We start from the raw sequence: 57,671 nt of genomic DNA, 5'->3' as shown, positions 1-57,671 counted from the left end.
TATGGTATTTCGGGGAACCAGACCTGTGCACTGAATATCTTGGTATGATCGTCCTGTACAACTCGTGTAGCCCAAGCGGGGATTCTTTCGGCTTCGCCGCCATCCCAACACATGATGAGTTTGAAAAGGTCGCCATGCTTTATTTTACTCAGGGGCAGTTTCAACTCCCATTCACCGCCATCTTTACGGTTGAGCCTATAATCGTCCTGTTTCTGCCAGTTGTTGAAATCACCGACCATATATATGGCGGTAGCGTTCGGGGCCCATTCCCTGAATATCCACATACGGGCAGTTTTATGCAAACCGAAATAAAGATGTCCCGATGCAAAATCGGAAAGGGTTATTTTCCCATTATTGGTTATAGCCGCTTCTCTTTTCAATACATAGTCGTATCGTCCTTCTATTGCTTCCGCATAAGGCTCTAACCACGGATCGTTTTTTATCAGTTTAAGCATGGTCTTATTAATTAAGAATTAATAATTGAGAATTAATAATTATGACAGATTCATAATTTATAACTCATAATTGTTTATAGCTTTATTTTTACTACAACTTTTCTTATTTTCCCTTCGCCGATGCAGGGAGCATGCCCGTCTTCGGGGAAGAAAACAGTGAAATCGCCCGGTACTGCCGTAACGAGAGTCGTACCTTTATCAAAGAAGAACTGGATATCTTTTTCTTCATTAAACGCGTCGCGCTCCTCTTTAAGTTCTGCACGGGCTTTCCATCCGTATGTCTCGGGTTTGCTCACAGGAAGTTGTATGTCTATATATTTGTTATGGACTTCCATTTTGGCATCTTCTTCGGTCTTCATATCGCTATCGCTGATCATCAGGAAAAGATCCTTGCCTTCAATTTCTGTTTTGCCTGTTTCCGCATTGGCGAAATCAACCGATTTCAGGTATTCAAACGCTTTTTTGAACAAAGGGTGGAGTTTGTAGTACGCCTCTGCATTTTTTAAACTGTCTAGTATCATATTATTTATTTTATTGTTATTCCTGATCCTGTAATCCTATTTCATCGATTATCTTTTCCATATCTTCATTACCGTCCCCTTTTGGATTGGGACCATAATAGTTCTCTCCATAGTCACTGGCTCCAAAAAGCATCCATAATGCATAAAAAGGTATTATTTGGTACCATCCACTATTCTCTCTGTCATGGCATCTTTTGGTTCCCTGAGCGATAAGAAACCAATAGGCAGGAAGCATTGGAAATAAAAGAATCCAAAACATATCTTCTGATACGCCGGATGTATCTAACAAGGCGATAACGGCGGAAATAGTGAAATAATAAGCAAGATAAATAAGGTAGCTAAGGCCATATTCGAGTCTGCGTATACGGCCTTTGATGGAAAAAGGGTTTTTAAACATACGTTGATTATCCATAATTACCCAGATGTTATGAACGTTTTTATATTACTTATATTCTTTTGGTTCTATAATTACAGAGAAAAGATATTTACCTGTCTGATCCCTGTATTCGTATTGCATGGTGACATTATTTCCCCTGAAAAACTTCATGTCGGGATTTGTTTTCACCGAACTTATTATTTGAGGCTGTAACTGCGATTTAAAAAGGGTAGTGTCGGTAATGGTTACTTCGCTCAGTGTATGGTAATACCTTATTGTCTGATTCGGTAAGGCGGTACAACTGTCCAGTCTTGTCCACTGATCCAGTATTCTCGGACATTTGGTATTTGCCTCCTCCGACAGTTTTTTCAACTGGCTGTCGATGCTCCCTGTACACCCCGGGAATATGATGATACCGATAAATAGTATGATATAGAGTAAATCTTGTTTCATAAACAGTTTATTCATGGTTTTGAAAAAATATTCTTACAAGTTTAAGGATTTTAATCGGATTATCTGTTAATATTCCCGATTTTTATCTTTCAATTACATTAGTCGTTTATTGCGACTCGGCATAATCAAAATTTATTTTGCTTCTGCTCTCGCTACTCAAAACGTTCATATTTATCTATAAGTTTTAGTGTATAATGCCAATCAGTAGTTAAAGCAATTATTGTAGAATAAAATTGTTCAATATTTTTAACGTGCCTGCCAGCTTGTTTTTCATTTTGCCTTGATGCAAAACGAAACAAAAAATCAAGGCTGCATCCCTCCGGCGCCCCAAAACCGCAGCTCCGGTGGGGCAAAATAATACGGAATCATTTTTAGTTGGATTATCAGCCGTGTACAGCAGCTACCCTATTTTGCCCTACACCTCCGCTTTACGGATTGGGTACCCCGCCTGCGGAATGAGGCCGTTATCGCGATGCGGCGACAGGACTGTGTCTTTTCAGGCTTTAGCTCCGCGTGCGTCAGCCCTTGCGCATTAGTGACGCAGGCGGGGTACCCAATCCGTTGCAGGCGGCGTAGAATCAAACGGGGCGGTAGCCCGTGTGTTTGATTCAGCCGTCAAAACGGTTTTGGGTCGCCGAGGAGCGAAGCGCTAGCCTTTTGGTTCGTTTTGGGCAATGCCAAAATGAACGTTTAAGCGGAACTGAAAAGAATTGAACATTAAAATCCAACTACTGATTCGCATGTATAGTAATTTTTACCTATTTTTGCTAAAAATCAATTCATTCACATAAATACTACTTTATGAAGAAGTTTCTATTTATTATTAGTTTTTTAATTATGGTTTACTCTTGTAATACTACAAGTACCAGGGAAGCGGGTAATCCTTTCTTTTCAGAGTTTAACACTCCTAATGGTGTACCTCCTTTCGACAAGATAAAAGCAGAGCATTACCTGCCTGCTTTCGAAGAAGGAATGAAAAGGCACAACGCCGAAATAGATTCCATTGTGAACAATCCGGATGCCCCGACTTTCGAAAACACGATTGTGGCTCTCGATGAATCGGGCAGGATGCTGAATAGTGTGGGTGCAGTGCTGTCGGTAATGACAGGGACAATGTCCGATTCTACTTACCAAAGCATTGAAAAGGAGATTACTCCTAAGCGGACAGAGCATTATGATAATATCAACTTTAACGAAAAGCTTTTTGCCCGTATAAAGACTGTATATGACGCGGCACCTGCTAACCTGACCACTGAACAGAAAATGCTACTGGATAAAACCTATAAAGGTTTTGTTCGTTCAGGTATATTGCTTGACGGGTCTAAACAGGATCGTTTGCGTGAGATAAATAAAGAATTAAGTTCTACGGCTTTAAGTTTCAATCAGAACCTGTTGAAAGAAACGGATAATTATCAGTTGGTAATAGATAAAAAAGAAGACCTTGCGGGATTACCGGAAGATATTATAGCAGCGGCAGCCAAAATGGCTAAAGATAAGGGAATGGAAGGCAAATGGATGTTCGGACTGAGCAAGCCAAGCTGGGAGCCATTCCTTCAGTATGCCGATAATCGCGAACTGCGTGAAAAATTGTACAAAGCCATGTATATGCGGGGCGACAATAATAACGAGTTCGACAATAAAGAGAATATAAAGAAAATAGTAAGTCTTCGCCTCGAAAAGGCTAATATACTTGGTTATAACACTCATGCCGATTACGTGCTCGAAGAAACAATGGCCAAAACTCCGGATAATGTGATGAGCTTACTGAACAGCATCTGGAAGTATGCATTGCCGCAAGCAAAGAAAGAAGCTACAGAGTTGCAGGCGATTGCTAAAAAAGAAGGGAAAGATATCAAGATCGAGTCTTGGGATTGGGCATATTATGCAGAGAAACTGCGTAAGGAGAAGTACGCTTTGGACGAAGATGCATTGAAGCCATACTTCAAAGCAGATAATGTACGTGAAGGAGTATTTGCTGTGGCAAACAAACTTTATGGCATTACATTCAAGCAAAAAACGGATGTGCCGGTTTATCAGCAAGATGTAAAAGCATACGAGGTAAATGACGCGGATGGTTCTCTTATAGGTATGATATACTTTGATGACTTTGCGCGTCAGGGTAAACGTCCGGGTGCATGGATGAGCAGTTTCCGCAAGCAGGAAATATTTAAAGGTGAATTTGTTCACCCGTTGATATACAATGTAGGAAACTATAATCCTCCGACAGATGGGAAACCGGCACTTCTTACTCTGGATCAGGTAGAAACGATGTTCCATGAATTTGGTCACGGATTGCACGGGCTTTTGTCTAAATGTACATATAACGGGCTTTCGGGAACTTCTGTGTACAGGGACTTCGTGGAGTTGCCTTCGCAGGTGATGGAACACTGGGCTTTTGAGCCGGAAGTGCTGAAAATGTATGCAAAACATTATGAAACAGGTAAAGTGATTCCTGACGAATTAATACAAAAAATTCAGAATGCAGGATATTTCAATCAGGGATTCAGAACTACCGAACTTGTAGCGGCTGCTATTCTGGATATGAAATGGTACACAATGACCGCTACTCCAAACTTTAATCCTAAGCAAACAGAGGGTGTTGAGAAACTGGACGTAGACAAATTTGAGGCTGATGCAATGGCCGAAATAGGACTGATTTCGGAAATTATACCTCGATACAGAAGTACATATTTCCAACATGTATTCAGTGGTGGCTATTCTGCAGGATATTACAGCTACCTGTGGTCGGAAGTACTGGATTCGGATGCGTTCCAAGCGTTTGTGGAAAAGGGTAATATCTTCGATCAGGAAACAGCTAAATCGTTCCGTGAAAATGTATTGTCGAAAGGCGGAACAGATGAACCAATGACTTTATACAAAAATTTCAGAGGGGCAGAACCAAATCCTATTTACTTGTTAAAAAACAGGGGTTTTGTAAAATAATGAGTTTTATTATCTTTGCAACTCGAAATTTTTTAATCTAAACATAAAATATAATTAATGGCAACAACAGCAGATATAAGAAATGGTATGTGCATCGACATCGACGGGCAATACTATGTTATTATTGAATTTCTTCATGTAAAACCGGGTAAAGGTGCAGCTTTTGTCCGTACAAAAATGCGTAGCGTTACTACCGGCCGTGTTCTGGAAAGGACATTCAATGCCGGAATCAAATTGGATGAGGTGCGTATTGAAAGACGTCCTTATCAGTATCTTTATCAGGACGACATGGGCTATAATTTCATGAATGCCGAGACTTTCGAGCAGATTTCCATTGCAGGAGATATGATTGAAGGAGTGGCATTTCTGAAAGAAGGCGATAAGGTAGAGGTACAGGTACATGCAGAAACAGAAGCGATACTGACAGCCGAAATGCCGACTAATGTTATCCTTGAAGTAACATATACCGAGCCGGGAATGAAAGGTGATACAGCTACAAACACATTGAAACCCGCAACAGTGGAAACAGGTGCTGAGGTACGTGTGCCGCTTTTTATCAATGAAGGTGATAAGATCAAAATCAGTACGAAAGATGGTGCATATGTAGAACGGGTGAAAGCCTGAACCTTTCAGATTAAGAATATATCGGGCTCTCTGTTTATGATAACAGAGGGCCCGAAATGTTTTAATGTAAGTTTGTTAAGGAACTTTATCTATATGTATAAGCTTTTAGCCGTTAGAGTTCTTTGACAATTTGCATTCATATTTTAGATTAAGAATGAAAATGTAATACCTGAATAATATGTAACACCTGTTACTTTTACATACGCTTCGCTCCTGTGACCGTTGGTTGTTACCTTTTTATTTTAACCACAGAGTAAAAGGAGTAGCACGGAGTCTTTTTATTGATGAGATGCTTCGCTCTGCTCAGCATAACAAGTCAATTATTAATTTTTCATTCTTAATTATTAATTGATTTTTCTGTTACCTTTGTTACCTTTTAACTATATATAGTTAATAAACCTAAAGCCGACTTTACTTTCTAAACTATGGAAAATAAAACCAAACTGAATATCAAAGACTGGGCGGAAGAAGACCGGCCTCGGGAAAAGATGCTTCTGAAGGGAGTGGGAGCTCTATCTGATGCTGAACTGCTGGGCATTCTTATTGGTTCGGGAAATAAGAACGAGACAGCAGTCGAACTGGCACAACGCATCCTCCACAGTGTATCCAATAATCTGAATATATTGGGTAAGCAGGAGATAAAAGACCTTATAAAAAACTTCAATGGGATAGGGGAAGCCAAAGCGATAACTATAGCTGCTGCAATGGAACTGGGTAAACGCAGGAAATTATCGGAGGTTGTTGTGCAGCCGCAGATAACATCAAGTGATACGGTCTATCAGATATTCCATCCTGTATTGGCCGATCTGAAACACGAAGAGGTTTGGGTACTATTACTCAACCGGGCTAATAAGGTGCTGAAGAAGATACAAGTCAGTAAAGGTGGTGTTGCCGGGACAGTTGTTGATATCCGTATGATAATGAAGGAAGCGATAGACTCACTGGCATCAGCTATGGTGCTTTGTCACAATCATCCTTCAGGAAACTCTAATCCGAGCGGCGACGACGATAATATTACCCGCCGGTTAAAAGAGGCTGGGCAGATAATGGATGTCAGGCTTCTCGATCACATTATAGTCTGCGATCACTCATACTATAGTTATATGGATAGGGGTAGGATGTAAGGTGTCGGGTACTCAAAAAACTCACGACTTATAACTCATAACTTGTAACTTAATATTACCTTTGCAGTGTAAAATGGAATGGTTATAAACTAATGATTCTGTAAAATTGTTTATAACAAATGTAAGTAAAAGAATGTATTGAATGCAATGTTATAGTCATGCTAACTATTGCAGCTTCGAATACGGAAGTAATAAATAGGTCTGAGGCCTTAAATTAGAGATATGAGCGAATTATTAAACTTGGAAGTAAAAATAGTAAACATGTTGAAAACTGTTTACGATCCCGAAATACCAGTCAATGTTTACGATCTTGGCCTTATTTATGAGGTGGAGGTAGACGACGATAAGAATGTAACTATTACAATGACGCTGACCGCGCCTAATTGTCCTGCAGCCGACTTTATATTGGAAGATGTGAGGTACAAGGTGGAGTCTATCAGGGAAGTGAACAATGTAATAGTTAATCTGACATTCGAACCCCAATGGAATAAGGATATGCTGAGTGAGGAAGCAAAACTGGAACTGGGATTTCTATAAGCAGGATAAGGTGGAAAAAAAAGTCTATTTCTTATCAGATGTACATTTAGGTTCTGCTTTTCACAAGAAGAATGTGAATAAGCATCAGCAGATGACCCTGCCTTCGGTCAAAGTCGATGACCATTATTTTCCTCAGCACGAGGTAGAGAGAAAACTCTGTCGGTGGCTGGATAGGGTCAAAGAAGATGCCCAGACTATCTATCTGCTTGGCGATATATTCGATTACTGGTTCGAATACCGTAATGTGGTACCCCGCGGTTTTGTCCGTTTTCTGGGGAAAATTGCCGAACTGACAGATAAGGGTATCGAGGTGCATTTCTTTATCGGCAATCATGATATATGGGTAACCGATTACTTGCAAAAAGAGTGTGGAATGATCGTCCATACCCAACCTTTGGTACGGGATATTCATGGAAAGAAGTTTTTTCTGGCACATGGAGACGGACTAGGGGATGACTCTACTTCATTCAAGCTCTTACGCGGACTTTTCCACAATAAGTTTTGCCGCAAACTTTATGCTGCCATCCATCCGCGGTGGACGGTAGGGTTTGCCCAGTGGTGGTCTAATCATAATAGAGAGAATGATGAGATGCCCGATTATTTCGGAGAAGACAAAGAGCACCTTGTTCTCTTTGCCAAGAGCCATTTAAAGCATGCTCCTGGTATCAACTACTTTATATTCGGACATCGTCATATTATGCTCGACCTGATGCTCTCTATGCAAAGCCGGGTTGTAATATTGGGTGATTGGATCAAATACTTCTCTTACGGCGTTTTCGATGGAGAGAATTTCTCACTGGAGATATTCGAAGAGCCGGAAGAAAGCTAATCGGCTATCAAAAAACTGATAACTTATACCCATAACTTATAACTTAATACTACCTTTGTATCCGAGTTAAATTAGGAGGTTATCGTTATGAAAATGGTAAAAGGTATCTTTATCATTCTTCTGTTCTATTTCCTTGGGCAAGGTATTAGTTATCTGATAGATGGACTTGTTCCCGGAAATATTATCGGAATGATTCTATTATTCCTCAGTCTCTACTTCAAAGCCCTTAAACCCGACTATGTAAAAGATGTTGCCAATGCCTTTACCCGCAATATGGCTATATTCTTTATACCGGCTGGTGCGGGATTGTTAGGCTCTTACGGACTGATCAGCAAATTCTGGATGTCGATTCTTATTGTATGTTCGGTGAGTACAGTTCTGGTTATTGCCGTAGTGGCGGTTATTCAACAACAAATGGAGAAGAAAAGAAAATGAGAGCATTATTTGAATCCACGGAATTTATGCTCCTGCTTGTTTTCGGGAGCTATCTTTTTGGACAATGGGTGTTCAAGAAGACAAGGATAGGATTGCTGCATCCACTGATTATATCCATTGCTATTATCATCGCCTTTCTGGAGATATCCGGCATCAGTTATCAAACCTTCGAGAAGGGAAGTGAATTTGTTAGTTTTATGCTGGGGCCTTCGGTGGTAGCGTTGGGATATGTATTGTACGAACAACTTGCTTACCTGAAAGGGAATGTCGTATCTATACTTACATCGGTATTCATTGGTAGTGTTGTTGGTATTCTAAGCGTCATCATACTGGCTAAACTTACAGGTGCAGATCAGGTATTGATACATAGCCTCGAACCGAAGTCGGTAACTACACCTATTGCTATGAGTATAGCTGAGCAATCCGGTGGCAATGCCTCACTTACTGCTGTTATCGTATTGTTTTGTGGTATTTTCGGCAGTATTGTTGGTCCTCCTATACTACGTGTGCTGGGAATAAAAAGCAGTGTTGCCAAGGGACTTGCAATGGGTGCTTCTGCTCATGGCGTTGGTACGGCCAAAGCGATGGAAATGGGAGTGATAGAAGGTGCACTCAGTGGCCTGGCTATTGGATTGATGGGAGTTATGACAGCCCTGCTGATTCCTATTGTACATCAATTATTTTCCTGACTTGTTTTTTCCTTTTCTAATTGTGTTGGGATAGGAGGAGGTGTGTCAAATATTACAGAAGGAATAACTGCGAGCCTTTTCTTTTCCAGATAATGCGCCAGTATTATCTCAGCTATTGGTATTGCTAATCCCAACAAGAAGATAAATACAATATTCAACTTAAGACCTCCAAAAATATTCTTGACCTTCTTTTCTATAATGGTATTCAGTACCCCGTCTGTGAGAATATTCTCGATCTTTACATTCAGCAGGTCGTTTGTCAGTTCCTTATCATTCAGTACTTTTTCACCTAAAGCACTTTCTACATATTTTACTGCCTGATCTTTAACGAAATCTGTTTCCATTACTTTGCTTATAAGGAAGGCAGAAGCTTTAGCCGTTATGCTACTATCAGCCGATTGTGCTTCGGATAGTAAGGTGCTTGCAGTTTGGCTTGTGTATGATGCGGTTTTGTCAATGACATCATGACCAGTAAGTTGAATATGTCTTTTGTCAATAATCTTCTCCACTTCATTTCTCAGGTATGTGTTGAAAGCTGAATTTGCCTCTCCCAGATAAGTGGGGATATTCTTTACGATCTCTCTTTCACAGCCATGTAATGCAAACCATTGAGTAAAGCAGAAGCCTGCAAAAAGAGGCAAGAATACCATATATATATAAGAAAGCCATTGCAATGTCCAATGGCGACGACGTATTAATATTTTTTTACGAAGGATAAGTTCGGCTATTAGTACTGTTATAAATCCGATGACACCGCCTGTAATAGCCCATAATATTATGGCGAGTGGATTTACATATTCCGTGATTGTATCCCAATATCTGAAAATATCGAAAAAAGATATAGATAACTGTGTACTCATGTATGTGTGTTGTATATGTTATTGGGCAAAGATAGAATTTTTAGCAAGAAGAAAGGCCTTTTTCTACTTCATTCCTCAAAAGGTAACAAAGGTTACAGGAATTAATGAAGAATTAAGAATGAAAAATTAATAATTGGCTTTTCATGTTGAGCAGAGCGAAGCATCTCCTTCTTTAAAAGGTAACACTTTTTCCATTTATGTAGAGTCTGGTCTTGTGGTTGTCCATTTATGGTAGGTGGGTAACCACAAAGGATTGTTCCTACATGAATTCCAAAAAAGGTAACAAAGGTAACAGAAAAATCAATTAATAATTAAGAATGAAAAATTAATAATTGACTTGTTATGCTGAGCAGAGCAAAGCATCTCATCAATAAAAAGACTCCGTGCTACTCCTTTTACTCTGTGGTTAAAATAAAAAGGTAACAACCAACGGTCACAGGAGCGAAGCGTATGTAAAAGTAACAGGTGTTACATATTATTCAGGTATTACATTTTCATTCTTAATCTAAAATATGAATGCAAATTGTCAAAGAACTCTACCGTCTAATAGCTAAAAGCTATCGGCATCATATAGATAAACTTTTCCCCGATAAATGCATGATCACTATCCCCGAGATAAAAACTGTAAACTCTCTCTTTTTGCTTACCTTTGCACAAAATTATTCATATGGCATCTATTTTACAGGTAGACGGACTCACTAAAAGTTTTGGAGACTTGGTTCTGTTTCGCGAAATATCCTTCGGTATTGCAGAGGGTGAGCGTATCGGGCTTATTGCAAAAAATGGTTCGGGCAAAACTACCTTACTTAATATACTTACAGGTAAGGAATCTTATGATAATGGTGCGGTTGTCTTTCGGCGTGATATACGGGTATCTTATCTCGAACAAGACCCTGTATATCCCGAAAATCTGACAGTTTTGCAGGCCTGTTTTAATTCCGGAAATGAGGTAACAGACCTGATTGCGGAATACGAAAAAGTAATAAATTCAAAAGATCACTCTAATCTGGATAATATCCTCCAAAAGATGGATGTGCTGCAGGCATGGGATTATGAGCATAGGGCAAAGCAAATTCTGGCGCAGCTCAAAATAACAGATTTCGAACAGAAAATTTCCGAATTATCAGGAGGACAGCTCAAGCGCGTAGCTCTTGCCAATGTGCTGATTACCGAACCTGACCTGATTATTCTGGATGAGCCTACCAACCACCTTGATCTGGATATGGTGGAATGGCTGGAGGAATATCTTCAACGTTCGCGACTCAGCTTGTTGATGGTTACGCATGACCGTTATTTCCTCGATCGGGTTTGCAACGAGATTATAGAGATAGACCAGCAACAACTTTACCAGTATAAAGGAAATTATTCCTATTATCTCGAAAAAAGGGATGAACGGATCAGTGCGCAGAATTCGGAAATAGACCGTGCCAATAACCTTATGCGTAAGGAACTGGAATGGATGCGCCGACAGCCGCAGGCACGGGGAACAAAGGCTAAATCGCGTATCGATGCATTTTACGACCTGGAGAAAAAAGCGCAACAGGTGCGTGATGCCGGCAATGTACAGCTGCAAATGAAAGGCTCTTATATTGGCAATAAGATATTTGAGGCACAGCATGTATATAAGGCTTTTGGCGATATTAAGATTGTAGAGGATTTCAATTATATATTTGCCCGTTACGAAAAACTGGGAATTGTCGGCAATAATGGAACGGGAAAATCCACTTTTATAAAAATGCTGATGGGAGAAGTTGCTCCGGATAAGGGAAACTTCGATATCGGCGAGACCGTGAAATTCGGTTATTACAGCCAGGACGGACTAAAGTTTGATGACCAAATGAAAGTGCTGGACGTGATACAAAATATAGCTGAGCTTATCGATTTAGGTAATGGTAACCGTCTGAATGCATCGCAATTCCTGCAACACTTTCTGTTTCCGCCCGAAAAGCAACATAATTTTGTATATAAACTATCGGGAGGAGAGAAACGTCGTTTGTATCTGTGTACGGTACTGATAACCAACCCTAACTTTCTGGTGTTGGACGAGCCTACCAATGATTTGGATATCGTTACGCTCAATATATTGGAAGAATACCTCCAACAGTTTAAAGGTTGCGTGATAGTGGTTTCGCATGACCGTTATTTTATGGATAAAGTGGTAGACCACCTGCTTGCTTTTCAGGGGAACGCAAAGATAAAAGACTTCCCGGGTAATTATACCGAATACAGGGAGTGGAAAGAGATACAGGAAGCCATTGAGAAGGAAAAAGAGCAGGCTGCAAAACCAAAAGAAGATAAACCTCAGATCGCATCACCAAAAAATGATGATAAGAAGAAGCTATCGTTCAAGGAGAAGCGGGAATTTGAAGAACTCGATGTCTTGATTCCGAAACTGGAGGAGGAGAAAGAAAAGCTCGAAAATGAGTTGTCGAGCGGTACTCTTTCCACTGACGAATTGCTATCCAAATCGAATCGTATCAGCGAATTGATTGATGAAATAGATGAAAAAACAATGCGCTGGATGGAACTTAGTGACCTCCTCTAACGTTAATGTGTTATGGAAATTCAAATTGCGAAACCGAAACTGTGGTCGTTAAGCTATCTGAATGTTTGCCTTGCAAACTTCCTGATGGCCTGTTCATTCAATTTACTGATGCCTTCCATTCCTCTTTACATAACAGAGCAGATGGGAGTTGCACAGTCTAAAACGGGGATCGTATTGGCATCGTATGCTATTGCCCTTATGTTTGTTCGTCCATTTTCCGGTTATATCGTTGATTTGTATTCCCGGAAGAAAGTTCTTCTGGTAGCCTTTTCTTGTTATGTCCTTATCTTTTTCGGTTACTTCTGGGCTACGACAGTCATGTTGTGCATCCTTGTGCGTTTTCTGCACGGTATTACATGGGGACTTTCCACTGTGTCGTCCAGTACACTGGCGATAGACGTAGTACCAACCGAACGCCGGGCCGAAGGTATAGGCTATTATGGTACTTTTATGAATGTGGCAATGGCTATAGGGCCTTTCGTCGCAATACATATATACAATAACTGGGGTTTTCAGATATTACTTTGGTGTGCCATTGCTATGGGAACATTGGGTATTGTGGCCACAGCGATGATTAAAGCGCCTGAAAGACCTAAGGTAGAGCAGTCTCAAAAGCTTTCTATGGACCGTTTCTTCCTGCTGAAAGGCTGGCCTATATTTCTCAATCAGTTGCTGCCGTGTTTTGCCTGGGGCACAATAGGCCCTTTTGTAGCCCAATATGGGAAACAGATAGGCATATTCAATGCCGGTATCTTCTTTCTCTTCTGGGCGGGTGGTATCATCACATCGCGTGTATTCGCAGGCAAGCTCGTAGACAGGGGTAAGATACATGAGGTAAATGTGTCGGCAATGGCCATTGTGGCTATTGCATTCTTCGCTTTTGCCACTATACACAATATTTATGCATTCTGTATATCGGGGTTGTTTATCGGCATCGGTTTCGGAATGATGTTTCCGGCTTTACAAACGCTGTATATTAATCTTGCCGAAAACAGTCAGCGGGGAACAGCCAACTCTACGTATCTTATCGGGTTCGACCTGGGGCTGGCAATAGGTATGTTATTAGGCGGATATATTACAGGCTTCTTTTCATTCGAAACTTTGTATCTCGTTGCTTCCGGGCTTTGCCTATTCAGTGTTCTTATATACTGGACATGTTCGAGGGTTGTGTTCGAAAGAAACCGGTTAAGATAAATATCTTCCTTTTATATCTTCTTTGTTATCATATCCATCACTCTGGACGTTCTTGCGCCTGATACTCCTGTAGAGGGACAAGTTCCTGTACCTCGCAATTCATTAACAATGGTTTGAATAAGCGGCTGTTGGATATGTTCGGGATGCTTCGTCTCGAAGAGTTCGGTTCCTTTTGCCGTAGTCAGGCAAATAGGGCGGAAGTCGAATGTATTGAAGCGGATATATCCTTCAGTTCCATTGATAATGATTGTATCCTGCCGGGCTTGTTCGGATGAAACGAAGCACCATTGCCCTGTGCCTGTGACTCCCGATTTGAACTGAATAATCGCCGATATAGTATCCGAAACGGAATAATGGCCTCCGAGATTCTGTGTATATCCTTTCGCTTCTTCTATCTCTCCCAACAGAAAATCGAGTATGTCAAGTGTATGCGGAGCCAGATCGAAGAAATAGCCGTCTCCTGCAATCTCTCTGTTCACACGCCATGTTTGAATCCCGGTATCCATATCGGACCCACTGGCCGGCCGGAAATATTTTATCTCGGCAGTCAGGATTTTTCCTATTTTGTTATTGTCTATCAATTCTTTCACTTTCAGAAAATAAGGTAGGGCCCGGCGATAATAAGCAACGAATAGATTCTGTTTCGCATTTTTAGCAGCGCCCACCATTTCCATACATTCGGTATAGCTCATAGCCATCGGTTTTTCCACGTAAACAGGTTTTCCTGCCTTCAGTGCTTTGATAGCGTATTCCTTATGTGATGCCGGCGGGGTGGCTACATATATCATATTCACATCAGGGTCATTTATTAACTGCTCTGCATCCGTATAGTATTTACCTACACCATGACGGGCAGCAAAATCTTTTATTTTGGCCTCATCTCGGCGCATTACGGCAACAAGTTCAGAATGTTCGATTTTGTAAAAGGCTGGGCCACTTTTCTTTTCACATACGTCTCCTGCGCCAATTATACCCCATTTTATTTTATCCATAATTATTTGGTTTTTCTTCATCCTATGTAACAGAGGATTTATTTATCTCTGTTTTTAGTTTTTCATTGAAAGTATAGAGTACTAATTTAAGAAATATTCCGGATATATATTTCTTTATCTGAAAGTAAATTATGGCAAACGAACGAAAAATTGTAGGTTATAACTATTCGCTTAATTTATATTTATTAACCATATAGTGTTAAAATCTGACACATCTGACAGAATTTTCATTGTTCTTATCTTGCCATTTTTGCATCCGTTAACTATATTTAGTTAAAAGGTAACAAAGGTAACAGGAATTAATGAAGAATTATCTTGTCAGTTAACAGTCAACAGTTAGTAGTTAACAACTTGTATCTCGTGTCTTGTCTACTCGTATCTCATATAACTTTCAACTTAGTACTTAAAACTTACTACTTATGCCAATCAGTAGTTGAAGTGATTATTATAGGATAGAAACGTTCGTTTTTCTGCTGCACTTCGTTCCGCCAGAATGTTCATTTTGACATTGCCCAAAACGAACCAAAAGGCTAGCGCTCCGTTCCTCGGCGACCCACAACCGATTTGCCGGCTGAAAGTGACAAACGGGCTATCGCCCAGTCCCTTTCTACGCCGTCTGCACCGTGTGGGTGCCCCGCTGGGAGGGGAGCTATATCTTCAACTCGGCTATAGAAGCCAGTTTGCATGATGTCTAAAAAGTAGTCCTTGACTTTGGCTACGATAGTATTTCACTATTTTTCTGCTTACTTCACAACTTCTTGTGGTGGTGTTGTAAAGGTATTAATTTTTCTGATATAACAAACCAAATATAAACAGATATGTTTATATTTGTAAGAAATGATATTTATGAATAATCTTATAGAAGTAATAAAAGGTATTCATCCCGGGAAGTTTATTGAAAGGGAGTTGAAGAAAAAGAAGCTTACTCAACGTTCGTTGGCTGAGGAAACTGCTATTCCTTTTCAAACCATAAATGCGATTATAGCAGGTCGGCGTAACTTGACTACTGAGCAGGCTCTTAAAATAGATCACGCATTAGGGTTTGAGGAAGGCTTTTTTGCTATTCTACAAACTCATTACGACATAAAATTGTGTAAGGATAAAGAGTTAGCAAATCTTTATACAGAAGCTCCTCGCATTCGCAAGTCTTTATTTTGGGATGTTGATTTTAGCAAAATCAATTGGGGAAAATACAAAGATGCTGTTGTTAAACGTGTTTTTGAAAGGGGGAGTAAAGATGAGATCGAGGAGATTACCCGATATTATAGTCTATCAACCAAATAAAATTCTAAATAATAACTATTACATATCTCGCTATGAAAGAAAGGGATATGCAAGTTGACGTTTTAAAGAAGCTTGCGGATTACAGTCGTCTAATAAACCGCATTAACTAGATTGCATTTTTCTTCTTTCATTCGGTTTTCATTTCGCTTTAAAAGTGATCTTAAGAGGGCTTTACCTCTTTAAGTTATATGGTAAATGTCAAATTCATAATTCTTTTTGCAAAGATGCACTTCTATTTTGAAGAAATAACTGAGTATTTAATTAAAGCCAATCTAAAATATAAAGATTGGCAAAGAATGAGATAACGTATCTGTCATTTCAAATATAATTAAAATTAGAAATTATTGTTTTTAAACATCTTCCTCTTTGTTTTAGAATTTTCATTCTGTATATTTGAGGAATAAAATTAAGAATATACATAATATAAATGTAGCAAGATGCATTCATAAACAAAAGATGTCTTTCTTTGTTTATAATATACATTATAATTTATACTACATGCTTGATAAATATTTACGTGTAGAAACCATTGTGGTTATATTTGTAGGTGATTTTAATCCGATGATCTTCCAGCCATCTTGGTTATCAGCGAAAGGGCTCATCCGAGAAGATGAAGCAACCGCAGCTAAGGTTGATGTCATTCATAATGAAATAACAAGGTATGAGATTGGCGATTGGTTACAGTTTGAAGTTACAAGGGATAGATGCTCCTTTACAACTTTAAAAGAGCCTTATTTTGAGCCAATGAGAGACTTAATGACTGGAATTTATAAAATATTAAGAGAAACACCAATAAGAGCCTTAGGTATAAATAATGTTTATGATTTATCTCTAAAATCACCAGAGGATTATTTTCTATTCGGAAGTAAATTGACTCCTCTCGATTTTTGGACAGACAATTTAAATGATCCAAGATTATTGCAATTAGAGATATTTGAAAAAGAAAAGGAAAACAAAGATAAGAATTTTAATGCTTCACGTCGAATAAGAATAACTCCATCTTCGGATCAACGAAATTCTTTTGGTGTTTCTATAAATATAAATAATCATTATGACCTAATAGGGGCAAAAGATGCAGAACCCAGTATAGCCTTATTGAATGATAATTGGGAAGTCTCTTTTTCTTATTCAAGAAAAATAGTTGAAGATTTGTTGAAAAAAATATTTAATTAGGATATGGAAACTAAAACCAATATAAAAAATCATTGGATAATAGATAAAGAATTGTCTAACTGTAATTCTTTAGGTTCAAAATATCAGATTATAATAGACGATTTACAAACTAGATTGAATAATCTTAAGAAAGATAATATAAACACTTCTAAAACCTTGCTTGAAGTAAATGAAAAAGAAGAAAGGACAAAGGAATTTTTTGAAATTTTCAAAAAAATAGATAAACTAGAGAGCATTAGTAATGACTATATAACTAGTTCACAAAATTGGATTGGTCATATCATTGAGATTTTTAATGATGAATTTAGTGCTAAACTGATTGATAAAAAAAATCCGACAACCTATGAGATTGCAACTTTTAATTTTAAAGATGTATCAGAAGGTGATCGAAATTTGTTAAAAAAAGGCGCTTTGTTCTATTGGAGTATTGGATATGCTACAACTAAAGGACAAATATCTAAACAATCTCTTTTGCGTTTTAAAAGAAGCGTTATTCCAGTTGATGAATTTGATTCTATAATGGATAAAGCTGATGATTTAAACCAAAATCTTATATGGGATTAAATCTTGACTGTGATAAATTTGAATTGTCTTTAATTGGTACAGGGGGTGGGTATGGAGAGAGTATTGTTATCCACTTGGGAGATAATAATTGGATTGTTGTAGATTCTTGTATTAATCCAGTGACTAAAAACAATTTACCTCTTGAATTTTTAGATTCAAGGGGTGTTGATGTGTCTAAAGATGTTAAGCTTATTATCTGTACACATTGGCATGATGACCACATATTAGGGATCTCTGATTTATTGACCTCATGTAAGTCTTCAAATTTTTGTATGGCTCCTAGCACCGATAGAAAAAAATTTCTCCAACTCATACAATTAGATTACAATAAAGCAAAAACAGAGGCAAGTGCATCATCAACTTCCGAAATTGCAAAATGTTTCGATATACTAAAAGAGAGAAAATCAACAATTACGAGAGCTTGTCAAGATAAAATACTTATAAGTTTTAAAAATGATAGTATTGAATCAAAAGTATATTCGCTTTCTCCTTCTGATTTTGTATTAACCGAATTTGACCATGAAATTTCTACTTTAATAACAGAATATGGAAATCCAGATAGAAAAATAGTTATACAATCTCCGAATGATAAAAGTGTTGTATTGCTTATTGAAGTAAATGACAAGAAAGTGCTCTTAGGTTCAGATTTGGAAGTTTGTTCCAATAATCAAAAAGGATGGCTCTGTATTTTAGAAAAAAGCCAATGCATAGGGTCTACCAAATCATCTTTATTCAAAGTTCCTCACCATGGTTCATCAACCGCATATCATCCAAGAATATGGGAGCAATTGTTAGAACCGAATTCAATATGTTTCCTAACTCCTTTTAGCAAAGGTGCAAAAAAAATACCAGACAAAGAGATGCTTGGATGCATTCTAAATCACACAAACTACCTTTATATCACATCCTTGTACGGAACTTCTAGATCTCCCAAGAAGAGGGATCACAAGATAACTAAAATGATTAATCAGTTTAATAGTACAGTACAAGAAGTGAAATTTGAATCGGGTATTGTTCAATGCAAAATAAATATTCATGATACAGATGCTATATGGGAGACAGCTCTTCTAGGTAGTGCAGAACAGATTTCAAGAGAAACTACAGCTAAACTATAAAAAAATAGCATATTGTTTTAATATTTACATTATCATATAGGATCTTTTAATTCTCCTCTCTGTAGTATAATTTATAAAAATTCAATTCTTTTTCTTGATCAAATCCTTGCTCAATAAATTCTTCCCCTCCATGAATTTTGATATCAAAATTTTTATCTAATTTGATAGTAGACATTTTCCCTTTTGCTTTTTTCTTTAAGGCTTGTTCAGATATTACAAATGACTCCTTAAGTATAATATCTCTTTCTTGAATATAAGAATCTTTATATTTCCCGAAACTTTGAATAACATTAGGATCAGAAAAAACTTCTTCTGTAAACTCTTTGATATTAAAGCTTTCATTATTCTTTAAAGCATTAATACCCTTGTTTAAGAATAGAGCTTGGTCAACCTTAGATACTTCAAATTCATTTGGTAATTCTTTATTTATATAATTCTTCAACAATAAAATAACTTGCTGTGTATCATGGTATTCATCCAGTCTGGGTTTAACTCGAAGAAAGTCATCAGTCCAATACTTTGCTTCGACACCTTTATTAATATTATCAACAATAGTAACGAGATAACCTGTATCTTTTTCGATATTAAAAATAATACAACCTTTATCTAACTTGTTAATATTGATTCCTTTTTCACTTTCTATTTCAAAATTGCTGCCAGAAGAAAACACTTTCAAAAAAGTATCTTTATTTTCAGACTTAAAAAAACCAATAGCATTGGTCTTTTCATTATTAATTCTACAATTTCCAAAATGTACTATATAAAATTCTCCATTTTTTATTTTAGGATGTATACTTCTTTCATATAAATGTTTAGCTATATTAATTGATTGGCTAAAAAACGATGTTGGAGTTTGAAATATTTCAGAAACAAAGGAATATATTTCATTTAAAGATAAATCAGTTTCATGGTATAAATTATAATATTCTTCTGATTTAAACGGGGTAACGAAATAATGTAATAATAAACTCTTTATTTCATTACTTGGCTCAATAGATGACTTTGAGAACTTACAAATATCATCATTGGTTTTATTCCCTACACTATGAATTATAAGTTGAGATATTTCAGATGTGGAAAAATCAATCATTATAAAATGGTTTTAAGCAGAATGAAAACTAAGGTACTCCCTGTTAATAAGTAAGAAAATAGACTAAAGCCAATTAAGAAGAGCCAAAGGATTAACAACGATATTGGTATTAACCAAAGAATTATTTCGACAACCAGTAGTCTTTTTTTTTGTTTCTTCAATTCTTCTTCTACTAAGCTGAACTTACTTGATATCTTCTCAATGTTATTATTCCTAAAAGTGTCTTTGTATGAAGCTATATTATCTTTAATGAAACTGAGAGAGCTTTTCTGATTATTTAAAAATTGTTGGATTATAATTGCAAAAATAAATAAACTAGTAATAGTTGCTATATTCTTTGTTGTTATTAAATCATTAGTATAATCAAAAGTAGCACATGCAAGAACAAAAACCGTAGGAATCGCTATTAATTTAGTCTGGGCTTCATTTATTATAGACTGAATTTTTTGTGTGTATTCCAAAGCTTTTGAATCCACTTCAATTTTTAATTTGTTATATGAAAAGTCTCTCAAATAAAAAAGATAGGCATTGTTACATATCTCATAATATTCATAAATATTAGAAAGTAAACAGGTAAATCTATCTTTTTCTTTTATTGGTGCAAGATAGTCAATCAGCTCATTGATAAATAAAAACTTTTTCTTATCATCATTAGCCTCAAAAACATGTATTATAGATTTAATTTTTACTATATCCTCAACGTTTACTTGTTCTATGTTATAGAAATCAAAGACAAAAGGGATGAATATAGATTTATCCTCTCTAAAGACAATAGTGTTTTTGATCCCCGCTTCACTATATGTATGTCTAGCTACATTATCGAACGCATTAATCAAATCTAATATAGTCTTATATTTATCAATATAATCATGCCTTCCTGAGCTGAAATAATTTAGATCAAGAATAAAAAAGTCTTGACTTGGGTAATCATATTTGTTTTTAAGTATAAAGAATTCAAATGAATGATAAAATCCAAGTGTTGCAAGATGGTGCAATGATATTTCTAAACTTATTGTATGACCAGTAGTTAATTCATCTACATATATTGTGTTTTCAAAACAACCTTGCTTATCTAAAAAAGAGAGACAGTCTATATCTGATATAGAATAGTTATTACAAAATATAGTCCCAGAATTTAGATCTACGACACTTTTCGAACCTTTTACAATATCTCGAATTCTTGATAACATTGCTACCTCTCCAGTTCATTAATTAAACCAGATGGGAGATCCTTAAATGTTAGATGTTTCTTTTGTGGATCATAAATAATATTTTTACCTAGAAGCATATTATCAAATGCAATTGTTATATTGTCATCTTTGTAATGAACATACTTGATATTTTTCAACTTAGCAGGATCTCCACTTATTATGGGACTAACTTCATATTTTTCATCTGAGGCAAATTCAGCAAACTCACTAGGTTCATTTGCATTAATAAGTGCAGATATTGTGATCAAAGATATTTCCTTTTTATTTTTTATACAATCTGAACAATAACTAAAAATTTCATCTTTCTTTTTTATTATATCTTTTCTCTCATATTCTTTTTCCTTGCAGAAACTATCAATTGCATATATCAAACGTTTTGTTGATTCTGTACTTGTAGTCTTGTCAGCACAGTCTATAAAAGACATAAAATAGAAAGTTACACCTTTATTCCCTTTAATAAAAGACAGATATGTCTTTCCGTCCTTATTTGCTCCAGATTCAATAGCTTCCCATTTCGTGATATTAATAAGGCAGGCAACATCAACTTTACTTAAATCTAAATTCTTTATATCTTTTATGGTTAAGTCTGATTCACTAACAACGTAGCCATCTTTGTTGTTAATTGTTAAAACAAAAATAAACTCGTGATTAGTATCTGTATTTAAATAATGAGAAAATATAATAAAGCCTCCTGTTGCAGGAGCAGACGAAGCAATTTTTGATTTATAATGCCTTGAAGCAATTTCTGAAAAAGATAAAAAATCATTATCAGAGCGATATTTTTTTAATAATTCTTTGAATGTTGTATCCTCATCTCCGAATATTCCATATGTAGGTCCTGATTTTTGGTTATAGGCTTTATTTATTCGCCCGACAAACTGTCTTTCTTTATTGGTCGTGGGGATTAAACTTTTTGCCTCTTTTAAAACAGTATGCCTATCTCCTGCATCTTTAATAACCTGATGAATAACAAAGCCTCTTAATTCTATGTTATGACCAATTTCTTTTAGTGTTTTTGCCATAGTACCAAGTCTAAATTGATTTTTTATATTGTTTAACAAACAAAAAACAAATATATTGAATTTCAATTTATAAGCATTGTAATATGCTATATTTTATAATATATTTCTGCTGAGTTCTTCGCTATTTTTAGGGAATTATAATTATATTTCAGAATATAGCTAATCCTACAAATTGTAATTCATTTTATTCTTAAAAAAAATATTAGTTTCTCAATCTTCGACTTTGTTTCTTTTCCACTTCTTGCTCTCTCTTGATGTCATGCTTCAAATCCTCCATCATACTTATCTGTATATCAATCTTTTCCTGTAAGCCTATTTGCTCTGATATACCTCTGTTCTTCATAGTATTATGGTATTCAAAAGATTCAAATAATGCTCGGTTATAATTGAATAGCTTATCAAAGCCCTTTTCTGCCTGCTGAAAAAGATTCGTTCTATCAAAACCACCCTTAACAGTTCCTTTCTTTGTGTTCTTGTGATTCGTAAGTGGAGATAGCTTTATTTTATTCGATTGGTCTTTTCTACTGACAATGATATGACAATGCATATTATTTTTGTTGTTCTCCGATCTGCCTCTGTCGAAATGTATCTTTCCATAAAACTTAATATCTTCTGCTGATAGCCCTTTGTTGAAGTTATTAGCGTATTCAGGTATAAAGACTTCCCGAACATATCTTCTCATAGCTTCTGCTTGTTCCTGCTCTGTTGTTCCCATTGCTTGCAATTCCTTTGCTGATGGACTGATATGGATGGCATAAAACTTAGCATCTATTTTAAGTAGTTGAGCTTTGTTATTATCGATGTCTTTTACGACTTGCGATTTATATAGATTCTCTTCTATCAGATTGAAAAAACCTTCCATATAAATTCCTTTTTCTATCCGTTCTAAATCTTCGTGCTCCAAATATTGGGCTAGCCGTTTACAACTTCCTGCATTATTGTATGTGCCTTTCGATGGTGGCGGGAAATCTATATTCATTTGTGTAAGTGTTATTGCTCATTTATGAGATTGGTTATTTCGGCTTTTATGTTTTCTTTTCGTTTCCCATCCATTAGTCCAGCTGTGGCTAGTTCTGAATACAGGCTGATTAATTGAAGTAATTTCTTATTATCCTTTTGCTGATTCTTGTAAATTGCCGATAGCTGTTTACCCTGATTATTGATTGCATCTGCATGCCCTGTAAATTTCTCACTTAACATCCTTAGCAGATTGTTCTGCCCTTCCTGATTGGCTTTAAGATGGGTGAGAATAATATCTTCCATTGACTTTACTATCTTATCAAATCTACTAGCTATTGAATTACTAGTCCGTATCATTGGGTTAAGTTGTTCTTCTTCATAGTGTCGGATAAAACGAATAATATCATCTTGCCGTTTATTCATCTTCCTTAGTTCTGATTTTGTCGATTCAGGTGCTTCGCTTGGATTGATATTTGCCTTATCTATATACAGAAAAGCTAGTTTTGTAATTTCTCCTTTTTTCAGTGAATAACGTTTACAAAGTTTTTCTATAATTCTATCTGTTTCTTTGTCTATAGCTATTGTTGTAAAGACAATATTTCTACTCTGTTTTGTCATAGTTATAACTATTTTATAGTTATTCATATATCTAACTTGCTTAATTAGAGCTGAGTATCAATCCCAGTTATAGCAAGTGTTATAACAGTGCTTTTTAATAAAGCACTAAAGCCGAAGGCTTTACCCCGAAGGGCAAGAGGAGAACAGGACGTTAGTCCAGTTCCCTCTTGCTCAATTTAGCTAAACAATCCGAAGCGGTTGAGCGAGGGTGTTTCTGCTAAATGCGGAGCCTTTAAGGTGGGTGATGAACTAAACACTGCCCTCACCCTTTTGCTTCATTCTGCTTAGATCAGTAAATGCAGAATCATTTCAAGGTTTTACCATCTTCTATGCCCTTATTGAACATCACAATCTCTTTCTTTGAGGCATAGGATTGAATAAAATCTTTGACATCAGCCATACGATAGAAGGTCTTTCGCCTAACTGAGAAATATCGAAGTTGTCCACTATCTCGATAACGTTGCAAAGTCCGATAACTCACTTTGAGAAGAAAGGCGAGATCTTGATTATCCAATAGCTTATCTTCATTGTTAAAAGCTTCTCCTGTAGCCATCATTGCTTTTAGGTCACTGCCTATAATTGCAAGCTTTTTAGATAGCTTCTCCATCCATGATAGAAAATCTTCATTGTCTAAATACATAATTCTTTGTTTTGAAATTAATAATTGATTAATTCCAATCGATTGGTAAAGCAAAGGACAGACAATTGGAGACATAAAAATAGAGGGATAGTTAACTACCCCTCTAACAATAATCTATAATATGTTTATCTACAATATGTTATAAATTCATTATTTTTCATCTTATTTCTTTATCCTTACGCATTATCATATTGCGAAGGAAATCAAGAGCTTTCGTTCGGTTGAATGGTTTTCGCTTATATATTTCACTGGTCTTATCTGAGATGTCGCCAAAAGAAATATTGAAGATCAGTTCGAATTTATTGCCAATCTGACTTTTACTTGCTGGCTTACCTTCATTGTTCAATACTTCCTGACTTAGATAGAGGCTTTCGACAATCTCTGCTAATGCGACAATCCCCAAGTCTTTTGACTTAGGGATTATATGCAGATCGGATTTAAAGGTCTGCTCTTTTACGAATCGTTCAGGATGAGTGAATCTTGTCTCCAGTAATACAAGTTCAGAATCAATAACAGAAATGGCTTTCTGCAAATAGAGATATTTTAGGGCATTTTTCCCCCTGCTCGTGTAAAGTTTGCGCTTGCAATGATTGGAACTCTATACGAGTCAGATTCAATGACCGAAAGACTATTGAATAGTCAGTTTCGGATTGATTTAAGATTAATACTCTTTTTACAAAGCTTTCATAAGCAAACTGCATTTCATGGTTAGTAATTTTCGGAGAGAAATTAATCAGAAGATTGAATAACTCTGTTTTAACGAAATCATTCATAGGCATAAAAAATATTGGTGAATTTTATATGTTGTGACTGATTTTCTTTTTATACTGAATTATCCGTGTGTGTAAAAAGCTGCCCTTCTCGCAAGAAGGGCAAAATGAGTTTTATATAAATAATCGCTTTCTAATTCGTTTGGAAGAGACAATATCCTCTCCTTTATAAATAATCCTGCCTAATTGGAGAGAACACATCTACAACCTCTCCTGCTTCTATAATTTGCAACGAGTGTTCAATATTTGCAGGAATCGAGTAGGTATCTCCCTCTGACAAGAAATATTCATCTCCTTCAAATTTCAATTTGTATTTACCTGAAATAACATAACCGCTTTGCTCATTAGGATGTTTATGTGGAGTAACAGCATCTGTGTTCTAGTAAAGCATTTTTGTGACCATTGTATCTTTTCCTATAGAAAGTACAACGAAATCTACACCTAAAAACTGTCTATACACAGCAGCATCTTTTTTTACTATATTTTTCATAAAATGATTTTTTTGTTTAGTATTTAGTCATGAAATTTTAGACCATCTAATGCTTTATCAACTTTCTTGTTTTCGCCATAAATAATAATGCCAACCAAATCAAGATCATCAATAGTATGGCTAGCTATTTCTTTAACATTCTCTTCTCCAGAACGTGTATCAAAAAGAGGTTGAGTATAAATACCAATAGCAAGTTCGCGATCTCTGGAGCGACGAAAAGCGCGTTGCATTTTCTCACTGTTCTCTGCTTTATAAATTAAGGTAGGATGTTTTATGAATGGCAAAAATCTTACATTATCAGCTGTAATGAAATCTTCACCGTGTGTTTCAGGAAACTGAATAGCAATACTTCCTGCCAAGAATGAAACAACATTGAGCTTTTGCCAAGGTAATAAACCCTCTTTAATGACAATAGCGACTTTTTTATCGTACATATTTCAATCTTTTAAGCTTAGCTCCATTTGGATATTGCAACGTTTATATGGAGTTGAATGTCCGGGAACTTTTATAAAACCTAATTTTGAATATAATTTGATAGCAGGAGTTAATAGGGTGTTGCTTTCCAGATAGATTTTATTTGCTCCTAGGTTCTTTGCTTTCCTTATTGCTTCCTGTCCAAGTAAGTAACCTATATTCAGACCTCTTACTTTAGAGTTGACGGCCATTTTTGCCAATTCAAAATCATAATCATCATTATCCATCTTTAGTAGAGCACACGTCCCTACAGGTTCATTTTTGTATAAAGCAATAAAAATATACCCTCCATTCTTTAAAATATATTCTTCAGGATTATCTAATGCTTTATGATCGGCTTCCTCCATTTCAAAGTAAGTTGTAATCCAATCTTCATTCAGACGTTTAAATACTTCGGAATATATAGACTCATATTGAACAATCCGCACGTTCTTCCCTTCTCTGTTTTTTCTCTCCTCTTCTACACGTTTCAATAAAGATTTTTCGGTTAGAAGAAATTCCCATTCTTCAATAGCTTTCCAAAGATTATGTTTAGCTTGTTTCGAAATAGCCTCCACTGCTGATCCCACATCTGCAAGTGTTATATGCATTGGCTCAATATAAGCTTCACCGTCTTTTGATAGCTTTACCATGTTCCGCCTTCCATCAGCTTTATCTTTACTTTCCTGAACAAGTCCCTTTGCTGACATTTCTCGTATTATTGTACTTACTGAAGGGTGCGAATGTCCAATTTCTTCTGCTATTCCAGTTATTGTGCGTGGGTTGCCGTCCGATAAAAGGAAAAATACAGGAAACCACTTAGCTTTAAAGTCCATCCCATAAAGCTGATATACTTGTGAAGCATCTTCGGTTATCATATCTGTCAGCATCCGAAGTCTACTTCCAATGGCCATTTGACCCGTTTTATCAAAGAATTCCATACTATATAATTTACAATGTAATTAAATACGTAATTGATTACGCAAATTTAAGTAGTATTTTATTTTATGCAAAAATTAGAGGGATTTATTTTAAAGATTGAATATTATTTTTCTTTTCAACTGATAAACCATCCAATTAAAAAGAGAATAATAAAAGCAAGGTTTTACCAAAGAATACGCTTTTGAAAAAAGGAAGATTCTTTGAGTAAACTCGTAGAGCGTGACCTTGCTGAATTATTCTCTTGATATATCTTCGTGTTCAGATGAAAGAAAAGAAACTTAGAGCGAAAATTTCTTATCTACCTCTTGAATATCTCTCATAATAGAACTATCCAACACTTTCGCATAGTGTTGTGTAGTTCTCACATTTGAGTGTCTAAGTATTTTAGCTACATTTTCCAATGATACTTTGTTGGCTAAAAATACAATTGTTGCCGCTGTATGTCGGGCCACATGCGTGCTGAGCTTCTTGGTAATTCCGCACGAATCAGCAATTTCCTTCAAATATGAATTCATGCGTTGATTAGTGGGTACAGGAAACAATACATTTTTTTCAATACATTCAGGATGGTTCGCATATTTATCTATAAGCATCTTTGCTGCTGTTATTAAAGGAATATTACACATGTTATTTGTTTTCTGCCTGTTCTTGCGAATCCATAATGAGCCGTTATTATCCTTTATCAAATGTTCAGACTTTAGTTGCTCAATATCCGAAAATGCCAATCCGGTGAAGCATTGGAAGAGAAAAATATCCTTGACTGTGCTTAGTCTTTCAATAGAGAAATCTTTTTGAATAATGGAGTTTAGCTCTTCTTGTGTTAGGAACTCGATATTAGTTTCCTCAAACTTGAATCGGTAAGTCATAAAAGGGTCTTTCTGAATCCAGTCATTAGAATAAGCGATACGCATAATCTTCTTTACTTGCTTCAATCGCGTAATAGCTGTATTCTGGGCACAATTCTTTTCTGTTTTTAGAAAGGTGTCGAACTTCTGAATGAAGGGTAGATCAATATCCTTTAAATTGATATCCGACTTCTTGTACTCTTTCTTTAAGAACTCCTTCAAATATCGGACTGTCCCCTCGAAGCGGATAATTGTCTTTTGAGCATAACCTTTACCTTGTAATAGTTTGATCTCTTTATTATGTTCCTCAAAAACGTCTAGGAGAGTTTTGTGTTTCTCTTCAACACCACAAAAGCGATTACAAATTTCTTTGGCCGTTATATCAATGTTATCGGCTTCGAGCTGTCTATGGATGTTTTGAAGTTTAGCTCTTACAGTATCAATATACATATTGATTTCTGTGGAAACTCTATCCTTTGTTTTGAGCCTGCCCTTTATCTGATCCCAATTTTCCGCAGGGGCACTTCTTCTGATATACAATTCGCAGAACTGCTTGTCTACAGTGATTCGGAAGGCAATAGGGGCTTCTCCGTTTGCTTTGATCTTATTCTTTTTTACAAAGAACAAAATGTGGAAAGATTTTTGTTTCATTTTACTACTTTTTTTGTGGTTAAAATTACGTTTAAACCATCAAGTAGTCACGAAGTAAATTGCTGACAAACAATGACTAATTCGCATAATCGTGGGCGATTTCTGTCTCTTGTCTTTGACCACGATTTAGGCATGTATATACTGTCGTAAATTGCCCTTTTTTGCCTATTTGGACAAAAGAAAAAACCTTGACTTTCTACTGAAAATCAAGGTTTTACTTCTTTTTGCATCATTTGCTAGTGATCCCGCCTGCGTCACTAATGCGCAAGGGCTGACGCACGTGGGGCTAACGCCTGAAGAGCCTCTGTCTTGTCGCCGCATCGCGATCCCGGCCTCGTCCCATAGGCGGGGTACCCAATCCGTAAAGCGGAGGTGTAGGGCAAAATACGGTAGTTGCTATACACGGCTGATAATCCGGCTATGGATGATTCCGTATTATTTTGCCCCACCGGAGCTGCGGTTTTGGGTCGCCGGGGGATGCAGCCTTGATTTTTTGTTTCGTTTTGCATCAAGGCAAAATGAATTGGAGCGAAGCGGAAATCGGCGGAGCCAAATACAAGCCGGACGGCGCATTAGATAAAATCGAACGTTAAAATCCAACTGCTGATTCACATTACTTGTTAAAAAGTAACAAAGGTTACACCTTTTAATTCATTTGCTAATATACTAATTTACAAATTTGCTAATTCATTTTTTCAAAGAGCTATCAGCCAATAGCTAATGGCTACCGGCTAAAAAATGTATAGATAAACCTTCTGCATAAAAACACATATTTCATGCGTTTACCCTGGAGAGTAAATCTATCCTCTGCAAATGTCCTGATCTGGCGATGTGCGAATGATGCAAGCAACAAAACTTGTAACTTTTGTTTTTTATACTACTTTTGCATAGATATAGCGTGTAACAGATGAATATACAATCAAATACATTTGAACGTGTCCTTACTTCAGTAAAAGGTCTGTACGTTAAGACAGACCGTGTAATTGACAGGATAAGCGATAATAAACTGAAACGGTCACTCCTTTGGATTCTCACAGTTTCTATATGCTTTTCAGTCTTACTCGTTCTGAATATACTTACGCCGCTTATATCAGATGATTTTGCCTATCTCTTTATTTATGGGGAAAATGTACGGGTTACCTCTGTCGGAGATATTATCCAGTCCCAGATCAATCACTATTATCAGTGGGGAGGACGTAGTATTGCTCATTTTATAGCGCAGGTATTGTTGCTGCTACCAGCTTATTTTGCAGATATATTGAATACGTTGGTGTATCTCGGTTATGTCTTCCTTATTTATTTTCATATTACAGGACGAAATAAGGGGAGTTTATCATTGTTCATATTCATAAACATAGCTATCTGGTTTATGCAGCCTGTATTTGGAGATGCAGTGTTATGGCTTACGGGTTCGGCTAATTATCTTTGGTGCACGTTTCTCATTCTTTTATTCCTGCTTCCATACCGTTTTTATAAAGGGAACGAATTAAATATTGCAGGTAAGATACTGGCGTCAACAGGGCTCTTTCTTCTTGGCATTATTGCTGGATGGACCAACGAGAATACAGCAGGTGCGATGATTCTTATTGCAGTCTTTTTCTTTATCTATTACAGGTCGTATACATGGAAAATACCGGTTTGGGCTATTGCCGGATTGCTGGGTGCTATTATTGGTTATGCAGTTATGATTCTTGCTCCCGGTAATTTCGAGAGGGCAGGAGAGTCTGCGTTTGGCCTGTCTGTTATTGTCTATAGGTTATTTAACTGTACACTGACATTCTTCTTTTATTCAGGTACATTAATCTTGAGTTGTCTGGTAATATATATACTCTACTATCGTTTTCCCGTAGGAGAGAGAAAGGATAAATTGAAACTCAGCATTATCTATTCTATAGCCGCTATAGCCGCGGTATATGCGATGTTGTTTTCACCTACTTTCCCACGCAGGGCATTATTCGGAGTTGTTACTTTTCTCATTGTCGGGGCAGGAATTTTATATTACAATATAGATTTTGGTCAGAAGTTCCTACGGCAGATACGTTTATCGGTTATAGTCATAGGATTTATCAGCTTTATCTTTACATTCTATCTGGCAGCCAAGGATATTAATATCTTCAGAAATATAATGAAAGAAAGGGAGGTTAAGATAGAGGAGGCTAAACGGCAAGGTGCTGTCTCCTGTGAATTTGAACGATATGAGGGTAGTACATATATTCATGGCGAAGACCCATTTTCGGAAGAGCTAATGACACGCCATTATGGAATAAAGATCAGATTGAAAGGACGCGATTAGAAGATGTCTATGCCCATCAGTGTTCCGGTGACAATACCTGCAACACCCAATCCTATAAGTAACAAACCTATAATTTTATTAAATATCTGTAATCCTCTGGGGTTGAATCTGCTGCGCAACTTATTTACAAAATAAGTAACCAGTAGCCACCACAGGAATGCACCTATTCCGATAAATAGTATTGTTATCAGGTCGTAACCGAATGGTTTATCGGCATCAATAACATTAAAACGGGCAAAGAGTGCTATATAAAGGAATAAAGTGGCAATGTTGGAAACGGTAAGGATAAGAGACGAAATGAATACTGTCCAGGTAGAAACCGATTTCTCTTTTAATTTTGTGAGGCTTTTCGACGGGTTTTTGTTAAATACAATATATCCGAAAACAATGAGGATAATACTCCCTACGACTTTGAGCGGGCCTTCGTGCTGTTGAATAAATTCCGTACTGAAGCCCAATCCGAGAGCGGCAACGATGGCCAACAATGCTATCAGCATATCGCCTACCACAGCGCCTATACCGGTTATTAGACCGTTTTTCCTGCCTTCATTCAGGGTGCGCTGTATGCAAAGCATACCCACAGGTCCCATAGGAGCTGAAGATAAGAATCCGATAAACAAACCTTTTATAATGATATATACCATTAACTACCTTTTATAACAGCCGTTTCACCTTTGTAAAGTAATGTACGAAAAGCTAAAGTTCCCGCTGACCTGACTGCGCTATAGTGCAAAGATAGTATCAAAATCTTAGAAAATATCACATAAATGGCTAAAAGCAGGCAAGCCGTTAAGCATTTTTAATCTAACGGCTTGCTTTACTTAACTATATGGAACTAATTTTCAGGCCAATAAAGAAAGTCCGGGGAAGTGACGGCCCGTAGATATATTCCGAGTCCCTGTTTGGCCCTTTGTCATAATCTTTCTGTATCTGGTTGAACATATTCTGTATACCTCCGTTAATCTCTATTTTATTTGTTGAATTGATATTGAAGAAGTATGATAATTTGATGGTCGTATCAAAGAAGCTCTTTGTTTTTACTGTCTCATCCCTTGTTACACCCTCTGCTCCGGCAAAGTGAGGTGTCAGCATAGAGCCAGTATATACTCCTGACAGGGATACGGCATAGCTCTTTTTCGGGGTTGCTATTGCAGAAAGGAATCCGTATGTATCGGGTGAACGCAGCATTTTTTTTACGGGTGCTACATATTCTTCGCTCGACCAGCTTACTGGCTCTGTATACCGGCTCTTCTGCCAGGTGAAGCCTCCTTGCAGTTCGAGCCAGTTTATTGGTTGTATAGTTGTTTCCAGATTCAATCCGTATACATATGCCCCATCGCCGTTTCGTCGGGTCATTATTGTATTTCCCGCAGCGTCTGTTCCGGTCTCTTCAACAATGAATACCCTGTTTATTTTGGTATAGAACCCTTCCAGAAGGAAATAGGAATATATCTTTTCGTTGTAAAGGCTGAAATCTATACCCCCATTTACGGAGTTCGAATATTCCCTTTTCAGGTTCTCCCCCAATTGGGTAATCGTTGCGCTACCACCTATAACAGGTATATCCAGATCCGATGCAATAATCTCCGGGGCACGGTACCCCATCGAATACGCTGCTCTCAAATTGGTGTTTTCTCCAATGCGGTAGCGGATACTGCTTCTGGGGATGATATTGATATTGTCCAGTTTATTGTGTTTATCTCCCCGCAGCCCGACAATAAAAGTCAGGTTGTCGTCTCTCCATTCATTCTGAACGTACAGACTGCTTATATTTTTTATTTGCTTCACATTGCGGCTATGTATGGTATCGTGAAGGTTTGTATATTCTTGAGTGAATCCGGCTGTGAACTTAGCTGGCATGAAAAGAAATTTATCCATATTTATTTCATAACGGACAGTTCCTGTTAGTGCCAGTTCTGAAGTGTTTCCATAACCATCGGGATCGTATCCACCACCATAATAACTATCTCTGCCTGTCTTTTGAGCCGAAAGGTTGACTGTTAACTTCTTTTTGTTGTCTTCGCTCAGATGAGAGTATCCGGCACTACCCGAATGTATCCTGTAATCAGTTGTTTCGGCAATCAGCGCTTCATGTGGCGGACGGCTCATATTGTCTCCACCACGACGATATTCAGAAATATAATGATACTCCAGTGTAAACTTATCATGTAAATTGGGTTTGGAGAAGGAGCGGAAACCGATAGATGAAGCCCTGTTCTTTCCTATTTCCGAAAAACCGTCTCCATTAGCGTCCCAAGGATTGCGGTTGCGCATATTCGCAAACAGTGATATACCTGATTTTTTGGAGCGATCTACGAAAGATGAATTGAGAGAGAGGATATTATCCACCGATTTTCCATCTATGAGCGACATATTATATTTAGCCTGATATGAGTTCTTTTCAGGCTCTTTTGTTATAATATTGATAACTCCGCCGATCGCATTAGCTCCATATAGCACAGATCCTCCTCCGCGTACAACTTCAACTTGCTCTATCATATTGGCTGGTAATTGTTCCAACCCGTACATTGTAGATAATGAGCTGAATACAGGTTGTCCGTCGATTAACATCTGAGAATATTGTCCCTCCAGTCCGTTAATCCGTACTTCCTGTGTTCCGCAATTCTGACAGTTTGTTTCTACTCTCAGTCCCGGCATATAGTTCAGCCCTTGCGAAAGAGAATTGGAATTGGTAGCCTCAAATGTCTTGGCTGTCAGCTGGTTTACAACTATAGGAGACATTTGCCTGTTGAGACTCCGGGCAGAAGCTGTAACCATTACTTCGCCGAGCAACTGGTTTTCGGGTTCTATATAAAGGGAAACGTTTTTGGTAGTGTTCCTCTCTATTGTGACTTCTTGCTTCAGAGATGAATATCCAATGTATTGTGTCACTATGATGTACGTTCCTGCCGGAATATTTTCTAAGGCAAAATGTCCCGATTCGTCTGTTACCGTAGTCATTTGGGTGCCTTCTATTGAGATTGTTACACCTGGTAAATGTTCATCTGTCTGCCCGTCCAGTACATGGCCTTTGAGAGATGATCTGCTTGTTTGCTGAGCTAAGAGCCCGATAACACAAAATATATAGAATGATAAGAGTATAATCTTTTTCATATTGAATTATTTAGAGTCGATAACCCGGAAGCATGAATAAAATGCCGTAACAGATTGTCGATATAAGTGATGGAAAGTATTGATAATACATTTTTTAAGCTAACTACTTATTCAGCCTGTGCAAAACAGTGTAATAAATAGCTCTGTAGCCTTATGTTATAAATCAGGGGCAAACAGTTCATTGTTTACACCTTTATTTAGATCTGTCCCGGAGTTTTATCAAAGGCAAACCGAATATATGTTTATATGGGATTGGGATTGAATACGGAGTCGTATCAATCCTGAATTATATTTCCTGAATCGCAGAAATATTATTATTAAAGATTAAGATAACCGGGGTGGTGCCCTGAGACTGAAGTAAGCTACAACAGGAGTTGTAACTATTTGTGGAGAGAGTTGTTCATACGCAACAATTTGTACAGGCTGGATTATTTCGCCTATATTATTATTCTCCAATGCTTCGAACGAAGCAAGATTTGATAACTGATTGAAAGTAAAGAAACCCGCCGATGTATGGTGATGGGTTTCAAAAGGCGGTGTTTGGTTGTCGTCTGCATCTTTTGCAAACTTATTGTAGGGGTGGGAATGGACATATACTACCCCGTTGTAGATATGTGTATGTATAAAATAAGAAACACAGCTAAAGTATCCTATATATAATAAGAGCAGTACTTTAGCTGTATTTCTTATCTGTTTTGCAGACACGGTTATATTCTGTTATCTGTTTTGTACTATCAGTATTTACTGTATATAATAGACATTTTCATATCCTTCGGCTCGGTTCTTAAGATGGCCGATGTAGGGAACATCTGATTGTATAGATCCGTTATCACATTCACTGTATATCCGCTCGAGTTCGTGGTTTGCGTATATGTAGCTGTTACCGGAATAACGAGATATTTCAAGTCAGGGAGAGGCGATACCCCCTTCTCCTTATAATATTTAGCATAGTGATTGATTACACTTGCCAGGTTTCCGAAGTCATATGAATTGTTGGTGGTGGAACGGGTCGTCACAAAACTGGTTTGAGCATCGTGCAATTTTCTGTTATAGAAGAAATTCGGGAGTGAGTCTTTATTTATAAACAGGATGTCCGACGGCCTGCTCAGGCCCGATTTAGCTTCCTCTTCTGTATTTCCGAGCATTTTAAAGTTTGCAGCGTTGATAACCGCATCTTTACCTGCGCCTGCTACTGCTGCATTTACTATAGCATCTAATGGAATGGTCACTTCAGTGTATAGTCCCGCAGGGGTATTCATATACGTCTTTTCTGCAGGTCCCTCTGTGATCATACCAGCCGGAGGTGAATTCTTAACATGATTCATCTGTATAACCTCAGGTGTAACCGGAAGCCTGAATATACCAGCTACGGCAGAGTCGGCTGTATTTGCCACGTTCTTAATCTGATATGTATAATGGATGTCAAACTCTGTATAATCTACATTAATAATACTGCCCGAACCGAAATTAGTGGTTACATATACACCTTTAAAGAATTCTTTCAGGGTATTGGAGTTTTTGAAAGTGGCGCCGTCGGAATCTTTCCATTCGTTATAAAAACGCTGCCCCAGTTCCAAATTGAGATTGGTTGAAATAGTTCTGATTCTGGTACTGCTGATGATAGTGTCGGGAACATCCTGTATAGAGAAAATACTTTGTCCCAGCAACTTTTGCATATCGCAATAATTCTCAGGATTTACACTTGTGAAGAAAAATGCCTTCAGTGGTTTTGTGACTTCGTATACTGATAATCCCATAGGCGATACGGTGTCTCCTGTAAAATATGTAAACTCTGTATTAAGTCTGACCGAATCAATGGTTATTCCCTTCTTGTACGGGTCTGCAAATGCAGAATTTTCTGCACAGTAGAACTCACATAAGTAATCGGATTTTATTTTTCCGAAGATAGGATCAGTATATTCTCCTAGTAAGCCATATACGGTACGCGCATATACTGAATCGTTAAACGAACGGGTTACAGCTGTAAGGCTAAGTGTATCGGATCCTACGAATATATCGTCACCGCCGGGTTGTATACTGCTACCAAGGGAGGTCAGGTCATCATCACAAGCCACAAATGTTAGCGTGGAAAGAGTGATTGCCAGAATCAATAATGTTTTAATTTTCATTCAAACTATTGTTAAATTCAATTTGGGGTTCAAATATCCAAAAAAATGCTATTCTCAAGAAATAAAACAGCATTTTTCTATATTTATTTTAGATACTTTAAAGATTCTCGTAAAAATTATTGATGGCATCTACAGAAACGTCTAAATTACCCGGATAAGAAAGAAATTTTTTTCCTGATTTATTTATGTTGTCAAGAACGTTATTATTCACATTTTCTTCACTTTGGATAATGCCATCTGCATATTTTACGGCAAAGTTAGAAAGTGTTTCGTAATCTACAACACCTTTTAGGGCTTCCACGTCTTTATCTTTTATTCCGTCAAATTTCAGCTTGTCAATAAATTTATTACTGAATGGTTGCTTAAAGTCATCATTGTATAAAGAATATACTATTTTCGAGTTTTTGAAGCAAGGGTCGTCTGCATAAGCTGTTTTTATGTATAGCCCGGTCAGAGCGGTCATCCATCCATGACAATCTATCACATCCGGTATCCAACGTAATTTTTTAATTGTTTCCAAAACCCCCCTTACATAGAAAATGCTCCGCTCATCATTATCACTGAATTCTACATCCTTATCGTCAGCTATTGTATGCTTACGTTTAAAGTAGTCATCATTGTCTATGAAATAGATTTGCATCCGGGCGGCTTGTATAGACGCCACTTTGATGATTAGGGGGTGATCGGTATCATCGATGATTAGATTCATGCCCGAAAGCCGTATCACTTCGTGAAGTTGATTGCGTCTCTCATTTATGCTTCCGAATTTGGGCATAAATGTCCTGATTTCCTGTCCTTTTTCTTGTATAGCTTGAGGTAAGTATCTACAATTTGTTGCAATTGGTGAATCAGGCAGATAAGGCGTTATCTCCTGTGTGATGTATAAAACTTTTTTTGTACCCATTTAATTTACTCTCTTCTGAATTCGATTGAGAGTACAAAGATAATAAAAAAAAATCTTCTTTTTTGCAAACTTTGCTTCACAAAATGTTGAATTCTCTCTTTTTACGGGGGATGAGTCGTATTTCGACGTGTTTTATACGTTAAATTACAGAACAAAAATCCTGGATTGTTTCGCCAATCCATAAATATTTACTTGCTTTGTATCCGTTTTTTATTGATGTGAATAAATGGATTTGATTAAAACAACTCAGGGCGTGTGTGACAAAGTTACAGCCTTGCGTTCGGAAGGTAAAACGATTGGTCTGGTTCCCACTATGGGGGCTTTGCACGAGGGACATCTCTCTTTGGTGAAACAATGTATTGCCGACAACGATGTGTGCATTGTGAGCATCTTTGTAAACCCTACCCAGTTTAACAATAAGGAAGATCTTGAAAAATATCCGAGAAATTTGGAACGGGACTGTGGATATCTGAAATCGATAGGAGTTGGTGTAATTTTTGCTCCCTCTGTAGATGAGGTTTATCCGGAGCCGGATACACGTCAATTTGATTTCGGACAACTTGATAAAGTGATGGAGGGCGAACATCGTCCGGGCCATTTTAACGGAGTTGCCCAGGTGGTAAGCCGCCTGTTCTATATAGTGAAGCCGGACAGGGCATATTTCGGAGAAAAAGATTTTCAGCAATTGGCTATCATACGTGAGATGGTGAAACAGTTAAAGCTGAATGTCAATATTGTCCCAATGCCTATTGTGAGGGAAGCCAGCGGGCTTGCGCTAAGCAGCCGTAACGAACGATTGACTGCTGCTCAGAAAGATCTGGCGGTGAATATATCCAGGGTTCTTGCAGAAAGTAGGGAGTGGATAAAGGGTAGTTCTGTAGGGGAGGTGATAAAGAAAGTGGTGACAACATTGGACTCTTTTGCCGGACTGAAAGTTGAATATTACGAAATTGTGGATGGTTATACTTTACAGTCGGTGTCAGATTGGAAGGATGGCGATTATATAGTGGGTTGCATCGCCATATTTTGTGGCGAAGTGCGATTGATAGATAATATTATATACAAGGCGGATAGCCAAAATTAAGAGAACACAAAATGATTATAGAGGTTGTAAAATCGAAGTTACATCGTGTTACTGTAACCGAAGCCAACTTGAATTATATAGGAAGTATCACGATAGATGAAGATCTGATGGATGCTGTAAACCTGATTGAAGGTGAGAAGGTTCAGATTGTAAATAATAATAATGGAGAGCGTCTCGAAACTTATATTATAAAAGGAAAACGAGGCTCGGGGGCTATCTGCCTCAATGGCGCAGCTGCCCGAAAGGTTCAGCCCGGAGATATTGTTATCATCATGTCATATGCATATATGGACTTTGAGGAAGCTAAGGCTTTCAAGCCATGGGTTGCATTTCCCGATACAAAAACAAACAAACTAATTAAATAAAACTGACATTTTAAAGATGCTAATAGCTATGTGCTAATAGCTATCGGCCCGGATTATGTATTCATACAAAGATATATGGAAAGTAAGTTTGCCTATTATGTTAGGCTTGCTTGCTCAGAATATTGTTCAGATTACTGCTACTATCTTTCTGGGAAGGGTAGGTGAGGTTGAGCAAAGTGCCTCCGGATTGGCCGGGATTTATTATATCGCCTTTTTTACGCTTTGTTTCGGATTCAGTATTGGAGGCCAGATAATGATAAGCCGCCGTAATGGTGAGAAGAATTATAACAAGATTGGAAGTATTGTTATTCAGGGTATGATTTTTCTGGAGCTTATTGCTTTGATGCTATTTATGGGTTCCTCCCTGTTGAGCGAATATGTTCTTCCCCGTTTCATGGAATCGGAAAAAGTTTATGAGGCAGTGCATTCTTACCTCTCGTGGCGTATCTATGGCTTTTTCTTTGCTTCTATAAATGTCATGTTCAGGGCTTTTTATGTCGGTATCGCACGTACACCTGTGTTGACAATGAATGCCGTAGTAATGGCGGTGGTCAATTTTATAGGGGACTATGTTCTCATATTCGGTAAATTCGGTTTCCCCGAACTTGGAATAGAAGGTGCAGGTATTGCAGCCGTAATATCGGAAATAGCATCGGTACTGTTCTTTGTAATATACACATTGAAGACTGTAGACCTCAAGAAATACGGTTTTATGAAAATGCGATTCAGGTTCTCTATTGTAAAGAGTATCCTGAACATTTCATCTTTTACGATGGTTCAGTATTTAATATCCATGTCCACATGGTTCATATTCTTTATGGCAATTGAACAGCATTCTCCACGTGCATTGGCTATTACAAATATTGTACGTAGTTTCTATATGCTTTTCTTTATTCCGATGAATGCTTTTGCAACTACAGCCAATACACTTGTAGGCAATACGATGGGGGCAGGTAAGATAAAAGACGTAATACCTCTTATCAAAAGAATTTGCTCGCTTAGTCTCGGGGTTATCCTTGTTGTAATGTTGGTAACCGGCCTTGGCGCTGAATTCTGGATATCATTAATAGCTTCGCACGAAGATGTATCATTGATACCCGAGTCGGTTACACCTTTGTTGGTTGTAGTGTTTGCTCTGCCTATTTGCAGCCTGAGTACCGTGATATTCAATTCTATTTCGGGTACAGGAAACACTCGTGCTGCTTTGCAGCTCGAAATAATAACACTGGTGTCATATGTCCTTTATATGTATTGGATAGTGATATATAAATCGGCATCTGTAGCGGTATGCTGGACTGTAGAATATGTATATTGGGGAGGCTTGTTGTTGTTCTCGTTCTTGTATCTCAAGTATGCTAAATGGCAGCACAAGGTGGTGTAAATGATGTGTATAGCCTGCTTGTTATGGGTTACATCTTCAAATAAAAGTCTTGTACTAATTCCGTAAATTCATCAGAATATACATGCCTTTCCTTTTCTATGATCAAGTTGTTTTCGATTAATGGCAATTCTGTTTTTGAAAATTCGATCAGTATCCGTTTAGGCAAGGACACCGGAGTAGGGTATACGTTAGTAATGCGCGAAGGATACAGTTCAAGCTTTTTAGATAAAGAAAATAGAGTTTCTTTATGTTCGGACGGATATATAATGGACAGTTTGCCTTTACTTGTTAATAAGACCGCGGAAATCTCTAATAATTCTTCTAAAGATAAGCTGTCGGTATGGCGGGCTAATGTCCGTTCTTTATGTGGTGATTTTAATGATTGAATAAAGAATGGCGGGTTAGAAACGATTAAGTCATACTGTTGCCTGGATTCCCTGAAATGCTGAAGCGAAGATTCGAAAGCCTGTATTTGATCAGAGAAAGGTGAGTGTTTTATATTTTCTTTTGCCTGCTCCATTGCATTGTGATCGATATCAATGGCATCTATGTGAAGTTTGTCCTTCCTCTGAGCAAGCATTAAGGTTATCAGGCCCGTGCCTGTACCTATGTCGAGAGCTTTCTCGGCCTCAGTAACATTTATCCATGCGCCAAGCAATACTCCATCAGTGCCTACCTTCATGGCACATAAGTCATGGTATACAGTGAATCTCTTAAACTTGAAATAGGGATTGGGCATGTTTTGTCTGCTTTAATCTTGAAATACTATAAAGGCAAATATTGAAATCCATTATGGCACAAATTTTGTTATATATTAAAAACAAAGTTAATTATAATTCTGTATTTTTACAGCCCCTTACAGAGGAAGGGGTAAATCCAAGTTTAAATAAAAGGATAATATGTCTAATAAAAAGAGAGATTTTCTTCATCTAAACGAAAGTAATGAACCGGTTATTTCAATTATAGCCAATGACTTCGATGATGGGGATTGCTATATAAACGAGAAAGATCTGAAAGAAGAATTGCCAATTTTGCCTCTTCGTAATACGGTGATTTTTCCGGGAACGAGTATGCCAATTGCAGTTGCCCGGAAAAAATCGTTGAAGCTGATAAAGAGTGTAAACCGGCTGAAAGGAAAATATGTCGGCTTAGTCTGCCAAAAGGACGCAGAAAATGATGATCCGGAAATTGCCGACTTGTATTCTATGGGTGTGATCGGTGAGATTATACGTGTGATAGAGTTGCCGGATGATGAAAATGTGACTGTCATTTTTCAAGGAAAGAAACGTTTCCGACTGACAGAATTGACACAAACAGAACCTTTTCTCAAAGGGCATTACGAAATACGTGAAACTCTACCTGTTCTTAAAAACGATACAGAATACAAAGCATTGTTAGACTCTATAAGGGATATGACAATACAGATGCTGCGTATGTACGGTGAACCGCCGAAAGAATTTATACAACGGCTGAAATCTGATGTGGTATCTCCGCTTTTGGTCAACTATTGTTGTGCCAACTTGCCTGTGTCCGGTACGGAAAAACAAAGTCTGCTGGATATTGACGATGATAAGGAACGTGCTTATCGTCTGCTTGTTATCCTCAATCGTGAGACTCAGATGATGGAGATGAAACTCAATATTCAGATGAAAACACGTGAGGAGTTGAACCAGCAGCAAAAAGAGTATTTCCTGCAACAGCAAATCAAGACTATTCAGGACGAGTTGGGAGGAAATCCTCAGCAGGCCGATCTGGATGAATTCAGACAACGTGGACAGAAGAAGAAATGGAACAAAGAAGCTGCTCAGACATTTGAGAAAGAAATGAGCAAATTGGAACGTCTGCATCCGCAGTCTCCTGATTATTCCACTCAATTCACATACATAGAAACATTACTCGACTTGCCTTGGAACGAATATACGAAAGATAATTTCAATCTGAAGAATGCTCAGAAAGTCCTTGATCAGGATCATTTTGGTTTGGAGAAGGTGAAAGAGCGTATAATCGAGCACCTGGCTGTGTTAAAGCTGAAAGGAGATTTGAAATCACCTATAATTTGTCTTTACGGCCCTCCGGGAGTAGGTAAAACATCATTGGGTAAATCTATCGCAAAAGCCCTGAACCGTAATTACGTGCGTGTTTCGTTCGGCGGATTACACGATGAATCGGAAATACGCGGCCACCGTCGTACATATATCGGAGCTATGCCAGGGCGTATTATTCAGAATATATTGAAAGCCGGTTCGTCAAACCCTGTGTTTGTTCTGGATGAAGTAGATAAGATCGGAAGTGATTTTAAAGGAGATCCCTCCTCTGCATTACTCGAAGTCCTCGATCCCGAACAGAATTCTGCGTTCCACGATAATTACCTGAATATAGATTATGACCTGTCGAAAGTAATGTTTATTGCTACAGCTAATAATCTGTCTACAATTTCCCAGCCGTTACTCGACCGTATGGAATTGATTGATGTAAGCGGTTATATCATTGAAGAAAAAGTCGAGATAGCCCGCCGCCACCTGATTCCCAAACAAATGGAAAATCATGGATTGGCTAAGGATGTAATTGATATTCCGAAAAAGACAATTGAAAAGATTGTTGAAAATTATACACGTGAATCCGGGGTCCGCGAATTGGATAAGAAGATAGCCAAAGTGATGCGTAAGGTTGCCCGTAAGGTAGCTTCGGAAGAAGGATATAAGAAGATTATCGAACCTGAAGATTTACACGAATATCTCGGTGCCATAGAATATACCCGGGATCAGTATCAGGGCAATGGTTATGCCGGAGTGGTTACAGGGCTCGCCTGGACATCGGTTGGAGGTGAGATACTCTTTATTGAAACATCCCTGAGTAAAGGTAAAGGAGGAAAACTCACTCTTACCGGAAATCTGGGCGATGTGATGAAAGAATCTGCCGTATTGGCATTGGAATATCTCCATTCTCATTCTCAGTATTTCGGGATCGACGAAAAGGTTTTTGATAACTGGAATGTTCATGTCCATGTGCCTGAAGGAGCTATTCCAAAAGACGGCCCGTCGGCAGGTATTACTATGGTAACGTCTCTGGCTTCGGCTTTTACCCAACGCAGAGTGAAAGCAAATCTCGCTATGACAGGGGAAATTACTTTACGGGGTAAAGTATTGCCGGTGGGAGGTATCCGCGAAAAAATACTGGCAGCTAAACGTGCCGGAATAAAAGATATAATTCTTTGTAAAGAAAATAAGAAAGATATCGATGAAATTAAGCCGCTTTATCTGAAAGGGTTGACTTTCCACTATGTGGATGATATAAAGCAGGTTCTGGATATAGCTCTGCTAAAAGAGAAAGTAAAAGAGCCGCTGGATTTAACGGTAAAAGAAGAAAAGACAGCAAACTAATAAATGAAATGAGTGTAAATCGGAGGATTTACACTTATTTGTTTTAAACAAATTTCTTACATTTGTAGCACAATGATCGATAGTACGGATATAAAGGAGAGAGGAATATCGTTACTTAGGTATGCCATGCATTATGGGGCTATTCTGGGGCTGTTCTGGATGTTTAAATATATGTTTAAGATAGGTGCCGGATTCTCCGATCATGTGTTTATTTATATATTCTATCTATTGAATGTCGGTACATTTCTGCTTATTTATATTTTTACCTTTAAATTTAAAGGTTCGGAGCCGGATAAACCAAAAGGTATATGGTCGTGTGTCTTTTTTGTCGTGCTGATTTGTTTCTTTGCCTCTTTTTTCGAGGCTGGGATCATGTACGCTCATTATAAATTTATCGACCCGGGATTCTTTATGAAGATGACAGCACCTTTTATCGCTATGGTAGATAAAATGCCCAATCTCCAGCCCGATCAGAAAGAAATATACCTTTATATCGTTACAGGAAAACCGTTATATATTATCTCCGAGTTTATCGGTAATATGATATTAGGGGTAGTTCTTGGTTTTCTTATGAGCTTTCTTGTAAATAGTACAAGTAATATGAATAACAATCGGCCTTAGGCTTTTAATTAGTAGTATCCCGATGGACATATCTGTTGTAATACCGTTGCTGAATGAAGAAGAATCTCTTCCGGAACTATACACGTGGATAAAGCGGGTAATGGATGAGAACGGGTATTCATATGAAGTAATCTTTGTAGATGATGGTAGTACCGATCGGTCGTGGGATGTTATAAGCACTATCAAGAAAACTTCCCCTGAAATAAAAGCAATACGGTTTAGACGAAATTACGGAAAATCTCCTGCGCTTCATTGTGCCTTTCAGAAAGCAGAGGGAGATGTTGTGATCACGATGGATGCAGATATGCAGGATAGTCCGGATGAAATTCCTGCATTATATAAAATGATAAAAGAAGATGGCTATGATTTGGTATCGGGATGGAAAAAGAAGCGTTACGACCCGTTGTCCAAAACTTTACCTACCAAGTTATTTAATGCAACAGCCCGTAAGGTATCGGGAGTAAAATTGCATGACTTTAATTGCGGATTGAAATCGTACAGGAAAGAAGTCATAAAAAGTATAGAGGTATACAACGATATGCATCGTTATATTCCTTATCTGGCTAAGATAGCCGGATTTAATAAAATAGGGGAGAAGGCCGTACATCATCAGGCCCGTAAATATGGCAAGAGTAAATTTGCAGGTCTTAGCCGCTTTGTAAACGGTTATTTGGATCTGCTTACACTTTGGTTTCTTTCCGTATTCGGACGTAAGCCAATGCACTTTTTCGGATTGTGGGGGACGGTTATGTTCCTGCTGGGCTTTATAGCCGTAGTTATTGTTGGTGCGAATAAATTATACGCTATCAGTAATGGTATTCCGCATCCGCTGGTAACAAATTCCCCGTATTTTTATATTGCTTTGACTATGATGTTATTGGGTACGCAATTATTTCTCGCCGGATTTTTGGGTGAGATTGTCTCCCGAAATTCGACTGTCAGGAACGATTATAAGATAACAGAAGAACTATAAATCTGAAATGCCGATGTAAGAATACCGGCATTTTTTGCAACTATAAGATCACTAATGAAACTAAAAGAACTCATCGAAAGTCGCTATTCGGTCAGGACTTATCTTTCCCGCGCTGTAGAGGAAGATAAGATCAATTACATTCTCGAATGTGCAAGGCTGGCACCTTCTGCCTGTAATAATCAGCCATGGAAGTTTTTCATCATCCGTAATCAATCTGTGATATCCTGCATACAGGAGTCATACAACAGAGAATGGTTTAAATCTGCTCCGGTACATATTGTAGTGTGTAAAGACTCTTCCATGTCGTGGAAAAGAACAACATCGGATAATAAAGATTTCGGAGATGTAGATGCTGCTATTGCAGCAGAACATGTTTGTCTTGCAGCAGCGGAGATCGGCTTAGGTACATGCTGGATATGTAATTTTAACCCGGATGTATTGATAGAGGTACTGAACTTATCCCCGAATCTCGAACCTATCGCCATATTCCCGCTTGGCTATATTGACACGGATAAAAGTATATCTCCGGAAAAGAAGCGTAAGTCCTTGTCTGAAATAACTGAATGGATATGATTCAGATTGTAGCATTGGCGGTGGGCCTTTCGATGGATAGTTTAGTTATCGCTCTTACCAGTGGGGCTGTGATAGGAAACCACAAAACAATAAATGTACTTAAAATAGCCGGTATGCTGGCTTTTATACAGATGAGCCTTACTGTTTTCGGGTGGTTTGTAGGTTCTACATTTGCTCGTTATATCGAACAGTTCGATCATTGGGTGGCTTTTGGTATTTTATGCTTTCTGGGAGTAAGAGTAATCGTTGCCAGCTTGAAAGATGAAGAGAGTTCTCCATTCAATCCCCTTAATTTTAAAGTGATGTTTGGTCTGGCAGTAGCCACTAGTATAGATGCCACGGCAGTGGGGTTATCTTTGTCCTTGATTAATGTACAGATACTGCTTCCTGCATTAATTATCGGTGTGGTAACTTTTATGATATCTTCGTTCGGAATTATATTTGGCTGTAAGGCCGGTCAGAGGTGTAATCTACGCATTAATATAGCCGGAGGGATCATTCTTATTCTTATTGGTTGTAGTATATTGTTCCAACATACAGTTCTGACCGAAACCCATACCGCTCTTTTGTGATTATTGTTTAAGATAATAAACTCTTGTTAAATAAATTGAAACAATCGAACTTACATGTTGTTTCTTAGTTTTATCTAATATCAGTGTATTATATTTGCCAAGGTAGTAAATGAAAGAAAGTATTTGATGATATATATTATCGGATCATAACTCACTCTTATTTCTTTTACTTATCAAAGTAATAATTAGGTCTGCGGCCTGAACTAATAATTTATATAAAATGACATTTCTACTTTTTCTAATATTTGCCATAATTATATTTGGAGTAATGGTTTTGCTATCAGTGGTTAGAGGAGTGTCGTCTTTTATTTTCGGAAAACCTTCCACATCACATAGCGGATATACATCCAATAATAGATATACTTCTAATAATAACGCCTCTTCTTCGGGACGGTCGGAGCACGCATCCTCTGGCTCAAATAAAAAGATATTCTCTAAAGATGAAGGGGAATATGTAAAATATGAGGAAATAAAAGATTAAATAAAGTCTTTTTTGTTTCATTAAGTACTCCGGCTCTCTGTACTGGATATTATTGGTTCAGACTTTTTATACATTCTTTCCGGGTTATAAAAATATATCTTACCTTTATCTTAGGAAATATACATATTCTCTGAGATAAGATATATAGAGTAATTAGCGGATGAATAAAAGGAAATCAGTTTATATTTCACGAAATTATAAAGGAGTGTCTGCCGGAAATGATGCCCGCACAGACACTGAGGCACTTTTAGATGATTTTGGTTATCGGAATATTGGATTAAAGCAAAGCTTCAGCCAAAGTAAGGTAACAGATTTTATACGTAATCTGAGCGGTACTATTAAAGGCATCATAGTAATGCCTGTTAATGGGATCATCTTTATACAATACCCTACAAAGAAATATTATGTCTTGTTATGTAAAATAGCTCATCTTAAACATACCAAAGTCATTTCTCTGATGCACGATTTAGGTTCATTCCGGCGAAAAAAAATTTCCGTGGGACAAGAGATAGGGCGTTTGAACAACTCGGATTTTATCATTGCTACAAATCAGAAGATGAAAGATTGGCTGATAGATAACAATGTAAAAGCTGAAATAAACTCACTGGGTATATGGCATTTTCTATCCAAAGAAGAACGTAAACCTGAATTCAGATCAGAAGATAATTATTCATATAGAATTTGTTATGCCGGAGCTTTAAACCGGAGAAAAAATGCATTTTTGTATGAATTTATCCCTTCTCCAAGAAACTTTGTATTAAACATCTATGGTGATAGATTCGATATTCCCGATACCAATGATTTCCATTGCAGAGGATATATAGATAGTGATACTTTTATTCTTACCAATAATGATGATTTCGGCCTTGTTTGGGATGGCGATTCGATGGATGAATGTTCCGGAAGTTTCGGCGCTTATCTCAAATACAATACTCCGCATAAGGTATCATTCTATATCAAAAGCCATTTGCCAGTAATTATATGGAAACATGCGGCGTTAGCACCTTTCATAGAAGAAAATAGAATAGGGATAACGATTGATTCCCTAACCGAGATAAATGGAATTCTTTCGTCCATGACTCCCGGATATTATAATGAGATGAAACGGAATGTTATTGAAATGAGTAAGAAACTTCAGTCCGGTTTTTATCTGAAGCAAGCAATAGATAAGTTCAATATTTAAATACCATAGATAAATAAAACGGGTTGCATAATACATTATACAACCCGTTTTGTACTATAAATAGAATATCAATTCTTTCCTTTCAGCAAGTTGTTATACAGGTTATCATCATGTATAATCTCATACGCTTTTTTGAATGTCTCGCTGTATCCGTTATATATTCTGAGAGATGTTTCCGTATCAAAGATATCCCGGGCCAGAAGCATCTTCAGTTGCATTCTGATTAAATCCGAAGCCTTGTTAAACTCATCCTCGTTATATGTAATTTTTTCTTCTTCTCCGGCAACTACAATCTTTTCCAGTAGGCTTTGCGGAACAATGTATTTCTTCAGAAAAGCTTCTTTCGTAGGATATTCATCCAGTATATCTTTACGGTGATTATCTACTTCACTATATGCAACTTTATAGATAAGTCCCCTGTTGGCAATGCTTCTGAAATATGGTGTGTAATTCGTTGTATCTAACGGCACGAAGTAGTCCGGCATAATACCTCCACCACCGTATACAGTTCTGTGATTCATCAGAGTAGTGTACTTTAGTGAGTCGGGAAAGTGAATACTGTCGGCATGCATCATTTCTCCTTTATTGTATCTTTCTATCACGTCCATATTATATGATGTAAGGTCCCCGCTTGTATAGGGCTTTTGGATAGAACGTCCTGTCGGAGTATAGTAACGGGCGACGGTAAGCCTTATCATGGATTCATCCGGTAGGGGAATTTGCCGCTGTACAAGTCCTTTGCCAAAGCTGCGGCGGCCAACAATCACTCCTCTGTCCCAATCCTGAACAGCGCCTGACAAAATTTCACTGGCCGATGCCGAACCTTCATTAATCATAATCACTACTTTTCCATCTTCGAAACTTCCTTTTTCAGTTGAAACTTCATCCCTTCTCGGTTGACGCAATCCTTCCGTGTAAACAATAAGTTTACCTTTACTCAGAAATTCATCTGACAGATCAATCGCGGGAGCCATATATCCTCCACCGTTACCTTCCAGGTCGAGAATGAGGTTTTTCATACCTTCCTTCTTCAATTTAGCTAAGGCGTCTTGAAATTCTTTTGTAGTTGTGGCTCCGAATCGGATAATGCGGATATATCCCGTATTGTTATCTACCATGTAGGAAGCATCAATGCTATACACAGGTATCTTTGCACGGGTTATTTTAAAATCGAGCAGTTCCGGTACGCCACGTCGCAGGACCTTTACATCCACCTTTGTTCCTTTAGGACCTTTGAGACGCGACATGACATATTTGGTTGATCTTTTTACTCCTGCTATAAGCGTATCATTTACATAGAGAATTTTATCCCCGGCCATCAATCCGGCTTTTTCAGAAGGGCCTCCGGGTAATGCTTCGATGACGTAAAGCGTATCGGTTAACATATTGAACGAAATTCCGATTCCGTCGAAGTTACCCTCGAGTGGTTCATTCATATCTTTTACTTCATCTGTACTGATGTAGGTAGAGTGGGGGTCCAGCTTCTCCAGAAGAGACTTAATAGCATCTTCGGCAAGCTTTTGGTCATTTACATCATCTACATACAGATTTTCGATAATTGCCATTGTTGTCGCTACCTTTTTAGAACCTTCACTCATTTTGAATTGGGCAGAGGCAGAAGCCACAATAGTAAGAAAGCACAGAGCCGCGATAATAACTCTTTTCATATATATTTATCTTGATTATATTTATGTTTTCGTAAAATACGAATATTGTTCTGTGTAATTCAGATCTATTGGCGGGTTTTCAGATTCATGCCTTCGGGTATAAATTCGCTGACATCATGTCCGAATCTTAATAACTCGCGTACTATGGTAGAACTAATATGTGTGAGTTCTGGTTCAGTGAAAAGGATAAAAGTTTCTATTCCTGATATCTTCCGGTTCATATCGGCAATTGTTTTTTCGTATTCGAAATCGTTAACCGAACGTATACCTCTTACTATAAAATGGGCTTTCACTGTCTTTGCAAAATCTACGGTCAGGCTATCATAAGTTTCTACGGAGATGCGAGGCTCGTTTCTATAGAGTGATTGTATCATCTCTATACGGTGTTCAAGAGAGAAATAGCTCTTTTTTGCATCATTCTTCCCAATGGCAATAACGATCTCATCGACTAATTCGAGAGACCGTTTTACCAATGAATGATGCCCTATCGTAAAGGGATCAAATGTTCCCGGAAAGATTGCTTTTTTCTTCATTATTTTAGTTTGCCATATCAGATATAAATTTGATACGGACCAAACGGATTTCATCTTCTGAATATTCACCTAACTCGTTGATCGCTTCTTCCAGATCATCCGATTCTGCTTCCTGAAAATATTGAAAAATATCGTCCAGATGATCTTCGTCTATTACCTCACGCAAGAAATAATCAATATTAATTTTGGTGCCTGAATATACAATTGCTTCAACTTCATTGAGCAATTCGGTAAAATCGATTCCTTTCGATTCGGCCAGATCGTCTAAGGCTACTTTTCTGTCGATGGCCTGTACGATGGCAACCTTTAGCTTCGACTTGTTGGCAACGGTTCTTACACGTAAATCTTCAGGACGTTCAATCTCGTTTTCTTCGACATGTTTCTTTATAATCTGCAGGAATTCGGCTCCGTATCTTTTAGCCTTACCTGCCCCTACACCCGGAATATTCTGTAATTCCTCCATTGTGATAGGATAGATGGTTGCCATGGCTTCCAATGATGGATCCTGAAAGATCACATATGGCGGAACGTTATTGTTCTTAGCCATTTTTTTGCGAAGGTCCTTCATAATAGAGAATAATACCGGATCTACGGCAGAACCTCCACCACCACCTTTTACGACTACATCATCTATGTTGTCATCGTCTTCCAGATCTTCTTCATCTGCAGTTGTAATTTTGAAAGATACAGGTTTCTTCAGGAAGTCTTTACCCTTTTTCGTAATTTTCAACAACCCGTAATTCTCAATATCTTTATCAAAATATCCTGCGATAATGGCCTGACGAATCACTGCATTCCATGTATCTTCATCAGCATCATCTCCGGAGCCGAACACTTCCAGATCCTGATGCTCGTATGTTTCAATTTCGGATGTTTCTTTACCTCTGAGGATATTGATAACATAATCCGTCTTGAATTTTTCTTTTAACGCAACTACAGCTTCCAGAGCTGTTAATAATAAATCTTTAGCTTCCACCTGTTTTTTTGGATTTACACAATTGTCACAATTTCCACAATTTCTCACTTTGTATTCTTCACCGAAATAGTGAAGGAGCACCTTTTTTCTGCATAATGCAGTCTCTGCGTATGCCACTGTTTCAAGGAGCAGTTGTTTTCCTATTTCTTGTTCGGCAACAGGTTTTCCCTGCATGAACTTCTCTAGTTTCTGTAAGTCTTTGAAGGAGTAGAATGCAATACATTTTCCTTCTCCTCCGTCGCGTCCGGCCCGGCCTGTTTCCTGATAATATCCTTCAAGGCTCTTTGGCATGTCGTAATGTATTACATACCTTACATCCGGCTTATCTATCCCCATCCCAAATGCAATGGTAGCTACAATTACATCCACTTGTTCCATCAGAAACGCATCCTGATTTGCTGAGCGCGTATTTGCATCTAATCCTGCGTGATATGGTAATGCATTGATATTGTTTGTTTGCAGTATTTCTGCAAATTCTTCTACTTTTTTGCGGCTCAGGCAATATATAATGCCTGATTTATGCCCCTGCGACTTGATATATTTTATGATATCCTTGTCTACATTGTTCGTTTTAGAACGCACTTCATAGAAAAGATTTTCCCTGTTGAATGAAGCTTTAAAAACATCGGCATCGACCATTCCCAGATTCTTCTGGATGTCGAGTTGTACCTTTGGCGTTGCTGTAGCTGTAAGTGCTATAATCGGATGCTTACCTATCTCGGTAACTATAGGACGTATCCGTCTGTATTCCGGACGGAAATCGTGTCCCCATTCCGATATACAGTGCGCTTCATCTATAGCGTAAAACGAAATCTTTATTTGTCGGAGAAAATCTATGTTTTCTTCTTTAGTCAAGGATTCTGGTGCTACATAGAGTAACTTTGTTTTACCTGAAAGGATATCGCCTTTTACCTGTTCTATAGCAGCTTTGTTTAGTGATGAATTGATAAAATGAGCAACTCCGTCTTCTTCGCTGAAATTGCGCATTGCATCTACCTGATTCTTCATCAGCGCTATAAGCGGAGATATGATAACAGCTGTACCACCCATCAATAAAGCCGGCAACTGGTAACAAAGCGACTTTCCTCCCCCTGTAGGCATCAGGACAAAAGTATCCTTCTCTTCCAGAAGATTCTGGATGATTGCCTCTTGGTTTCCTTTGAATTTATCAAAGCCAAAATGCTTTTTTAAAGCAACGGTCAGTTTATCGTTTCGGTCAGGCATATTTGTAAAAAAATAGGCTATTATGTTATACGAAGATAAAGTCCTAATTTTAAATCTCCAACTTAAAATAGGCTATTTTTTATGAAAAAAACAAACTTTATTGTGAATTTTTGAGTTTTATCATTTGTGACTTCTCGAGTTGTTCCCCGGCATAGTCTTTGGTGATGTGTAATTGCGTTTGTTTTGTAGATGGTATGGTAAACATTGCGTCCATCATTATATTCTCTACAATGGAGCGCAATCCTCTTGCTCCTAACTTATATTCTACTGCCTTATCTACAATAAATTCGTATACATCTTCATCGAATGTGAGATCTACGTCATCCATCTTGAAGAGCTTGATGTATTGTTTTATTATAGAATTTTTAGGCTCGGTAAGAATTCTGCGCAAAGCACTTCTGTCCAGTGCATCCAGATATGTCAGTATCGGCAGACGGCCGATAATTTCCGGGATCAGTCCGTAAGATTTTAAATCCTGAGGTGCTACATATTGCAACAGGTTTTCTCTGTCTACTTCTGCGTTTTTCAGAGAAGAGGCATATCCTACTACTTTAGTATTCAGGCGTTGGGCAATTTTACGTTCTATGCCGTCAAACGCTCCTCCGCAAATGAAGAGGATGTTTTTAGTGTCTACAGCGATCATTTTTTGGTCAGGATGCTTACGGCCTCCTTGTGGCGGCACATTCACAATTGATCCTTCAAGCAATTTTAGTAATCCCTGTTGTACTCCTTCGCCGCTTACATCACGGGTGATCGACGGGTTGTCGCTCTTACGCGCTATCTTGTCTATTTCGTCTATGAACACGATTCCTCTCTCGGCTGATGCTACATCATAGTCCGATGCCTGAAGTAGCCGTGTAAGGATACTTTCGATGTCTTCTCCTACATATCCGGCTTCGGTAAGTACGGTTGCGTCTACAATGGCGAAAGGTACGTGCAGCATCTTTGCTATTGTACGGGCCAGAAGCGTCTTTCCTGTACCGGTAGGTCCTACAAGGATAATATTCGATTTCTCTATTTCTATATCATCGTTCTTTTCCTGTAATATCCGTTTGTAGTGATTGTAAACGGCAACAGCCAGATAACGTTTGGCATTATCTTGTTCGATAATATATCCGTCGAGGTATTCTTTTATCTTTTTGGGGTCAGGCAGTTGTGTTTTGTCTATGCCTATCGAAGATTTTTGTTTGGCTTCGATGCTTTCTTTTACGATTTGGTAGGCCTGTTCGGCACAGCTATCGCAGATGTCTGCGGACAAACCGGATATAAGCATGTTTACATCCTTATCGCTTCGTCCGCAAAAACTGCATTGGTTTATTTCTTTTTTTGCCATAAATTGAATTATAAGTAATGAGTTCTATACGTTATTTGAACTCATTACTTATTATTACTTATTTCTAATTAAAACTTCGTCAACCATACCATAATCTTTGGCTTCGGCTGAAGTCATCCAGTAGTCACGGTCAGAATCTTTTTCAACTCTGTCGAACGGTTGTCCTGAGTGATCGGCTATAATGGTGTATAGTTCTTTCTTTATTTTCCCAATTTCGCGTGCGGTGATTTCGATATCGGAAGCCTGTCCCTGCGCGCCGCCCAGAGGCTGATGGATCATCACGCGTGAATGTTTCAGAGCAAAACGCTTGCCTTTTTCTCCTGCTACAAGCAGTACAGCTGCCATAGAGGCTGCGATACCTGTACAAATGGTAGAAACATTACTGTTTATAAACTGCATAGTATCGTAGATGCCATATCCGGCATAAACCGAACCGCCGGGAGAATTGATATAGATTGATATGTCTTTGCCGGAATCGGCAGAATCCAGATAAAGTAACTGTGCCTGGATAACATTAGCAGTATAATCGTCTATCTGAGTCCCTAAGAAGATGATTCTGTCCATCATCAGTCGGGAGAATACATCCATCTGAGCAACATTCAATTGACGCTCTTCAATGATAGTGGGTGATATATAGCTGCTTGTAATATCTACATATTTATCTAGAGCTAGTCCGTTCATACCTAAATGCTTGGTAGCATATTTCTTAAATTCATTGTTCATAATATTTTCCTTTCAATAAGTGAATAATTTAATACTATAGTCTTATAAACAATTATCATGCCATTGTAACCGGCACAAAAAAGAGGCTAATATTCAGCCTCATTTCTTATAAACAAAGTTATAAATAAAAAATTGAAAAGCTAAGATATTATTCGGTGTATTTCTACTATTATTCATCGAAAACGGGCAGAAAGAGTATTTATTCTTCTGCCCGTTATATAATTTCATTCAGGTTTATGCTTCTTCCTGTTTGTCATCTTCTTTTTCGAAGAATTTGCGGAAGTCATCCAGTGATATGGATTTTTCTTCTATACCTAATTTTGTTTTTAATGCATCGATTATTTTGTTTTCCATTGCGCGTTCGAGCAGGTTGCGTGCGTTGTCTTTGTTTTTCAACATATCATTTGCATAGTTTTCAACCATTTCGTCCGGCAGGTTCATCATGCCATATTGTGCAAACTGAGCTCTTGCTGCCTGCATTGCAATAGTTTTCATATCTTCATTTTCAATCTTGATATCATAATCTTTTGCGATTTGTTCCTTGATGAGGTGGAATTTCAGGTCGGCTACGATTTTCGGATAATCTGCTTCGACGGATTCTGCTGTTCTTTCCTCACCTGATGCTAGCAGCCATCTTTTAAGGAAAGCATCCGGGAATTGAAGATCTCCGACTTTTTTCTCCAGAAGTTCCTTTGCATCCAACAGGAATTTGTAATCGCTATCCGGAGCAAACTGGTCTTCGATAGTTTCTTTTACCTTTGCTTTGAATTCAGCTGCATCTTTTACTGTATCTGCTCCGAATACTTTTTCGAACAGGTCTTTATCCAGTTCAGCTTCTTTGTAACGGGTGATTTCAGTGATTTCGAATTTAAATTCAGGAGCAATAGCTTCTACTGCATCTTTTTCGATGTGAAGTAGTGATGCGATCTCTGTTTCATTTCCTTCATATGCTTTCCCCGGATTGAATGTGATCACATCTCCGGCTTTAGCTCCAACAAATTTAGCTTGCTCATCAGCATCTTTCATGTAAGATGGCATTACTACGCCTGCTTCTACACTGATGCCGCCTTCTTTTGCTTTGCCGCCTTCCAGTTCCGAGATAGTACCTCTGATAAGGTCGGTTGCAAGGGCGCCGTCTTCTATCTTGTCATACTTACCGTAATTTGCTTTGTAAGACTCGATTTGTTTATCAACAAGTTCCTCGTTTACATCAATTTTGTAGTAAGTAACTTTATCTTTCTTTGTCAGTGATAGTTTAATTTCAGGAGCAAGTGCTATATCGAAATAGAAATCGTAGTCGCCTTCTGTAGCGAAATCGATTGCCTGTTGCTTTTCTTCGTTAGGAAGAGGTTCGCCAAGCACGTTCAATTTATTCTCTTGGATATAGTTATATAAGCTTTCACCTACTATTTTATTTATTTCTTCGGCCATTATGGATTTACCGTACATCTTTTTTACCATGCCTACAGGTACAGTGCCCGGACGGAATCCCGGTACATTTGCTTTTTTGCGGAAAGTTTTCAGTGCACTATCAAGTTTGTCCTGATAATCAGCTTTAGCCACACTGATTTGTAGAATAGCATTTACGCTATCAACATTTGTTAGAGATACATTCATCTTAACGGGTTTATTTTAATTATTACAAGTTTATTCAAATGTATAAGAAAAAGTTAGCTTTCACAGCTCTCTTTTTTGGTGGTGCAAAAATAGTCTTATTATTGTAATATTCAAAGAGAAATAATAATTAATCTCAAGACCTTTTTTATAAAAAGATGGCATAATGCGTTAAAAATATGTTTTGTAACATGTTTTATATAAAAAAATGCTAACTTTGTTTTTAAGTTAATTATTGAACCTGATTTATATATCAAGCTTTTCTCTATGGTAGCAGATAGCAGCAATGTTGTAAGTATATCGGAATGTATTCCGGAGATTTGGGATTTGTTGAATAATAAGGAACGTGACTTAATTTCGGCAAACGCGAAGATTCTTGACTATAAAAAGAATGAGGTAATCTACAGAGAAGAAGAGACTCCTCAGGAATTGATGTGCCTATGTAAAGGGAAAGTCAAGATCTATAAAGATGGGGTAGGAGGGCGTAGCCAGATAATCAGAATGATACGTCCTACACAATATTTCGGGTATCGAGCCTATTTTGCAAACCAGCCGTATGTGACTGCGGCTTCGGCTTTTGAGGCCTCTACTATTTGTTTTATATCTATGCAGATTATTGAAGAGATAGTTTCTATAAATTCAAAATTAGGTATGTTCTTTATCAGGGAACTATCTACAGACTTGGGCATTGCTGATGAAAGGGTAGTTAATCTTACGCAGAAACATATCCGGGGACGTTTAGCTGAATCGCTTATCTTCCTTATTGAGAACTACGGATTGGAAGAGGACGGTGCCACTATCAGTATCTATCTGTCACGGGAAGACCTTGCCAATTTGTCGAATATGACAACCTCAAATGCAATCAGGACGCTGTCTACATTTGTTGATGAACATATAATTACACTCGACGGCCGGAAAATCAAGATAATAGACGAAGAAAAGCTACGACGAATAAGCAAAATCGGATGATAACCAATATTGCTCACAAATATCTGGACTTCAAATATAAAGAAGTTGCCGGATTTATCAATAAACCAATCTATACTCAGGAAAAAATACTATCCTATTTGCTTCGAAATGGAGCACAAACACTAATAGGTCAGCAATACAACTTTTCCTCAATCAAGAATAAAGACGATTTCAGAAAGCGGGTTCCTGTTTTCCATTACGAAGATTTGCGTCCCTATCTTGATAAGATACTGATAGATAAACAGCAGAGTGTTTTGTGGAACAAACCCATAAAGTGGTTTGCTATGTCGTCCGGCACTACCGAGGATAAGAGTAAATACATCCCTGTCACCCAAGAATCTCTGACAAAAGGTCACTACAAATGTGGGGAGCAGATGCTTGCTATATATGGTCAGGCAAATCATAAGGCCAGATTCTTTTTCGGAAAGACATTAGTTTTGGGAGGAAGTAAGCAGATAAATAATATCGGAGACGGGATCTTCACCGGAGATATATCTGCTATATTGATCAAGAACCTGTATTTCTGGGCTAAGAGAAGCCGTACTCCTGAGAGTATTTCCCTGCTACCTGATTGGGAGGTTAAGTTGCAGGCATTAGCAGATTATGCTGTAAAGAACGATGTAAGGGCATTCATGGGTGTACCTTCATGGTTGCTTGTCCTTTTGAAAAAAATAAAGGCTGATACCGGGCGCGAACTGACTGATATCTGGCCTAATCTGGAAGTGTTCTTCCATGGGGGGGTCAGTTTCACCCCATTCGAAGAACAATATAAGAAGATCATACAAAAGCCTGAAATGCGTTATTGGGAAACGTACAATGCTTCGGAAGGATTCTTCGGAGTACAGTTTTCCGATAAATCGAAAGATATGCTCCTGATGCTGGATAGCGGTATCTACTACGAATTTGTTCCGATGAGTGAATGGAATAGTGAAAATCCTAAGACACTGACATTGGACGAAGTGGAGACCGGGCAGAATTACGCACTCCTCATCTCTACCAATGGCGGGCTTTGGCGCTATATGATAGGTGATACTATCGAGTTTACGTCTACCAGTCCCTATCTGTTCCGGATAACAGGTCGTACAAAGAACTTTATCAATGCTTTCGGAGAGGAGATTATCATTGACAATGCTGAAAGAGCTTTATCCGAAGCTTGTAAAGATACAGGTGCACA

55 protein-coding genes and 1 pseudogene (2 of these 56 running past the window's edge) are annotated in these 57,671 nt (G+C 37.9%); 27 read left to right on the top strand and 29 right to left on the bottom strand.

Annotated features, from left to right (window positions below):
• From IR083_RS08490 to IR083_RS08475, 4 genes are all read right to left on the bottom strand, one after another.
• Positions 1-455: the beginning of an alpha amylase C-terminal domain-containing protein gene (locus tag IR083_RS08490; RefSeq protein ID WP_194223957.1), read on the bottom strand. Its footprint begins 1,552 nt before the window's first position; 455 of the gene's 2,007 nt are visible here — the first part of the coding sequence; the start codon lies at positions 453-455; its stop codon lies beyond the left edge, outside the window.
• Positions 456-529: 74 nt separating this feature from the next.
• Positions 530-976, bottom strand: coding sequence for a YhcH/YjgK/YiaL family protein (locus IR083_RS08485; RefSeq protein WP_194223956.1), 447 nt, complete (start codon positions 974-976; stop codon positions 530-532).
• A gap of 16 nt (positions 977-992) precedes the next feature.
• Positions 993-1,388, bottom strand: a complete 396-nt coding sequence (locus tag IR083_RS08480) for a DUF805 domain-containing protein (RefSeq protein WP_006798785.1) — start codon at positions 1,386-1,388, stop codon at positions 993-995.
• A 30-nt stretch (positions 1,389-1,418) separates the two neighbouring features.
• Positions 1,419-1,805, bottom strand: coding sequence for a hypothetical protein (locus IR083_RS08475; protein ID WP_194224037.1), 387 nt, complete (start codon positions 1,803-1,805; stop codon positions 1,419-1,421).
• Positions 1,806-2,606: 801 nt separating this feature from the next.
• On the opposite strand from IR083_RS08475, the gene IR083_RS08470 reads away from it, so the two are divergent.
• The 7 genes from IR083_RS08470 to IR083_RS08440 all read left to right on the top strand — a co-directional run bounded on the left by IR083_RS08470 (position 2,607) and on the right by IR083_RS08440 (position 8,986).
• Entirely contained in the window at positions 2,607-4,748 is a 2,142-nt protein-coding gene (locus tag IR083_RS08470) for a M3 family metallopeptidase (protein ID WP_194223955.1), read from the top strand.
• Positions 4,749-4,805: 57 nt separating this feature from the next.
• Positions 4,806-5,372, top strand: a complete 567-nt coding sequence (gene efp, locus IR083_RS08465) for an elongation factor P (RefSeq protein ID WP_006798782.1) — start codon at positions 4,806-4,808, stop codon at positions 5,370-5,372.
• A 425-nt stretch (positions 5,373-5,797) separates the two neighbouring features.
• Complete coding sequence (gene radC, locus IR083_RS08460; protein ID WP_194223954.1) at positions 5,798-6,496, top strand: RadC family protein; 699 nt, start codon at positions 5,798-5,800, stop codon at positions 6,494-6,496.
• Between the two features lie 222 nt (positions 6,497-6,718).
• Positions 6,719-7,033, top strand: coding sequence for a metal-sulfur cluster assembly factor (locus tag IR083_RS08455; protein WP_006798780.1), 315 nt, complete (start codon positions 6,719-6,721; stop codon positions 7,031-7,033).
• Positions 6,999-7,862, top strand: coding sequence for a UDP-2,3-diacylglucosamine diphosphatase (locus IR083_RS08450; protein WP_006798779.1), 864 nt, complete (start codon positions 6,999-7,001; stop codon positions 7,860-7,862). The genes IR083_RS08455 and IR083_RS08450 overlap by 35 nt, the downstream gene beginning before the upstream one ends.
• An 87-nt stretch (positions 7,863-7,949) precedes the next feature.
• The gene (locus tag IR083_RS08445) at positions 7,950-8,297 is read left to right on the top strand and encodes a CidA/LrgA family protein (protein ID WP_194223953.1); all 348 of its coding nucleotides are present in this window, start codon (positions 7,950-7,952) and stop codon (positions 8,295-8,297) included.
• The gene (locus tag IR083_RS08440; protein WP_006798777.1) at positions 8,294-8,986 is read left to right on the top strand and encodes an LrgB family protein; all 693 of its coding nucleotides are present in this window, start codon (positions 8,294-8,296) and stop codon (positions 8,984-8,986) included. The genes IR083_RS08445 and IR083_RS08440 overlap by 4 nt, the downstream gene beginning before the upstream one ends.
• Here IR083_RS08440 and IR083_RS08435 read toward each other — a convergent pair.
• The gene (locus IR083_RS08435; protein WP_194223952.1) at positions 8,971-9,846 is read right to left on the bottom strand and encodes a hypothetical protein; all 876 of its coding nucleotides are present in this window, start codon (positions 9,844-9,846) and stop codon (positions 8,971-8,973) included. The genes IR083_RS08440 and IR083_RS08435 overlap by 16 nt on opposite strands.
• Before the next feature lie 667 nt (positions 9,847-10,513).
• On the opposite strand from IR083_RS08435, the gene IR083_RS08430 reads away from it, so the two are divergent.
• Entirely contained in the window at positions 10,514-12,391 is a 1,878-nt protein-coding gene (locus tag IR083_RS08430; protein ID WP_194223951.1) for an ABC-F family ATP-binding cassette domain-containing protein, read from the top strand.
• Positions 12,392-12,403: 12 nt separating this feature from the next.
• Positions 12,404-13,585 carry an MFS transporter gene (locus IR083_RS08425; protein WP_194223950.1) on the top strand — a complete coding sequence of 394 codons (1,182 nt, stop codon included), beginning with the start codon at positions 12,404-12,406 and terminating at the stop codon, positions 13,583-13,585.
• An 11-nt stretch (positions 13,586-13,596) separates the two neighbouring features.
• Here IR083_RS08425 and IR083_RS08420 read toward each other — a convergent pair whose 3' ends face one another.
• A complete protein-coding gene (locus IR083_RS08420; protein ID WP_194223949.1) occupies positions 13,597-14,577 on the bottom strand; it encodes a Gfo/Idh/MocA family protein in 981 nt (326 codons plus the stop codon).
• 493 nt (positions 14,578-15,070) lie between these two features.
• Between IR083_RS08420 and IR083_RS08415 the strand changes: the two genes are divergently transcribed.
• The 5 genes from IR083_RS08415 (at position 15,071) to IR083_RS08395 (ending at position 18,713) form a co-directional block, all read left to right on the top strand.
• The gene (locus IR083_RS08415; RefSeq protein ID WP_194223948.1) at positions 15,071-15,265 is read left to right on the top strand and encodes a hypothetical protein; all 195 of its coding nucleotides are present in this window, start codon (positions 15,071-15,073) and stop codon (positions 15,263-15,265) included.
• A 158-nt stretch (positions 15,266-15,423) separates the two neighbouring features.
• Positions 15,424-15,861: a HigA family addiction module antitoxin gene (locus IR083_RS08410; RefSeq protein WP_194223947.1), complete on the top strand. Its 438-nt coding sequence runs from the start codon at positions 15,424-15,426 to the stop codon at positions 15,859-15,861.
• 498 nt (positions 15,862-16,359) lie between these two features.
• Complete coding sequence (locus tag IR083_RS08405; protein ID WP_194223946.1) at positions 16,360-17,034, top strand: hypothetical protein; 675 nt, start codon at positions 16,360-16,362, stop codon at positions 17,032-17,034.
• A gap of 3 nt (positions 17,035-17,037) precedes the next feature.
• Entirely contained in the window at positions 17,038-17,598 is a 561-nt protein-coding gene (locus IR083_RS08400; protein WP_194223945.1) for a hypothetical protein, read from the top strand.
• Complete coding sequence (locus tag IR083_RS08395; protein ID WP_194223944.1) at positions 17,589-18,713, top strand: MBL fold metallo-hydrolase; 1,125 nt, start codon at positions 17,589-17,591, stop codon at positions 18,711-18,713. Before IR083_RS08400 ends, IR083_RS08395 begins: the two co-directional genes overlap by 10 nt.
• Before the next feature lie 46 nt (positions 18,714-18,759).
• On the opposite strand, the gene IR083_RS08390 is transcribed toward IR083_RS08395, so the two are convergent.
• The 11 genes and pseudogenes from IR083_RS08390 to IR083_RS08340 form a co-directional block, all read right to left on the bottom strand.
• Positions 18,760-19,803, bottom strand: coding sequence for a nucleoid-associated protein (locus tag IR083_RS08390; RefSeq protein ID WP_194223943.1), 1,044 nt, complete (start codon positions 19,801-19,803; stop codon positions 18,760-18,762).
• Positions 19,803-20,993: a hypothetical protein gene (locus IR083_RS08385; protein ID WP_194223942.1), complete on the bottom strand. Its 1,191-nt coding sequence runs from the start codon at positions 20,991-20,993 to the stop codon at positions 19,803-19,805. The genes IR083_RS08390 and IR083_RS08385 overlap by 1 nt, the downstream gene beginning before the upstream one ends.
• Positions 20,994-20,995: 2 nt before the next feature.
• Positions 20,996-22,036, bottom strand: a complete 1,041-nt coding sequence (locus IR083_RS08380; RefSeq protein WP_194223941.1) for a nucleoid-associated protein — start codon at positions 22,034-22,036, stop codon at positions 20,996-20,998.
• A gap of 202 nt (positions 22,037-22,238) precedes the next feature.
• Positions 22,239-23,015, bottom strand: a complete 777-nt coding sequence (locus tag IR083_RS08375) for a DUF5712 family protein (protein WP_242052388.1) — start codon at positions 23,013-23,015, stop codon at positions 22,239-22,241.
• Positions 23,016-23,026: 11 nt separating this feature from the next.
• Complete coding sequence (locus tag IR083_RS08370) at positions 23,027-23,614, bottom strand: BfmA/BtgA family mobilization protein (protein ID WP_194223940.1); 588 nt, start codon at positions 23,612-23,614, stop codon at positions 23,027-23,029.
• 304 nt (positions 23,615-23,918) lie between these two features.
• Complete coding sequence (locus IR083_RS08365; protein WP_194224036.1) at positions 23,919-24,254, bottom strand: helix-turn-helix domain-containing protein; 336 nt, start codon at positions 24,252-24,254, stop codon at positions 23,919-23,921.
• A gap of 157 nt (positions 24,255-24,411) precedes the next feature.
• Positions 24,412-24,786 carry an RteC domain-containing protein gene (locus IR083_RS08360; protein WP_194223939.1) on the bottom strand — a complete coding sequence of 125 codons (375 nt, stop codon included), beginning with the start codon at positions 24,784-24,786 and terminating at the stop codon, positions 24,412-24,414.
• 404 nt (positions 24,787-25,190) lie between these two features.
• A pseudogene (locus IR083_RS24990) lies at positions 25,191-25,385 on the bottom strand (cupin domain-containing protein); the annotation flags it as partial.
• Positions 25,386-25,537: 152 nt separating this feature from the next.
• On the bottom strand, positions 25,538-25,948 hold the full coding sequence (locus IR083_RS08350; RefSeq protein ID WP_194223938.1) for a DUF2000 domain-containing protein: 411 nt from the start codon (positions 25,946-25,948) through the stop codon (positions 25,538-25,540).
• 3 nt (positions 25,949-25,951) lie between these two features.
• Positions 25,952-26,908 carry a GNAT family N-acetyltransferase gene (locus IR083_RS08345; RefSeq protein ID WP_194223937.1) on the bottom strand — a complete coding sequence of 319 codons (957 nt, stop codon included), beginning with the start codon at positions 26,906-26,908 and terminating at the stop codon, positions 25,952-25,954.
• 279 nt (positions 26,909-27,187) lie between these two features.
• A complete protein-coding gene (locus IR083_RS08340; RefSeq protein ID WP_194223936.1) occupies positions 27,188-28,405 on the bottom strand; it encodes a site-specific integrase in 1,218 nt (405 codons plus the stop codon).
• Between the two features lie 907 nt (positions 28,406-29,312).
• On the opposite strand from IR083_RS08340, the gene IR083_RS08335 reads away from it, so the two are divergent.
• Positions 29,313-30,698, top strand: a complete 1,386-nt coding sequence (locus IR083_RS08335; RefSeq protein ID WP_194223935.1) for a DUF6056 family protein — start codon at positions 29,313-29,315, stop codon at positions 30,696-30,698.
• Here the strand turns inward: IR083_RS08335 and IR083_RS08330 are convergent.
• From IR083_RS08330 to IR083_RS08310, 5 genes are all read right to left on the bottom strand, one after another.
• On the bottom strand, positions 30,695-31,342 hold the full coding sequence (locus IR083_RS08330) for a LysE family translocator (protein ID WP_006798770.1): 648 nt from the start codon (positions 31,340-31,342) through the stop codon (positions 30,695-30,697). The two genes, IR083_RS08335 and IR083_RS08330, sit on opposite strands and share 4 nt — an antisense overlap.
• 181 nt (positions 31,343-31,523) lie before the next feature.
• Complete coding sequence (locus IR083_RS08325) at positions 31,524-33,812, bottom strand: TonB-dependent receptor (RefSeq protein ID WP_194223934.1); 2,289 nt, start codon at positions 33,810-33,812, stop codon at positions 31,524-31,526.
• 324 nt (positions 33,813-34,136) lie between these two features.
• The gene (locus IR083_RS08320) at positions 34,137-34,517 is read right to left on the bottom strand and encodes a hypothetical protein (protein ID WP_006798768.1); all 381 of its coding nucleotides are present in this window, start codon (positions 34,515-34,517) and stop codon (positions 34,137-34,139) included.
• 29 nt (positions 34,518-34,546) lie between these two features.
• Positions 34,547-35,941 carry a DUF4270 domain-containing protein gene (locus IR083_RS08315; protein ID WP_194223933.1) on the bottom strand — a complete coding sequence of 465 codons (1,395 nt, stop codon included), beginning with the start codon at positions 35,939-35,941 and terminating at the stop codon, positions 34,547-34,549.
• A gap of 97 nt (positions 35,942-36,038) precedes the next feature.
• Complete coding sequence (locus IR083_RS08310; RefSeq protein WP_194223932.1) at positions 36,039-36,845, bottom strand: glycogen/starch synthase; 807 nt, start codon at positions 36,843-36,845, stop codon at positions 36,039-36,041.
• A 226-nt stretch (positions 36,846-37,071) separates the two neighbouring features.
• Here IR083_RS08310 and panC point away from each other — a divergent pair, with 226 nt between their 5' ends.
• From panC to IR083_RS08295, 3 genes are read left to right on the top strand one after another with little or no spacing between them, the layout of a single operon-like run.
• On the top strand, positions 37,072-37,929 hold the full coding sequence (panC, locus tag IR083_RS08305; RefSeq protein WP_194223931.1) for a pantoate--beta-alanine ligase: 858 nt from the start codon (positions 37,072-37,074) through the stop codon (positions 37,927-37,929).
• An 11-nt stretch (positions 37,930-37,940) separates the two neighbouring features.
• Positions 37,941-38,294 carry an aspartate 1-decarboxylase gene (gene panD / locus IR083_RS08300; RefSeq protein WP_006798764.1) on the top strand — a complete coding sequence of 118 codons (354 nt, stop codon included), beginning with the start codon at positions 37,941-37,943 and terminating at the stop codon, positions 38,292-38,294.
• A gap of 55 nt (positions 38,295-38,349) precedes the next feature.
• Positions 38,350-39,675, top strand: a complete 1,326-nt coding sequence (locus IR083_RS08295; RefSeq protein WP_044215489.1) for an MATE family efflux transporter — start codon at positions 38,350-38,352, stop codon at positions 39,673-39,675.
• 28 nt (positions 39,676-39,703) lie between these two features.
• On the opposite strand, the gene IR083_RS08290 is transcribed toward IR083_RS08295, so the two are convergent.
• Positions 39,704-40,414: a tRNA1(Val) (adenine(37)-N6)-methyltransferase gene (locus IR083_RS08290; protein WP_194223930.1), complete on the bottom strand. Its 711-nt coding sequence runs from the start codon at positions 40,412-40,414 to the stop codon at positions 39,704-39,706.
• 160 nt (positions 40,415-40,574) lie between these two features.
• On the opposite strand from IR083_RS08290, the gene lon reads away from it, so the two are divergent.
• The 7 genes from lon (at position 40,575) to IR083_RS08255 (ending at position 47,458) form a co-directional block, all read left to right on the top strand.
• The gene (gene lon, locus IR083_RS08285) at positions 40,575-43,055 is read left to right on the top strand and encodes an endopeptidase La (protein ID WP_006798761.1); all 2,481 of its coding nucleotides are present in this window, start codon (positions 40,575-40,577) and stop codon (positions 43,053-43,055) included.
• A gap of 72 nt (positions 43,056-43,127) precedes the next feature.
• Positions 43,128-43,676, top strand: a complete 549-nt coding sequence (locus IR083_RS08280) for a DUF4199 domain-containing protein (RefSeq protein ID WP_194223929.1) — start codon at positions 43,128-43,130, stop codon at positions 43,674-43,676.
• A 22-nt stretch (positions 43,677-43,698) separates the two neighbouring features.
• Positions 43,699-44,649, top strand: a complete 951-nt coding sequence (locus tag IR083_RS08275) for a glycosyltransferase family 2 protein (protein WP_006798759.1) — start codon at positions 43,699-43,701, stop codon at positions 44,647-44,649.
• A gap of 54 nt (positions 44,650-44,703) precedes the next feature.
• Positions 44,704-45,222, top strand: a complete 519-nt coding sequence (locus IR083_RS08270; protein ID WP_194223928.1) for a nitroreductase family protein — start codon at positions 44,704-44,706, stop codon at positions 45,220-45,222.
• Complete coding sequence (locus IR083_RS08265; protein ID WP_006798757.1) at positions 45,219-45,794, top strand: manganese efflux pump MntP family protein; 576 nt, start codon at positions 45,219-45,221, stop codon at positions 45,792-45,794. Before IR083_RS08270 ends, IR083_RS08265 begins: the two co-directional genes overlap by 4 nt.
• 220 nt (positions 45,795-46,014) lie before the next feature.
• A complete protein-coding gene (locus IR083_RS08260; RefSeq protein WP_194223927.1) occupies positions 46,015-46,275 on the top strand; it encodes a DUF4834 family protein in 261 nt (86 codons plus the stop codon).
• A 160-nt stretch (positions 46,276-46,435) separates the two neighbouring features.
• Positions 46,436-47,458, top strand: a complete 1,023-nt coding sequence (locus IR083_RS08255; RefSeq protein WP_194223926.1) for a galactofuranosyltransferase — start codon at positions 46,436-46,438, stop codon at positions 47,456-47,458.
• A gap of 68 nt (positions 47,459-47,526) precedes the next feature.
• Here IR083_RS08255 and IR083_RS08250 read toward each other — a convergent pair whose 3' ends face one another.
• From IR083_RS08250 to tig, 6 genes are all read right to left on the bottom strand, one after another.
• Positions 47,527-49,125, bottom strand: a complete 1,599-nt coding sequence (locus IR083_RS08250) for a S41 family peptidase (RefSeq protein ID WP_006798754.1) — start codon at positions 49,123-49,125, stop codon at positions 47,527-47,529.
• Between the two features lie 65 nt (positions 49,126-49,190).
• Positions 49,191-49,658, bottom strand: coding sequence for a pantetheine-phosphate adenylyltransferase (gene coaD, locus IR083_RS08245; RefSeq protein WP_006798753.1), 468 nt, complete (start codon positions 49,656-49,658; stop codon positions 49,191-49,193).
• Between the two features lie 4 nt (positions 49,659-49,662).
• Complete coding sequence (gene recQ / locus IR083_RS08240) at positions 49,663-51,858, bottom strand: DNA helicase RecQ (protein ID WP_194223925.1); 2,196 nt, start codon at positions 51,856-51,858, stop codon at positions 49,663-49,665.
• Positions 51,859-51,955: 97 nt separating this feature from the next.
• Positions 51,956-53,191 (bottom strand): ATP-dependent Clp protease ATP-binding subunit ClpX, encoded by a 1,236-nt coding sequence (clpX, locus tag IR083_RS08235; protein ID WP_194223924.1) that lies wholly within the window; start codon positions 53,189-53,191, stop codon positions 51,956-51,958.
• 54 nt (positions 53,192-53,245) lie between these two features.
• Positions 53,246-53,914: an ATP-dependent Clp endopeptidase proteolytic subunit ClpP gene (gene clpP / locus IR083_RS08230; RefSeq protein ID WP_006798750.1), complete on the bottom strand. Its 669-nt coding sequence runs from the start codon at positions 53,912-53,914 to the stop codon at positions 53,246-53,248.
• A gap of 234 nt (positions 53,915-54,148) precedes the next feature.
• A complete protein-coding gene (gene tig, locus IR083_RS08225) occupies positions 54,149-55,531 on the bottom strand; it encodes a trigger factor (RefSeq protein ID WP_194223923.1) in 1,383 nt (460 codons plus the stop codon).
• A 264-nt stretch (positions 55,532-55,795) separates the two neighbouring features.
• Between tig and IR083_RS08220 the strand changes: the two genes are divergently transcribed.
• Together IR083_RS08220 and IR083_RS08215 are read left to right on the top strand one after the other, a co-directional pair.
• Positions 55,796-56,497 carry a Crp/Fnr family transcriptional regulator gene (locus IR083_RS08220; RefSeq protein ID WP_006798748.1) on the top strand — a complete coding sequence of 234 codons (702 nt, stop codon included), beginning with the start codon at positions 55,796-55,798 and terminating at the stop codon, positions 56,495-56,497.
• A protein-coding gene (locus IR083_RS08215; protein WP_194223922.1) for a GH3 auxin-responsive promoter family protein crosses the window boundary here: on the top strand, positions 56,494-57,671 show its 5' portion. The gene runs 334 nt beyond the window's last position; the window shows 1,178 of its 1,512 coding nt (coding positions 1-1,178); it begins with the start codon at positions 56,494-56,496; the stop codon falls past the right edge of the window. Before IR083_RS08220 ends, IR083_RS08215 begins: the two co-directional genes overlap by 4 nt.

The sequence above is a fragment of the Dysgonomonas sp. GY75 genome (genome assembly GCF_015234155.1).
Classification (GTDB): Bacteria; Bacteroidota; Bacteroidia; order Bacteroidales; family Dysgonomonadaceae; genus Dysgonomonas; species Dysgonomonas gadei.
Note: the sequence above shows the minus strand (reverse complement) of the source record. Positions and strands in the feature narration are given on the sequence as shown.

Coding starts and splice junctions, on each gene's coding strand:
- IR083_RS08325 (WP_194223934.1), bottom strand. CDS start 33,812: ATGAAAAAGATTATACTCTTATCATTCTATATATTTTGTGTTATCGGG.
- IR083_RS08415 (WP_194223948.1), top strand. CDS start 15,071: ATGTTCATTTTGACATTGCCCAAAACGAACCAAAAGGCTAGCGCTCCG.
- lon (WP_006798761.1), top strand. CDS start 40,575: ATGTCTAATAAAAAGAGAGATTTTCTTCATCTAAACGAAAGTAATGAA.
- IR083_RS08290 (WP_194223930.1), bottom strand. CDS start 40,414: ATGCCCAATCCCTATTTCAAGTTTAAGAGATTCACTGTATACCATGAC.
- IR083_RS08365 (WP_194224036.1), bottom strand. CDS start 24,254: ATGTATTTAGACAATGAAGATTTTCTATCATGGATGGAGAAGCTATCT.
- radC (WP_194223954.1), top strand. CDS start 5,798: ATGGAAAATAAAACCAAACTGAATATCAAAGACTGGGCGGAAGAAGAC.
- panD (WP_006798764.1), top strand. CDS start 37,941: ATGATTATAGAGGTTGTAAAATCGAAGTTACATCGTGTTACTGTAACC.
- IR083_RS08430 (WP_194223951.1), top strand. CDS start 10,514: ATGGCATCTATTTTACAGGTAGACGGACTCACTAAAAGTTTTGGAGAC.
- IR083_RS08435 (WP_194223952.1), bottom strand. CDS start 9,846: ATGAGTACACAGTTATCTATATCTTTTTTCGATATTTTCAGATATTGG.
- panC (WP_194223931.1), top strand. CDS start 37,072: ATGGATTTGATTAAAACAACTCAGGGCGTGTGTGACAAAGTTACAGCC.
- IR083_RS08390 (WP_194223943.1), bottom strand. CDS start 19,803: ATGATTGATTTTTCCACATCTGAAATATCTCAACTTATAATTCATAGT.
- IR083_RS08410 (WP_194223947.1), top strand. CDS start 15,424: ATGAATAATCTTATAGAAGTAATAAAAGGTATTCATCCCGGGAAGTTT.
- IR083_RS08375 (WP_242052388.1), bottom strand. CDS start 23,015: ATGAATATAGATTTCCCGCCACCATCGAAAGGCACATACAATAATGCA.
- IR083_RS08350 (WP_194223938.1), bottom strand. CDS start 25,948: ATGTACGATAAAAAAGTCGCTATTGTCATTAAAGAGGGTTTATTACCT.
- IR083_RS08485 (WP_194223956.1), bottom strand. CDS start 976: ATGATACTAGACAGTTTAAAAAATGCAGAGGCGTACTACAAACTCCAC.
- IR083_RS08260 (WP_194223927.1), top strand. CDS start 46,015: ATGACATTTCTACTTTTTCTAATATTTGCCATAATTATATTTGGAGTA.
- IR083_RS08220 (WP_006798748.1), top strand. CDS start 55,796: ATGGTAGCAGATAGCAGCAATGTTGTAAGTATATCGGAATGTATTCCG.
- clpP (WP_006798750.1), bottom strand. CDS start 53,914: ATGAACAATGAATTTAAGAAATATGCTACCAAGCATTTAGGTATGAAC.
- IR083_RS08445 (WP_194223953.1), top strand. CDS start 7,950: ATGAAAATGGTAAAAGGTATCTTTATCATTCTTCTGTTCTATTTCCTT.
- IR083_RS08295 (WP_044215489.1), top strand. CDS start 38,350: ATGTATTCATACAAAGATATATGGAAAGTAAGTTTGCCTATTATGTTA.
- IR083_RS08280 (WP_194223929.1), top strand. CDS start 43,128: ATGATCGATAGTACGGATATAAAGGAGAGAGGAATATCGTTACTTAGG.
- efp (WP_006798782.1), top strand. CDS start 4,806: ATGGCAACAACAGCAGATATAAGAAATGGTATGTGCATCGACATCGAC.
- IR083_RS08385 (WP_194223942.1), bottom strand. CDS start 20,993: ATGTTATCAAGAATTCGAGATATTGTAAAAGGTTCGAAAAGTGTCGTA.
- IR083_RS08440 (WP_006798777.1), top strand. CDS start 8,294: ATGAGAGCATTATTTGAATCCACGGAATTTATGCTCCTGCTTGTTTTC.
- IR083_RS08275 (WP_006798759.1), top strand. CDS start 43,699: ATGGACATATCTGTTGTAATACCGTTGCTGAATGAAGAAGAATCTCTT.
- IR083_RS08405 (WP_194223946.1), top strand. CDS start 16,360: ATGCTTGATAAATATTTACGTGTAGAAACCATTGTGGTTATATTTGTA.
- IR083_RS08250 (WP_006798754.1), bottom strand. CDS start 49,125: ATGAAAAGAGTTATTATCGCGGCTCTGTGCTTTCTTACTATTGTGGCT.
- IR083_RS08400 (WP_194223945.1), top strand. CDS start 17,038: ATGGAAACTAAAACCAATATAAAAAATCATTGGATAATAGATAAAGAA.
- IR083_RS08370 (WP_194223940.1), bottom strand. CDS start 23,614: ATGACAAAACAGAGTAGAAATATTGTCTTTACAACAATAGCTATAGAC.
- coaD (WP_006798753.1), bottom strand. CDS start 49,658: ATGAAGAAAAAAGCAATCTTTCCGGGAACATTTGATCCCTTTACGATA.
- IR083_RS08420 (WP_194223949.1), bottom strand. CDS start 14,577: ATGGATAAAATAAAATGGGGTATAATTGGCGCAGGAGACGTATGTGAA.
- IR083_RS08335 (WP_194223935.1), top strand. CDS start 29,313: ATGAATATACAATCAAATACATTTGAACGTGTCCTTACTTCAGTAAAA.
- IR083_RS08455 (WP_006798780.1), top strand. CDS start 6,719: ATGAGCGAATTATTAAACTTGGAAGTAAAAATAGTAAACATGTTGAAA.
- IR083_RS08330 (WP_006798770.1), bottom strand. CDS start 31,342: ATGGTATATATCATTATAAAAGGTTTGTTTATCGGATTCTTATCTTCA.
- IR083_RS08380 (WP_194223941.1), bottom strand. CDS start 22,036: ATGGCAAAAACACTAAAAGAAATTGGTCATAACATAGAATTAAGAGGC.
- IR083_RS08315 (WP_194223933.1), bottom strand. CDS start 35,941: ATGAAAATTAAAACATTATTGATTCTGGCAATCACTCTTTCCACGCTA.
- IR083_RS08265 (WP_006798757.1), top strand. CDS start 45,219: ATGATTCAGATTGTAGCATTGGCGGTGGGCCTTTCGATGGATAGTTTA.
- IR083_RS08255 (WP_194223926.1), top strand. CDS start 46,436: ATGAATAAAAGGAAATCAGTTTATATTTCACGAAATTATAAAGGAGTG.
- recQ (WP_194223925.1), bottom strand. CDS start 51,858: ATGCCTGACCGAAACGATAAACTGACCGTTGCTTTAAAAAAGCATTTT.
- IR083_RS08340 (WP_194223936.1), bottom strand. CDS start 28,405: ATGAAACAAAAATCTTTCCACATTTTGTTCTTTGTAAAAAAGAATAAG.
- clpX (WP_194223924.1), bottom strand. CDS start 53,191: ATGGCAAAAAAAGAAATAAACCAATGCAGTTTTTGCGGACGAAGCGAT.
- IR083_RS08425 (WP_194223950.1), top strand. CDS start 12,404: ATGGAAATTCAAATTGCGAAACCGAAACTGTGGTCGTTAAGCTATCTG.
- IR083_RS08395 (WP_194223944.1), top strand. CDS start 17,589: ATGGGATTAAATCTTGACTGTGATAAATTTGAATTGTCTTTAATTGGT.
- tig (WP_194223923.1), bottom strand. CDS start 55,531: ATGAATGTATCTCTAACAAATGTTGATAGCGTAAATGCTATTCTACAA.
- IR083_RS08270 (WP_194223928.1), top strand. CDS start 44,704: ATGAAACTAAAAGAACTCATCGAAAGTCGCTATTCGGTCAGGACTTAT.
- IR083_RS08310 (WP_194223932.1), bottom strand. CDS start 36,845: ATGGGTACAAAAAAAGTTTTATACATCACACAGGAGATAACGCCTTAT.
- IR083_RS08475 (WP_194224037.1), bottom strand. CDS start 1,805: ATGAAACAAGATTTACTCTATATCATACTATTTATCGGTATCATCATA.
- IR083_RS08345 (WP_194223937.1), bottom strand. CDS start 26,908: ATGGAATTCTTTGATAAAACGGGTCAAATGGCCATTGGAAGTAGACTT.
- IR083_RS08480 (WP_006798785.1), bottom strand. CDS start 1,388: ATGGATAATCAACGTATGTTTAAAAACCCTTTTTCCATCAAAGGCCGT.
- IR083_RS08470 (WP_194223955.1), top strand. CDS start 2,607: ATGAAGAAGTTTCTATTTATTATTAGTTTTTTAATTATGGTTTACTCT.